At 73.9% G+C, this 57671-nt stretch carries 47 protein-coding genes (2 of these 47 only partly in view); 24 read left to right on the forward strand and 23 right to left on the reverse strand.

Annotation, left to right across the window (positions count from 1 at the left end):
• Nucleotides 1-180: the final stretch of a hypothetical protein gene (locus ABD665_RS01640; protein WP_204912539.1), read on the forward strand. The gene continues 243 nt to the left of window position 1, outside the view; 180 of the gene's 423 nt are visible here — the last part of the coding sequence; its start codon lies beyond the left edge, outside the window; its stop codon occupies nucleotides 178-180.
• Nucleotides 181-232: 52 nt separating this feature from the next.
• Here ABD665_RS01640 and ABD665_RS01645 read toward each other — a convergent pair whose 3' ends face one another.
• The 3 genes from ABD665_RS01645 to ABD665_RS01655 all read right to left on the reverse strand — a co-directional run bounded on the left by ABD665_RS01645 (nucleotide 233) and on the right by ABD665_RS01655 (nucleotide 4174).
• Nucleotides 233-1183, reverse strand: a complete 951-nt coding sequence (locus ABD665_RS01645) for a nucleoside hydrolase (RefSeq protein WP_204912538.1) — start codon at nucleotides 1181-1183, stop codon at nucleotides 233-235.
• 201 nt (nucleotides 1184-1384) lie between these two features.
• Nucleotides 1385-2899, reverse strand: a complete 1515-nt coding sequence (locus ABD665_RS01650; RefSeq protein WP_204912537.1) for a DHA2 family efflux MFS transporter permease subunit — start codon at nucleotides 2897-2899, stop codon at nucleotides 1385-1387.
• A gap of 183 nt (nucleotides 2900-3082) precedes the next feature.
• Complete coding sequence (locus tag ABD665_RS01655) at nucleotides 3083-4174, reverse strand: right-handed parallel beta-helix repeat-containing protein (protein ID WP_204912536.1); 1092 nt, start codon at nucleotides 4172-4174, stop codon at nucleotides 3083-3085.
• 231 nt (nucleotides 4175-4405) lie between these two features.
• On the opposite strand from ABD665_RS01655, the gene ABD665_RS01660 reads away from it, so the two are divergent.
• Together ABD665_RS01660 and ABD665_RS01665 are read left to right on the forward strand one after the other, a co-directional pair.
• Nucleotides 4406-5293: an excalibur calcium-binding domain-containing protein gene (locus ABD665_RS01660; RefSeq protein ID WP_204912535.1), complete on the forward strand. Its 888-nt coding sequence runs from the start codon at nucleotides 4406-4408 to the stop codon at nucleotides 5291-5293.
• 205 nt (nucleotides 5294-5498) lie between these two features.
• Nucleotides 5499-6731, forward strand: coding sequence for a low temperature requirement protein A (locus ABD665_RS01665; protein WP_204912534.1), 1233 nt, complete (start codon nucleotides 5499-5501; stop codon nucleotides 6729-6731).
• 15 nt (nucleotides 6732-6746) lie between these two features.
• On the opposite strand, the gene ABD665_RS01670 is transcribed toward ABD665_RS01665, so the two are convergent.
• The 8 genes from ABD665_RS01670 to ABD665_RS01705 form a co-directional block, all read right to left on the reverse strand.
• The gene (locus ABD665_RS01670) at nucleotides 6747-7490 is read right to left on the reverse strand and encodes a DUF5995 family protein (protein WP_204912533.1); all 744 of its coding nucleotides are present in this window, start codon (nucleotides 7488-7490) and stop codon (nucleotides 6747-6749) included.
• Nucleotides 7487-10171 (reverse strand): DUF4062 domain-containing protein, encoded by a 2685-nt coding sequence (locus ABD665_RS01675; RefSeq protein WP_204912532.1) that lies wholly within the window; start codon nucleotides 10169-10171, stop codon nucleotides 7487-7489. The genes ABD665_RS01670 and ABD665_RS01675 overlap by 4 nt, the downstream gene beginning before the upstream one ends.
• Nucleotides 10168-11043: a hypothetical protein gene (locus ABD665_RS01680; RefSeq protein WP_204912531.1), complete on the reverse strand. Its 876-nt coding sequence runs from the start codon at nucleotides 11041-11043 to the stop codon at nucleotides 10168-10170. Before ABD665_RS01680 ends, ABD665_RS01675 begins: the two co-directional genes overlap by 4 nt.
• Nucleotides 11040-12467 (reverse strand): FAD-binding protein, encoded by a 1428-nt coding sequence (locus ABD665_RS01685; protein ID WP_204912530.1) that lies wholly within the window; start codon nucleotides 12465-12467, stop codon nucleotides 11040-11042. Before ABD665_RS01685 ends, ABD665_RS01680 begins: the two co-directional genes overlap by 4 nt.
• 73 nt (nucleotides 12468-12540) lie before the next feature.
• Nucleotides 12541-12792 (reverse strand): PLDc N-terminal domain-containing protein, encoded by a 252-nt coding sequence (locus ABD665_RS01690; protein ID WP_204912529.1) that lies wholly within the window; start codon nucleotides 12790-12792, stop codon nucleotides 12541-12543.
• Nucleotides 12793-12836: 44 nt separating this feature from the next.
• Nucleotides 12837-15602, reverse strand: a complete 2766-nt coding sequence (locus ABD665_RS01695) for a LuxR C-terminal-related transcriptional regulator (protein ID WP_204912528.1) — start codon at nucleotides 15600-15602, stop codon at nucleotides 12837-12839.
• Complete coding sequence (locus tag ABD665_RS01700; RefSeq protein ID WP_344740825.1) at nucleotides 15599-16279, reverse strand: GntR family transcriptional regulator; 681 nt, start codon at nucleotides 16277-16279, stop codon at nucleotides 15599-15601. The genes ABD665_RS01695 and ABD665_RS01700 overlap by 4 nt, the downstream gene beginning before the upstream one ends.
• A gap of 89 nt (nucleotides 16280-16368) precedes the next feature.
• A complete protein-coding gene (locus ABD665_RS01705; RefSeq protein WP_204912527.1) occupies nucleotides 16369-16971 on the reverse strand; it encodes a TetR family transcriptional regulator in 603 nt (200 codons plus the stop codon).
• 125 nt (nucleotides 16972-17096) lie between these two features.
• Here ABD665_RS01705 and ABD665_RS01710 point away from each other — a divergent pair, with 125 nt between their 5' ends.
• Together ABD665_RS01710 and ABD665_RS01715 are read left to right on the forward strand one after the other, a co-directional pair.
• Nucleotides 17097-17978, forward strand: coding sequence for an NAD-dependent epimerase/dehydratase family protein (locus ABD665_RS01710; RefSeq protein WP_204912526.1), 882 nt, complete (start codon nucleotides 17097-17099; stop codon nucleotides 17976-17978).
• On the forward strand, nucleotides 17975-19435 hold the full coding sequence (locus tag ABD665_RS01715) for an MFS transporter (protein ID WP_204912525.1): 1461 nt from the start codon (nucleotides 17975-17977) through the stop codon (nucleotides 19433-19435). The genes ABD665_RS01710 and ABD665_RS01715 overlap by 4 nt, the downstream gene beginning before the upstream one ends.
• Nucleotides 19436-19540: 105 nt before the next feature.
• Here the strand turns inward: ABD665_RS01715 and ABD665_RS01720 are convergent, their stop codons facing one another.
• On the reverse strand, nucleotides 19541-20584 hold the full coding sequence (locus tag ABD665_RS01720; protein WP_204912524.1) for an alcohol dehydrogenase catalytic domain-containing protein: 1044 nt from the start codon (nucleotides 20582-20584) through the stop codon (nucleotides 19541-19543).
• A gap of 182 nt (nucleotides 20585-20766) precedes the next feature.
• Complete coding sequence (locus tag ABD665_RS01725; protein WP_344740828.1) at nucleotides 20767-21870, reverse strand: alkene reductase; 1104 nt, start codon at nucleotides 21868-21870, stop codon at nucleotides 20767-20769.
• 176 nt (nucleotides 21871-22046) lie between these two features.
• Between ABD665_RS01725 and ABD665_RS01730 the strand changes: the two genes are divergently transcribed.
• Genes ABD665_RS01730 through ABD665_RS01740 form a run of 3 tightly spaced genes read left to right on the forward strand, consistent with a single transcriptional unit; the run spans nucleotide 22047 to nucleotide 27288 of the window.
• A complete protein-coding gene (locus ABD665_RS01730; protein WP_344740830.1) occupies nucleotides 22047-23057 on the forward strand; it encodes an ABC transporter ATP-binding protein in 1011 nt (336 codons plus the stop codon).
• On the forward strand, nucleotides 23054-24436 hold the full coding sequence (locus ABD665_RS01735) for an ABC transporter permease (protein WP_344740833.1): 1383 nt from the start codon (nucleotides 23054-23056) through the stop codon (nucleotides 24434-24436). The genes ABD665_RS01730 and ABD665_RS01735 overlap by 4 nt, the downstream gene beginning before the upstream one ends.
• Before the next feature lie 2 nt (nucleotides 24437-24438).
• On the forward strand, nucleotides 24439-27288 hold the full coding sequence (locus ABD665_RS01740) for an alkaline phosphatase family protein (protein ID WP_204912523.1): 2850 nt from the start codon (nucleotides 24439-24441) through the stop codon (nucleotides 27286-27288).
• 66 nt (nucleotides 27289-27354) lie between these two features.
• Here ABD665_RS01740 and ABD665_RS01745 read toward each other — a convergent pair whose 3' ends face one another.
• Entirely contained in the window at nucleotides 27355-28788 is a 1434-nt protein-coding gene (locus ABD665_RS01745) for an ATP-binding protein (protein WP_204912522.1), read from the reverse strand.
• Nucleotides 28789-29004: 216 nt separating this feature from the next.
• Between ABD665_RS01745 and ABD665_RS01750 the strand changes: the two genes are divergently transcribed.
• The 4 genes from ABD665_RS01750 to ABD665_RS01765 all read left to right on the forward strand — a co-directional run bounded on the left by ABD665_RS01750 (nucleotide 29005) and on the right by ABD665_RS01765 (nucleotide 33334).
• The gene (locus ABD665_RS01750; RefSeq protein WP_204912521.1) at nucleotides 29005-29805 is read left to right on the forward strand and encodes a phosphatase PAP2 family protein; all 801 of its coding nucleotides are present in this window, start codon (nucleotides 29005-29007) and stop codon (nucleotides 29803-29805) included.
• A gap of 25 nt (nucleotides 29806-29830) precedes the next feature.
• Nucleotides 29831-30886 (forward strand): Gfo/Idh/MocA family oxidoreductase, encoded by a 1056-nt coding sequence (locus tag ABD665_RS01755; protein WP_204912520.1) that lies wholly within the window; start codon nucleotides 29831-29833, stop codon nucleotides 30884-30886.
• 63 nt (nucleotides 30887-30949) lie between these two features.
• Complete coding sequence (locus tag ABD665_RS01760; protein ID WP_204912519.1) at nucleotides 30950-32596, forward strand: alpha-amylase family glycosyl hydrolase; 1647 nt, start codon at nucleotides 30950-30952, stop codon at nucleotides 32594-32596.
• Nucleotides 32597-32689: 93 nt separating this feature from the next.
• Nucleotides 32690-33334 carry a dihydrofolate reductase family protein gene (locus ABD665_RS01765; protein ID WP_204912518.1) on the forward strand — a complete coding sequence of 215 codons (645 nt, stop codon included), beginning with the start codon at nucleotides 32690-32692 and terminating at the stop codon, nucleotides 33332-33334.
• A gap of 3 nt (nucleotides 33335-33337) precedes the next feature.
• On the opposite strand, the gene ABD665_RS01770 is transcribed toward ABD665_RS01765, so the two are convergent.
• On the reverse strand, nucleotides 33338-34348 hold the full coding sequence (locus tag ABD665_RS01770; protein ID WP_204912517.1) for an aldo/keto reductase: 1011 nt from the start codon (nucleotides 34346-34348) through the stop codon (nucleotides 33338-33340).
• Nucleotides 34349-34454: 106 nt separating this feature from the next.
• Here ABD665_RS01770 and ABD665_RS01775 point away from each other — a divergent pair, with 106 nt between their 5' ends.
• Nucleotides 34455-35723, forward strand: coding sequence for an AGE family epimerase/isomerase (locus ABD665_RS01775; RefSeq protein ID WP_204912516.1), 1269 nt, complete (start codon nucleotides 34455-34457; stop codon nucleotides 35721-35723).
• On the opposite strand, the gene ABD665_RS01780 is transcribed toward ABD665_RS01775, so the two are convergent.
• Both ABD665_RS01780 and ABD665_RS01785 read right to left on the reverse strand, forming a co-directional pair.
• Nucleotides 35710-37377 carry a RecQ family ATP-dependent DNA helicase gene (locus ABD665_RS01780; RefSeq protein WP_204912515.1) on the reverse strand — a complete coding sequence of 556 codons (1668 nt, stop codon included), beginning with the start codon at nucleotides 37375-37377 and terminating at the stop codon, nucleotides 35710-35712. The two genes, ABD665_RS01775 and ABD665_RS01780, sit on opposite strands and share 14 nt — an antisense overlap.
• A 165-nt stretch (nucleotides 37378-37542) precedes the next feature.
• Complete coding sequence (locus ABD665_RS01785; RefSeq protein ID WP_204912514.1) at nucleotides 37543-38040, reverse strand: DUF6328 family protein; 498 nt, start codon at nucleotides 38038-38040, stop codon at nucleotides 37543-37545.
• Between the two features lie 279 nt (nucleotides 38041-38319).
• Between ABD665_RS01785 and ABD665_RS01790 the strand changes: the two genes are divergently transcribed.
• The 3 genes from ABD665_RS01790 (at nucleotide 38320) to ABD665_RS01800 (ending at nucleotide 41264) form a co-directional block, all read left to right on the forward strand.
• Nucleotides 38320-39066 (forward strand): ANTAR domain-containing protein, encoded by a 747-nt coding sequence (locus ABD665_RS01790; protein ID WP_204912513.1) that lies wholly within the window; start codon nucleotides 38320-38322, stop codon nucleotides 39064-39066.
• Between the two features lie 138 nt (nucleotides 39067-39204).
• Nucleotides 39205-40344 (forward strand): alcohol dehydrogenase catalytic domain-containing protein, encoded by a 1140-nt coding sequence (locus tag ABD665_RS01795; RefSeq protein WP_204912512.1) that lies wholly within the window; start codon nucleotides 39205-39207, stop codon nucleotides 40342-40344.
• Between the two features lie 92 nt (nucleotides 40345-40436).
• Nucleotides 40437-41264 (forward strand): ANTAR domain-containing protein, encoded by an 828-nt coding sequence (locus ABD665_RS01800; protein WP_204912511.1) that lies wholly within the window; start codon nucleotides 40437-40439, stop codon nucleotides 41262-41264.
• On the opposite strand, the gene ABD665_RS01805 is transcribed toward ABD665_RS01800, so the two are convergent.
• Complete coding sequence (locus tag ABD665_RS01805; RefSeq protein WP_204912510.1) at nucleotides 41261-42301, reverse strand: substrate-binding domain-containing protein; 1041 nt, start codon at nucleotides 42299-42301, stop codon at nucleotides 41261-41263. The genes ABD665_RS01800 and ABD665_RS01805 overlap by 4 nt on opposite strands.
• A 161-nt stretch (nucleotides 42302-42462) precedes the next feature.
• On the opposite strand from ABD665_RS01805, the gene ABD665_RS01810 reads away from it, so the two are divergent.
• A complete protein-coding gene (locus ABD665_RS01810) occupies nucleotides 42463-44028 on the forward strand; it encodes an alpha-L-arabinofuranosidase C-terminal domain-containing protein (RefSeq protein ID WP_204912509.1) in 1566 nt (521 codons plus the stop codon).
• On the opposite strand, the gene ABD665_RS01815 is transcribed toward ABD665_RS01810, so the two are convergent.
• Both ABD665_RS01815 and ABD665_RS01820 read right to left on the reverse strand, forming a co-directional pair.
• Nucleotides 43991-45232, reverse strand: a complete 1242-nt coding sequence (locus ABD665_RS01815; RefSeq protein WP_204912508.1) for a Bcr/CflA family efflux MFS transporter — start codon at nucleotides 45230-45232, stop codon at nucleotides 43991-43993. The genes ABD665_RS01810 and ABD665_RS01815 overlap by 38 nt on opposite strands.
• A 23-nt stretch (nucleotides 45233-45255) precedes the next feature.
• Nucleotides 45256-46287, reverse strand: a complete 1032-nt coding sequence (locus tag ABD665_RS01820; RefSeq protein WP_344740841.1) for a LacI family DNA-binding transcriptional regulator — start codon at nucleotides 46285-46287, stop codon at nucleotides 45256-45258.
• A 241-nt stretch (nucleotides 46288-46528) separates the two neighbouring features.
• Here ABD665_RS01820 and ABD665_RS01825 point away from each other — a divergent pair, with 241 nt between their 5' ends.
• The 6 genes from ABD665_RS01825 to ABD665_RS01850 all read left to right on the forward strand — a co-directional run bounded on the left by ABD665_RS01825 (nucleotide 46529) and on the right by ABD665_RS01850 (nucleotide 52686).
• Entirely contained in the window at nucleotides 46529-47764 is a 1236-nt protein-coding gene (locus ABD665_RS01825) for an extracellular solute-binding protein (RefSeq protein ID WP_204912507.1), read from the forward strand.
• A 27-nt stretch (nucleotides 47765-47791) separates the two neighbouring features.
• Entirely contained in the window at nucleotides 47792-48757 is a 966-nt protein-coding gene (locus ABD665_RS01830) for an ABC transporter permease subunit (RefSeq protein ID WP_204912506.1), read from the forward strand.
• 10 nt (nucleotides 48758-48767) lie between these two features.
• Nucleotides 48768-49595 (forward strand): carbohydrate ABC transporter permease, encoded by an 828-nt coding sequence (locus ABD665_RS01835; protein WP_344740845.1) that lies wholly within the window; start codon nucleotides 48768-48770, stop codon nucleotides 49593-49595.
• A gap of 56 nt (nucleotides 49596-49651) precedes the next feature.
• Complete coding sequence (locus ABD665_RS01840) at nucleotides 49652-50467, forward strand: ThuA domain-containing protein (RefSeq protein WP_204912505.1); 816 nt, start codon at nucleotides 49652-49654, stop codon at nucleotides 50465-50467.
• Nucleotides 50460-51590, forward strand: coding sequence for a Gfo/Idh/MocA family protein (locus tag ABD665_RS01845; protein WP_344740847.1), 1131 nt, complete (start codon nucleotides 50460-50462; stop codon nucleotides 51588-51590). Before ABD665_RS01840 ends, ABD665_RS01845 begins: the two co-directional genes overlap by 8 nt.
• Nucleotides 51591-52146: 556 nt before the next feature.
• On the forward strand, nucleotides 52147-52686 hold the full coding sequence (locus tag ABD665_RS01850; RefSeq protein WP_204912504.1) for a GAF domain-containing protein: 540 nt from the start codon (nucleotides 52147-52149) through the stop codon (nucleotides 52684-52686).
• Nucleotides 52687-52717: 31 nt separating this feature from the next.
• Here ABD665_RS01850 and ABD665_RS01855 read toward each other — a convergent pair whose 3' ends face one another.
• Together ABD665_RS01855 and ABD665_RS01860 are read right to left on the reverse strand one after the other, a co-directional pair.
• The gene (locus tag ABD665_RS01855; protein WP_204912503.1) at nucleotides 52718-55270 is read right to left on the reverse strand and encodes an HAD-IC family P-type ATPase; all 2553 of its coding nucleotides are present in this window, start codon (nucleotides 55268-55270) and stop codon (nucleotides 52718-52720) included.
• Between the two features lie 61 nt (nucleotides 55271-55331).
• Entirely contained in the window at nucleotides 55332-55931 is a 600-nt protein-coding gene (locus ABD665_RS01860; protein WP_204912502.1) for an HD domain-containing protein, read from the reverse strand.
• A 47-nt stretch (nucleotides 55932-55978) separates the two neighbouring features.
• Here ABD665_RS01860 and denD point away from each other — a divergent pair, with 47 nt between their 5' ends.
• Entirely contained in the window at nucleotides 55979-56998 is a 1020-nt protein-coding gene (gene denD / locus ABD665_RS01865; RefSeq protein ID WP_204912501.1) for a D-erythronate dehydrogenase, read from the forward strand.
• Nucleotides 56999-57292: 294 nt separating this feature from the next.
• On the opposite strand, the gene ABD665_RS01870 is transcribed toward denD, so the two are convergent.
• On the reverse strand, nucleotides 57293-57671 hold the final stretch of the coding sequence (locus tag ABD665_RS01870) for a Gfo/Idh/MocA family oxidoreductase (protein ID WP_204912500.1). It continues 668 nt past the right edge of the window; only the last 379 of its 1047 coding nucleotides appear in the window; the start codon falls outside the window, past its right edge; the stop codon is at nucleotides 57293-57295.

Below are 57671 nucleotides of genomic sequence, written 5' to 3' on the forward strand. Positions count from 1 at the left end.
CTCGCGACCGGGGCGGCGATGCTGGTCACCGCCGTCCGCGCGGCCCCGCTGCACGGGCGCCTCGGACGTTCCGGCCCCGAGGCCGACCTGCTCCTCGCCCTCGTCCGCGCCGACCGGCTGCGCACCGTCGCCGCCCTGGCCGCCGCCGTCGCGGCCCTGGTGCACGCGCTCGCCGCCTGAGCGCGTCGCTCAGGTCCACCCGACGAGGGGCGTTCCCGCACGGTCCAGCGGCTCAGAGTCCGCCGACCAGGTTCAGGAAGTGCTCGGTGAAGGCCGGGGCGTCGACGCTCGCGGCGACCCGGCAGTTGGCCGGCGGCGCGGTGTCGCTGCGCAGCAGGTCGGTGATCATGACGCCTCGGGCCTCGCCGTCCCCGGTGACGACCGAGACGTGCGCGTCCACGAACGTGACCAGCTCGGGATGCGTGACCACGGCGACGGCCAGCGGGTCGTGCATCGCGCAGGAGTCGCCCCGGCCCTCGGGCTCGTGGGGGTTGAGGTGCGCGATCCAGGCGAGGGCCGACTCGCCGGCGAACGGCGCGAAGGGCGTGCGGGCGTCCCGCATCCGCTCGGCGTCCGCGGTGGTGAGCCGGACCTGGAGCGTCACGTCGAGCCCGACCCAGCGCAGCGGAGCGCCCGATCGGAGCACGGCCGCCGCGGCCTCGGGGTCGACCCAGACGTTGAACTCGCCGGGCATGGTCCGGTCGGGCATCGTGCCGAAGAAGATGCCGCCCATGATCACGATCTCGGCGACGTTCTCGGCGAGGCGCGGCTCGAGCAGCAGGGCGGCCGCCACGTTGGTGAGCGGGCCGATCGCGACGATGGTGATCTCGCCCGGGTGGGCCATCACGTGGCGCGCGATCTCGACGGCCGCGTAGCCGTCGGTCGCCGGTCGGGCGCCCGCGCGCAGCGCGAGGACCTCGGCCGCGGGGTTCCGCCTCACCTCGGGATGCGTGAACGCGGCGGCTGCGCCCTTGACGATCGGCACGTCGCCGAGGTCGAGGCGGCGGGCCAGCTCGCCGGTGAGGATCGTCGCGCTCTCGACGTCGGTGTTGCCGTTGACCGTGGTGATCAGCTCGAGCCGGAGGTCCGGGTCGGCGTGGGCCAGCGCCAGTGCGAAGCCGTCGTCGATGTCCGACCCCGGCGCGCCCATCGCCAGGTCGGTGTCCAGGATGATGCGCTTCACGTCGAGAGACCCCCTGGTGCACCTCGTCCGACGGACGTCGGCACGACCTGCCCGATCGTCCCGCACGTCGGCGCGCCGGGCTCTCCCGGGCGGCACGTACGACGAAACGCTGACTCCCGACCACCCGTCGGGCGACGGGGCCGGGAGTCAGCGTCTCGTGGGTGGAGCGTGCGCGGGGCTGCGGACGGCAGCCCCGGCGCGTCAGTGCGCGGCGACCGGGACGGCCTCGATCTGGTCGGCCGGGCGGGCGGCCGCGGCGGCCAGCCGGTGCGACCGGCGCCGGACGACGAGCCCGCCGGTGAGCGCGACGGCGAAGAGGACGGCGCTCGAGATGGTGAAGGCCACGTGGTAGCCGTGCAGGACGGCGTACGCCTGCACGTCCGGCAGCGTCGGGTTGTCGGACGCGAAGCCGCGGACCGAGCCGGCGTAGATCGTGCTCAGCAGCGCGGTGCCGATGGAGCCGCCGATCTGCTGCATCGTGTTGACCGTGGCCGAGGCCACGCCGGCGTCCTCGCGCTGGACGCCGGACGTGCCCGTGGAGATGGCCGACGAGAAGATCAGGCCCATCCCGAGCCCGATGACGACGAGGCCGGGCAGCACCACGCCCACGTACGAGCTGTCGAGCTCCGTGCGCGTGAGCAGCAGCAGCCCGATGGAGGCGAGCATGCCGCCGACGAAGATCAGGATCTTCGGGCCGACGCGGGGGAGCAGGGGCCCGCCGATCACGTTCGAGCTGAAGATGATCGAGAGCGGCATGGCGACGAAGGCGAGCCCCGTCTTGAGCGCGCTGTAGCCGAGGCTGGCCTCGAGGTAGTAGGTCAGGAACAGGAAGATCCCGAACATGCCGATCGCCGAGAGGCCGAGGGCGAGCATCGCGCCGCCGCGGTCCCGGTCGAGCACGATGCGCAGCGGCAGCAGGGGGTGCGCGACGCGCTGCTCGATCAGCACGAAGGCGACGATCAGCACGGCGCCGACCGCGAGGCTCGCGACGGTGACGGGCGCGCCCCAGCCGTTGACCTCGGCGTTCGAGAAGCCGTAGACCACGCCGACCAGGCCGAGCGTGATGGTGAGGATGCCCGGGATGTCGAAGGTCGGCTTCCCGCCAGGCTGCGAGCGGGGGAGCAGCAGGGCCGCGCCGATGATCGCCACGACGGCGAAGAAGACGTTCACGTAGAGGCACCAGCGCCAGGACGTGTACTCGGTCAGCACGCCGCCGAGCAGCAGGCCCACCGCGGCGCCGGAACCGGCGACCGCACCGAACACGCCGAACGCGCGACCGCGCTCCTTCGGGTCGGTGAAGGTCGTGGTCAGCAGCGAGAGGGCGGCCGGCGCGAGCAGCGCACCGAAGGCGCCCTGCAGGGCGCGGGCCCCGACGAGCGTGGCGAAGGTCGGGGCCAGACCGCCGAGGACCGACGCCACGGCGAAGCCGGCCAGGCCGACGATGAAGATCTTCTTGCGGCCGAAGAGGTCGCCGATGCGGCCGCCCAGCAGCAGGAGCCCGCCGAAGGCGAGCGAGTACGCCGTGATGATCCACTGGCGGCTGTCGTCGGTGAACCCGAGGTCGCGCTGCGCGCTGGGCAGCGCGATGTTCACGATGGTCGCGTCCAGCACGACCATCAGCTGGGCGATGGCGATGACGCCGAGGGCGAGCCAGCGGTGGTTGCCGCGCTGCCCCTTCGGGGAGGAGGCGCGCGCAGGCGCCAGGGTCTGAACCATGGTTGTGCTCTCCAGCAGTAGACGAGGAGCGCACTACCGCGGGCGCCGAGAGCCGCAACCGGTTGCTGGAGGCGCCTATTCCCGGCGGTCCCGTCGTGCGCCGCCGTGCGGGTGGCGTGCGGGACCGGACGGGGGGAGGCGGCCGCGGCGTGCACCGCGACCGGCTCCCCCTCGACCTGGCCGTCAGGAGACGGGCTGTCCGGACCGGGTCCCGTCGGCCCAGGTGTTGCCCGACACCGCGACGGGCGAGTCGACCGACGTGAGGGGCCCGAAGGCGCCGCCGCGGGGGAAGACCGAGGTCGTGAACCGGTTGTTCGTGACGGAAATGTTGCTGATCTTGGACAGTGTGTCCCGGCCGGCCTCGTAGCCGCCGTAGACCGTGAACGCCCCGCCGCCGAGCAGGTTGCCGCTGATCTGCACGTTGCGCATGTCCGACGCCGAGCCGGTGCTGAGGATGATCGCGCTGGTCGCGCCGTCCGCCATGACGATGCGGTTGTGGAGGACCTTGAGGCTCGTCGTGCCGAGGGACTGGATCCCGTCGTTGTGGCTGTCGTTGCCGATCGTCAGGTCGTGGATCCACGAGTCCTGCACGACGACGTTCGACTGGGCCTTGATGCCGTCCACCGTGCCGTGCAGGTCGCAGCGCAGGCAGGTGAACCCGCCACCATTGATCGCGCTGTCCCCGCCGGTGTTGCCCTGACCGTCGATCTCGACGTCGGTCAGCTGGATGCCGGTGTTCCCGTTGTCCGCGAGGACGTTGAAGTAGCAGCCGCCCGAAGTGATCAGGCTGTTGCGGATGGTCACGTTGTTGGCCTTGATCACCAGGCAGCTGGTGATCTTCTTGCCGTCGATCACGGTGCCCGCCGAGGTGATCGTCGCAGGACCGCTGTAGGCCGTCAGCGTCGTCCCGCTCGGGACGCCGGTGGATCTCGCAGCCGGGAAGCCGGTCGGGGCGCTCGGTGACGGGCTGCTGCTGGGCGACGAGCTGGCGCTGGGCGACGGGCTGGCGGTCGGCGTCGCCGTCGGCTTGGGCGTGGCCGTCGTGGAGGCGCTCGGTGAGGCCGTCGGGGTGCTCGCGGGCTTCAGTGCGGCGACCGCCGCGTCCAGGCGGTCGAAGCGGCAGGCGTCGTACGCCATCAGCTCACCCGTGTCGTAGGGAACGGTGAGCGACTGCCGGCAGGCGCTGTCGTTCTGGCCTGCGGCGTTCGCGGCCACGTTGGCTCCGACGAGCGCCGCGAGGACGAGGAGGATGAGGACGGACAAGGTTCGGCGCATGTGGGTGCTCCCGGACTGACGTGAGCCTGCGGCTTCACGTGGATGGATGGATCCCCGAGCCCGGGACGTACATCGCGGGGGGTCGTCGGGCGTTGCGGATCCGCCGGCGCGAGTTCTGCCGGCACGCTCCCGGCCGCGGGGTTGTCATCCGCACGAGGGACACGAACGGCCTGCGGGAAACCCATAGGACGCTTAAGGTTCAGCGACCGCCTACCGAAGAGGTTCTCAGGAATGTTCCGTCGTGCCCTGTCCGGGCTCTCCCTCGTCGTCCTTGCCGGCGCCGCCGCGCTCGTCCCCGTCAGCGCGTCCGCGACGACCGCGACGCTGCACGTGGACGACTCCCTCGTCCACTTCGACAGCCGGGACACGGGGTCGATCACCGTCACCTACACCTGCGGCGACGCCACCGCGCCCACGAACGACACGCTGTACGTGACGGTCTTCCAGCCGCTCTTCGACGACTACAAGGCCGCGGCGGACAACCCGGAGCTGGGGACCCCGGTCGTCTGCGACGGCGTGGCCCACCCGGGGACTTCGGTCCCGCTCGAGGTCACCGAGGGCACCTTCGCCAACGGCCCGGCCGAGGCCGCGATGTTCGTGGGCGACCCGGACACGAGCCAGGACGACGCCGTCTTCCAGGACGTGACCGCCGTCGGGATCCCCGCGCCGGTGATCACGCTCAGCACGAACGCCTCGCCCGAGCCGGCTCGCAAGGGCAAGAAGATCACCGTCAAGGGCACGGTCGAGCGAGACGACAAGGGCGTCAAGGTCAAGGCGACGCTCTACTTCGCCAAGGACGGCGGCGACTTCACCAAGGTCAAGACCGTCAAGAGCAGCTCCAAGGGCAAGCTCTCGACGACCGTCAAGGCGAGCCGGTCCGGCACCTTCGCGTACGGCTACGGCGACGTCGTCTCCGACGGCGACCACGTGGACGTCATCCCGGCCGTCAAGAAGTACAAGAACTGCGCCGCGCTGAACAAGGTCTACGAGCACGGCGTCGGCACGAGCGCTGCGGTCGACAAGGGCGGGTCGGTCACAGACTTCACGATCGACAGCGCGACCTACAAGAAGAACAAGAAGAGCGACCGCGACAAGGACGGCATCGCCTGCGAGCAGTAGCCGCAGCGCCCTGAGATCCGGCACCCCGATCGCGGCGAAGGCGGGCGTCACGCCTGGCCGTGACCCCGCACCGCGGTCGACGTGCCGGATCTCCGGGGCCGTCCCCGAGGTCCGCGCCTCCGGCGGTCGTGCGGAACGACCGGTCGGGTCCACCACACTGACCCGATGACCACGGTGCCCCTGACCTCGTCGCCGAGACGTGTCCGTGCCTGACGCCGCGGCGCAGCCGCTCGTCCGACCGCCGCGGCTGCACCTGGGCCGGGAGGGTTCGGCGAGCCGGCTGGAGCTGTTCTTCGACCTCGCGTACGTGCTCGTCGTGCTCGAGCTGGCGCACAGCCTCTACACCGACCTGTCCTGGCACGGGCTTCTGGTGATGGTCGGGCTGTTCACGGCCATCTGGTTCTCGTGGATGGGGTTCACCCTCTACGCCAACCGTTTCGACACCGACGACCTGGTCTTCCGCATCGCCAAGCTGGGCGCGACGGCGGCCATCGCCGGCTGCGCGGCCAGCGCCTCGGACGCGGTCGGGAAGTACGCCGTCCCCTTCGCCGCCAGCTTCCTGCTCGGCCGGCTGATCCTGCTCGGCCTCTACGGCCGGGCGTGGCGCCATGTCGCGGACGCGCGTCCGACGATCAACGTCTACCTCGTCTGCATCGGCGTCAGCACGGTCCTGTGGGCGGTGTCCCTGGGCGTCCCCGCACCTGGGCGCTACTGGCTCTGGGCGGTCGCCGTGCTGATCGACGCCGTCGGGCCCGTCCTCGCCACCCTGCGGAACGACCGGCTGCCGCTGCACATCGAGCACCTGCCGGAACGCTTCGGCCTGCTGGTCATCCTCGTGCTCGGCGAGGCCGTCGGCGGTGCCGCCCGCGGGACCCACGACGCGTCCTGGGCCGGTCCGTCGGTCGCCGTCGGCGTCCTCGGCCTGCTGCTGGCCGCGAGCCTGTGGTGGGCGTACTTCGACGTGGCCGCCAAGACGACCGCGAACCGGCTGGAGGAGACCGCGGAGGAGGACGGCGAGCAGGACGGCGACGACGACCCGGAGACCGACGACGAACCGCCGGACGCGGACCAGCGCCACGACCTCTTCGTCTTCGGCCACTTCCCGCTCGCGCTCGGCGTCGTCCTCGCGGGCGTCGGGCTCGAGGGTCTCGCCGTGCACCCGGAGACCCCGGGACCGTCGTCGTCGGCGTGGGTCCTGGCCGGCGGGCTCGCGCTCTTCTACGCCGGGAACGCCATGATCGTCGCCGGGACGGCCCGCTCCTGGCGCCCGGTCTGGCCGTGGCCGCTGGTCCTCGTCCCGGTGGTGCTCGCCCTGGGGGCGGTGCCGGTGCCGACGGCCCTGCTGCACACGGCGGCGTTCACGGTCGTCACGGTCGCCGCCGCCATCCAGGGGACGGTCGCCGGACGTCGGCCCGAGGCCTCGCTCGACGCCGGCTGACGGAACGCTCCGACCTCAGGGCGGGGGGAGCCGTACGCCGAACCCGCGCGCGGCGAGCCGGAGCAGCACCGGCCCGGGCCGCAGCAGCTCCGCGATCCGGGCGGAGGTCAGCACGTCGAGCTCGGCGATCCGGGCCGCGTACGCCTCGGGACCGGTCCGCCGTGCCTCGTGCAGGTCGACGGCGTTGGCCCAGACCTGACGGCGGGCGGCGGGCAGGAAGCGGTGGGTGCTCCACCGGTCGAGCGGGGCCAGCAGACGCGCCGCGAGCCGGGCGCCGCCGGGCAGCGCCCGGCCCTCGACGGCGACCCGGGACGCGATCAGCGTGTCGACCCGCTCGTGGTCGCGCCGGCGCGCCGCCATCAGCACGGGGTGGTCGAAGTCGTCGTCGCTGACGACCTCCAGCAGCGCCTGCGGCAGGTCGTAGTTCACGTGCGCGTTGAGCTCGAGCAGCAGGTGGACGAGCGTCGGCAGCGCCGGGTCGGCGTCGAAGGCCAGCCGCCACGGCCGGGGCACCGCGCCGCCGTCGACGTCGGCGTCGTGCGCGGCCAGGAAGTGCCCGACGAAGGCGACGTCCCAGCGCCGCACCCAGCCCGGGTCCTCGAACACCCCGGCCGCGAGGGCCTGCCCGATGGCGGTCGTCGTCCGGGCGTACGTGCCCAGGAACGCCCGCCGCGCGTCCTGGCCCGCGGGGAGCGCGGCGAGCCGGTCCTCGAGCTCCCGGACGACCGCCGCCACGCCCGCGTCGACGGGCGCCGTCACGGGACGGCCACGACCTCGGCGGGAGCCGCACCCGTCTCCGGAACCCCCGCCTCCGGAACCCCCGCCTCCGTGGCCTGGACCGCGTACGCGAGGGCCTGGGTCACCGGCAGCGAGGCGCCCCAGCTCCGGCCCTGCCGGTCGCCGTCGTCCCCGAGCGCGCTGCGGACCCCGTGGGCGAGGGCGGCGGCGAGGGCCTGCAGCCCGGGCCACACGCTGACGCCGGCGAGCTCGCGGGCGTGCGCCGAGGCGCCGATCAGGCGGGCGGCGACGTCGGGACGGCCCTGCGCGAGGGCGACCGCGGCGAACCCGTCGAGGCAGTTCGCGGAGCCCTCGGCGTCGGCGAGGCGGCGGTGCAGGTCGGCGGCGTCGACGAAGGTGCGACGCGCGCCGACGAGGTCGCCCTGGGTCATGGCGTCGAGCCCGAGCAGGTCCAGCAGCTGCGCCTGGAGGTGGTCCTGGTTGATCGACCGCGCGACGGCCAGCGCCTCGGTGTGCATCGCGGTGGCCGTGGCGGGCTCGCCGGCCTGCAGGGCCAGCTGCCCGGCGACCGACAGGCTGAAGGCCAGGCCCCAGCCGTCGCCGAGCGCCCGGAGCGTCGCGACCGACTCCGCCAGGAGGGCGCGGCGTTCCTCGATCGGCGCACCCACCCGGGTCAGCCCGAGCCCGGCCAGCGCGAAGGCGTGCAGCCGGGGCGGCGCCGGCGGGTCCGTCCGGTCCAGCAGGGTCTGCAGCAGCGGGTCGGCCTCGGTCAGCAGGCCGCTGCTGATCCGGAACATCCCCCGAGCCCAGAGCAGCAGCGCCGAGGCGTCCGGCGGCAGGGCGGCGGCGGAGGGCAGCACGGCGGCCTGCTCCGCGGCGGTCCGCATCGGGGCCAGCAGGCCGCGGTTCCACCAGTAGGTGAACAGCGGGGCCGCGATCCGGATCGTCGTCTCGGCGTCGTCCCCGTCCACCCCACGCTGCAGCGCGGTCCGCAGGTCCTCCAGCTGAGCGTCCACGAGCCCGGCCCAGCGCCGGTTGTCCGGCCCGGTCAGCCCCGCGCCCGCGACCTCGGCGAACGAGCGCAGGTACGCGGTCAGCCGCGCGCCCGTCGCCGCCTGCTCGCCGCTCTCGGCGAGGCGCTCGCGGGCGTAGCCACGGACCGTGGCGAGCATCGAGAACCGGAGCTCGTCGGCGTCGGAGTCGTCGAGGGTCACGAGGCTCTGACCGACCAGCGAGGACAGCGTGTCGGTCGCGTCGAGGTCCGGCCCGGCCTCGGCGGTCACGACGCCGACCGCCTCGGCCGCCTCGAGCGTCCAGGTGTGGGCGAAGACGGACAAGCGGGCGAGCAGGGCCCGTTCCGCGGGGCCGAGCAGGCTGTGGCTCCACTCCAGCGTCGCGCGCAGCGTGCGCTGCCGGGCCGGGGTGTCGACCAGGTCGCCGTCGAGGTCCAGCGAACGGCTCAGCGAGGCCCGGAGCCGACCCAGCAGGGCGGCCGGGCTGAGGATCCGGAGCTGCGCGGCGGCGAGCTCCAGCGCGAGCGGGATGCCGTCGAGCAGCCGGCACAGCTCGACCACGGCGACGGTGTTCTGCCCGGTCAGGACGAAGCCGGGCCGGACCTGCCGTACGCGGTCGACGAACAGCTGGACGGCGGCGTAGCGCTGCACCGCGGCCAGGTCCTGCTCCTCGCTGACCAGCGGCGTGGACAGGGGCGCGAGCGGGACGGCGTGCTCGCCGCGCAGGCCGAGCAGCGTCCGGGTCGTCACGAGCACGGTGAGCTCCGGGCACCCGGCGAGCAGGCGGCCGAGCTGCGGTGCGGCCCCGACGACCTGCTCGAAGTTGTCGAGGACCAGCAGTGCGCGGTGCCCGGCGAGCCGGGCGACCAGCAGGTCGAGCAGGTCGGCGTCGCCCTCGGGGCGCACGCCGAAGGCCGACGCGACGAGCTCGACCACGAGGGCCGGGTCCTCGATCGGCGTCAGGTCCACGAACCAGACGTTCTCGTCCGCGGGCCCACCGTCACCCGCGCGGTAGGCGGTCGCGGCCTCGAGCGCGACCCGGGTCTTGCCCATGCCGCCGGGCCCGACGAGCGACACCAGGTGCACGGTCGGGTCGCGCAGCAGCTCGACGAGGTGGTGGACCTCGGTCTGGCGTCCGACGACGGGCGTCGGCGGCACGGGCAGGCGGCCGGGACGCAGCGCGTCGGCGGCGGCCGGGCCGGACCCCGCGAACCGTTCGGTCAGCAGCACCGCGAGGTCGTCGCCCAGCAGCTCGACGAGCTCCTCGGCGGTGCTGAAGCGCTGGTACGACGCACGGTCGTCGCTCTTCACGCGGTCGAGCAGCTGCTGCAGCCGGGGGTCGCGGTCGCCGACGGTCTTGACGTAGATCAGCTTGGGCCGGTCGCCCGACAGGAGGTACTCGTCCTCCAGCCCGGAGACCTCCTCGTCCGGGGCCACCCAGCCGTAGCTGCGGGCGTAGATGCCGACGAAGACGTCGCTCTGGGCGAGGTAGGCGCGGTAGAGGTCGCGCGGCGCGTGCGGCCGTGCGCCCAGCTCGAACATCACCGGGGTCAGCCGCTGCGCGGTGATCGCCTGACGCACGGCGCGGCGCTCGTCGGCCAGCTCCTGCAGCGTCGAGGACACGAAGACGCGGAGCCGGCGGTCGGGCGTGCTGATCGTGGTGGGGTTCGGGGACGTGGTGGTGCTCATGAGGCCTCCTGGGCGGTGCGGAGCGGGAGCCGGGCGTGGTGGCGGGCGGTCGCCCAGCCGGCGGCGCCGACGAGCGGGACGGTGGCGAGGACGACGAGGTAGGCGGTGGCCTGCGGCGTGCCCCACCGGAAGGCGCCGCCGTAGAGCGCCAGGGCGAGGACCTGCAGGAGCCCGAACACGGCGTACGCGAGGGCCGGCCCGGACAGCCGGGCCAGGTCGTCCTCGATCAGGGCCCCGACGGCGACGACGCCGAAGGCGAGCACCCACGCGGCCACCATCTGGGCGGTCAGCGGGGTGAGGGCCCACGGCCACAGCCGCGCCGCGGTGGCCGGAACCACGAGGAGCGCGACGCCCACCGGCAGCAGCACGACGCCGTGCACCAGCAGGCAGGCCCGGAGCCAGCCGGGCAGCCGGGCGCGCCGCGACGGGTCGGTGCCCGGCGATCGGTGGGCCCGGACGACGACGACGGCGAGCCCGACCGGCACGACGACGTAGACCGCGAGCCAGAACCAGGCCGCGAAGCGGGCCACCTCGCCGGCCGCGGTGAAGTGGAAGCGGTCGGTGTGCAGCAGCGTCGCGACCAGGCTGAGCGTGGCGAAGACCAGGACGCTGACCAGGGTCAGCCGGGCCTCGACCCAGAGCCGGGTGCGCAGCACCAGCACGACGAGCAGGAAGCCGGCGGCGTAGCCCGAGCCCAGGAACGCCGCGGTGAGCGGCGGCTGGATCGTCCAGGCGAACCACCGGTCGGTGGCCATGGCGAGGACGAACAGCTGGTTGGTCGCCACCACGGTCAGCACGGCGAAGACCAGCAGCAGCGTCCGGGTGCCCGGCGCCACGCGTCGTCCGGCCGTCACGGCCACCGGGGTGGTCATGCCGCGGCGGGCCGGTCGACCACGGGGGCGACGCCGCCGGCGAAGACGCCGTCCGGGTCGACCGTGCGGCGGACGGCGTCCACGCGGGCGACCGTCGCGTCGTCGAACGTGCGCTGCGGCTGCGTCCGGCCCTCGACGAAGGTCGGGGCGGTGAAGCCGGTGCGCCAGGGACCCGTGGCGACGGCGATGCGGGCGAGGTCGTCCGCGGTCGCGCCGGCGCCGTCCGGTGTCGCCAGGCCGAGGCCGACGTAGGCGAAGGCGGCGTCCGTACAGTCGAACGCCCCGCCCGGGCGTTCCGGGGCCGCGAAGGCCCCGCCCAGCTGGCGCAGCTCGGCCGAGACGATCGTCGTGCCCGAGCCGGGACCCGCGGCCTCGACGAACCGGGCGACGCCCGCCGCGCCGAGCGGGTGCAGCAGCGCGTGCTCGCCGCGGTAGGGGATCGGGTCCGGCGGGTCCAGGTGGGTGAGCGTCAGCCTGCTGGGCGAAGCGACGTGCCAGGTGTCGAGCACCGGGGTCGCCGCCGCCCGCAGCGGCTCCAGCAGGTCGGCGACCACGCGGTGGGCGAGGTCGAGGTCGGCGGCACGCGGCACCTGCACAGCGCCGTCGAGCACGAGCACCTGGCGGCCGGTGATCATGGGCGGCACGCCGGGCAGCGGCGGCAGGTTCATCAGGCGCAGCGACGTGGTGGCCGCGGTGGGCGCCGCGGCGGTCCAGGCCTCCCAGAGCGTGGCGACGACGGCGGCGTCGGACGCGTCCCAGAACGTGCCGCCGGTGACGACGGCCGTCATCTCGATCAGCTCGACCTCGATCTCGGTGACGACGCCGAAGCCGCCGCCCCCGCCGCGCAGCGCCCAGAACAGCTCGGGCTCGTGGTCGGCGTCGGCGACGACCGGGCGGCCGTCGGCCAGCACGAGGGTGATCGAGCGGACGTGGTTCGCGGCGACGCCGTGCCCGCGGCCGTAGAAGCTGATCCCGCCGCCGAGCACGTTGCCGACGACGCCGACCGTCGGGCTGGAGCCGTGCAGCGCGGCGAGCCCGTACGGCTCCGCGGCGGTGACGACGTCGGCCCAGGTGGCGCCGGCCGGGACGTGGGCGGTCCGGGCGTCCGGGTCGACCCGCACGGGGACGTCCAGGGCGGTGCGGACCAGGACGGTACCGTCGAGCGACGCCTGGCTGCCGGCCCCGTGGCCGGTGCTCTGGCTGCGGACGGCGAGCCCGGCCCGGCGGGCGGCCCGGACGGCGGCGACGACGTCGTCCGTGCTGCGGGCGGTCAGGGCCGCCGACGGGTGCAGCGGGGAGGCGAGGTTGTAGGTGGCGACGGCCTCGTCGTAGCGGGGGTCGCCGGGCCGGGCGAGGACCCCGTCGAGGCCGTTCCGTGCGGTGGTGACGGGCGTGGTGGGGGCGGACGTGCGGGTGACGGTCATGGCGAGCTCTCTGGGGTGGTCTGCCCGGGTGGGGGCGGTGAGGAGGGTGCGGGGTGCGGGCGCGGTCGGCGCGTCAGTGCGCGAGCACGTGGCTGTCCTGGCCGGCGTACGTCCCGGTGTTCACCACGCGCTCGTGGGCGCGCCCGACGACGAACCAGACGACCGGCCCGAGGACGGGGAAGACGAAGGTGACCGCGACCCAGACGACGGCCCGCCACGCGGCCGCGTTGCGCAGCACGCTGACGAGGGTGGAGACCCACAGCACGGCGCCCGCCGTGCTCGCGACGCCGACGAGGAAGAGGAGCAGGAGGTGCGAGATGTTCACGTCTTCGAGAGTCGTCCGGAGCGGCCCTCCGGACATCAGTAGCGCTACGGAGATCGGCGGGCTGCGCCGCTACCGCCACCCAGCGGGAGGTCGTTCAGGCTCAACGCGAGCTGCGTACGCGTGTGGACCCCGAGCTTGCGGTAGGCGTTCGCGAGGTGCGTCTCGACCGTCCGGACGCTGACGAACAGGTCGGCCGCGATGTCGCGGTTGGTCTGCCCGCTCGCGACCGCCTCGGCCACCCGCAGCTCGCCGGGGGTGAGGGCGGCGCGGCCGGGGTGCGCGGCGACCTGCGCGTCGAGGCGGGCGGCGTGGGTGACCACGCGGGGGTCGCCGATCGCGGCCGCGAGCGCCGTGGCGTCGGCGAGCAGGCCCCGGGCCCGGACGTGCTGGCCGTCGGCGTGCAGCATGCCGACCCGTTCGAGCTGGGCGCGCACGAGCTGAGGACGGTGGCCGCCGGCGTGCAGGTCGCTCAGGCCGAGCTCCGACAGCCGCAGCGCGGCCGGCAGGTCCTCGGAACGCCAGGCGAGGAGCGCCCGGAGGCGGCGCGCCTGACCGCGGGCGTGCACCCGGCCCGGCCGGTCGCCGAGGTCGGCCAGCGCGTCGGTGATCTCGGCCGCCTCGGTGAGCCGGCCCAGCTGGACGAGCGCCCGGACGAGCTCCACGTCGACCCACAGGCGGCGGCCCGGCTCGACGACCCCGCGGGCGACGCTGGCCGTCCGGGCCCGCCGCAGCTCCACCGCCGCCTCGGCCCAGGCGCTCGACGCGGCGGCGTCGAGGCCGGTGAGCGCCGCCTGCAGGAGGTCCGCCCGGTCGAGCGCGACCGGGTCCAGCGGACCGTTCAGGAGGCGGTCGAGCCCGGACCGGTCGTCGAGCGCGACGGCCAGCACGCCCCGCGCGCGGTAGACGCTGCCAGGGAGGGTCGGCAGCGCCAGAGACTGCTCGTCCGCCTCCCGCAGGAAGGCCTCGGCCGCCGGGAGGTGCCCGGTCAGCACCGCGAGGACCGCGGAGTGGGCGAGCCCGTCGACGACCGCGTACGGCTCCCCGGCGACCTTCGCGTCGCGGACGTGGGCCGCCAGCCCCGTCCTCGAGGACGCCAGGTCGTCGGCCTGGTAGGCCCAGCGCGCCGCGAGCGCGTCCGCGGTCGTCTCCAGGGGGCCCCCGTCGACGGCCAGCTCCCGGACACGGCCCAGCAGCACACGGTCGACACCGTGGCCCTGGTGCAGCCGTCGACGGGCCTCGTGCGTGATGACCATCGCCAGCGTGCGGGGCGTCCCGTCCTCGGACAGCACCGGAGGCAGGGTCGCGGCGGCGAGCCCGTCCTCCTCGCCGGGCGACGCGAGGCGCCGGTGGACCTCGGCGACCTCCCACGCGCCGCTGCCGGGGACCAGGACGCGTTGCAGCGCCCGGAACCGCCGGGCCACGGCCGCGGTGCCGCCGGAGCGGCCCAGGTCGACCGCGAGCGCGGCGGCGTCCCGGTCGAAGACCCGCAGCGGCAGGGTCAGCGGGTCGAGCTCGGTGAGGACCTCGGCGGCCGTGCCCGCGCCCCCCGCCGCGAGGGCCGTCTCGGCCGCCTCCACCGCGCGTTCGGCGTAGGCGTCGTCCGTCAGGGCCGTCCGCTCCAGCGCCCGACGGGCGAGCCGCAGCGCCGTCTCGGGCGCACCCGTGCGGCGGGCGCGGCGCGCCGCCCGCACCAGGGCCGTGGCCAGCGCCTCGTCCACGCCGGGCAGGGTCGCCCGGTCGCGGTGCTCGACGCGCTGGGGGAGGGGCAGCGGGAGCTCCGAGATCGAGCGGTGGAGCGCCCGCTGCGCGTCCGGGGTCAGCTCCTGCACGGCCGCGCGGGCCAGCATCGGGTCGGCCAGCGTGAGCACCCCGGCGTCGGTGCGGACCAGGCGGCGCCGCAGCCCCTCCGCCGTCGCGGCCTCGGTGGCCGGGTCGAGCTGGACGAGCTCGTCGTACGGCGCGGCCCCCATCAGGGCGATGGTCGCCAGCAGGCGGCGCAGATCCGGGGGCAGGGCGCCCAGCCGCTGCCGCTCCAGCTCCGCCTCCCCACGCCCGGGGCGTACGCGGGGGTCGCCGGTCACCCGCGCCGTGGCCAGCGCCATCGCCCAGAGCGGGTTGCCGCCGCTGTCCTCGGTGACGGCCGCCAGCGTCGCGGGCGGGAGCGCGCTCAGCCCGGCCACGTCGAGCACCGCGACCAGGGAGGCGGGCCGCAGCGGGCCCAGCCGGACGATCTGGTCGGGCGCGAAGTAGCCGGACCGGGAGCGGGTCCCGGTGGCGGGTCGACGGCCGGCGGCCACGAGGGCCACCCGCGTGTCCAGCGGCGGCCGGGTGAGCACCCGCTCGAGCACCCCGAGGGTCTCCTCGTCCAGCCACTGCCACTCGTCGACGACGACCACGACGCCGGCCACGGCGAGCCCGGCGAGCAGACCGCCGACGGCGGCGTCGACCCCGTCGGCCGCACCCTGCCCAGGTCGCCCGTCACCGACCGACGGCTCCCGACGGCGGAGGTCGACCTGGACGCGTACGGCGTCGGCGGTCCCTGCGGGGAGGCCGGCCAGCAGGTCCGTCAGACCGGCGAAGGGCTCGGTCCCGCCGGCGCGGCCGCGCACGAACAGGACGGTGCGTTCGCGGACGAGGGCCCGGACCAGCGCGTCGACGAGGAACGACTTGCCGAGTCCCGCCTCCCCGACGAGCACGAGACGGCCGCCGTGCGTACGCGCGGCGTCGACCATCCGCAGGAAGACGGGCCGCCGTTCCGGGGCGAGGTCCGGCGGGACGAGCGTGGCGCCCGCCACGAGCTCGATCGTCACCGCCGGGCGTCCTCGACCGCGGGGCCGGAGCGACCCAGGAGGGCGGTCGTGCGGTGCAGGTGCGCGGCCAGGGCGGCGGCCGCGCGGTCGGCGTCGCGGGCGAGGGCGGCCTCCTCGAGCACGGCGTGCTCCCCGAGGCGGGCCTTCGCCGGGCTGCCGAGCGCCGACCAGCGGCGGGCGAGCTCGCTCAGGCGCCACAGCCGCTCGAAGGTGTCCAGCAGCACCCGGTTGTCGCACCCCTCGAGCAGCGCACGGTGGAAGCGGTGGTGGGCGCGCGACCAGGCGTCGGAGACCTGCGGCCCGTCGCCGTCGTGCACGGGCGTCTCGTCGAGCTCGCGGAACGCGGCGCGTACGCCGGCCTCCCACGCCGCGTCGCCGCGCGCGATCGCGAGCCTCAGCAGCTGGGGTTCGAGGGCCGCGCGCGCGTCGCTCAGCTCCTCCCACCGGCGGTCGTCGGCCTTGGGCGCCGTGAACCCCCGGTTCGGCAGACGCTCGGCGAGGCCTTCGCCGACCAGCCGCAGCAGCGCCTCGCGGACGACGGCCAGGCTCACGCCCAGCCGGTCGGCGAGGTCCTGCGGCTTCAGCGGCTGCCCGGGCGCGAACCGGCCGTCGAGGATCTCGGCCCGGAGGGTCCCGTAGACCCGCGCTGACCGCGAGATGACGGGCGTCGGATCCACGCAAGAACCATAGCCTGATAATCGATTATCCCGACAACGGTGTCTCGCGCTCGAGGGAGGGCGCGCGCATCTGTTCGGGCGGTGGACGCCTAGCCGGCTGAGCTCGACGCCAGCGTCGTCGCACCCAACGAACCCACCGCCGCCTCGTACGCCGTGAGCTCGTCGGCGACGACGTCGGCGAGGGGGCCGTCGACGGGGGAGGCGATCCACACCGCGAACCCGCCGTAGTAGGCCCGCACGCCCAGGTCGGCGAGGACCGCGGCCTGCCGGTCGTCACCGAGGCGCTCGGCGAGGGAGCGCCGCAGGGCCTCGGTGATAGTGGAGCGCTTGAAGACCGCGCGCTCCTGCAGCTCCGGGCTGGACGCCAGCAGCGCGTCGATCCCGCGCTGGTCGGCCCGCCGCTCGGCCGGGTGCATCGTGCAGAGCGCGAAGACGCCGGCGTGCAGGACCTCGAACGGCGTGCTGCCGGCGGGCGCGCCGGCGACCCCGTCGACGGCGAGGGCGACCAGCGCCTCCTGGCCCTGGAACAGGATCTCGCGCTTGTCGGCGAAGTGGCGGAACAGAGTCGTCTTCGTCAGGCCGGCGCGCTCCGCGATCTGCGCGGCCGTCGTCGCCTCGTAGCCCCGCTCCGCGAACAGGTCCACCGCGGCGTGCAGGAGCCGTCCGCGTGCGTCCGGTTCCCAGCGAGCCATGCGGCGATCGTACGTGATGCGACTCGGTCACATCACCGTGTATGGTCATGTTACCGAGTCACATGACTCCCGACCGCGGCGCGCAGGACGTGCCGGACGGTCACCCACACCGAAGGAGAACGACCATGCGCGTGTTCATCACCGGAGCGTCCGGCTGGATCGGGACGGCCCTCACCCACGAGCTCGTCGGGGCCGGCCACGAGGTCGTCGGGCTCGCCCGCTCCGACGCCTCCGCCGCCAGGATCGAGGCGGCCGGCGGCACCGCCGTCCGCGGCGACATGGCCGACCACGACCTGATCGTGGCGCAGGCGACCGCCGCCGACGCCGTCGCGCACCTGGCCTTCACACTCGACTTCGCCGAGTTCGAGGAGACCGTCGACAACGAGGTCGCGCTGGTCGAGCGGGTCGGCGCCGCGTACGAGGGGACGGGCAAGGCGTTCGTCGCCGCGTCGGGCACGCCGATCCTGCTCGGGCGGGTGGCGACCGAGGACGACCACCTCGACCCGTCCGGCCCGGCCGGCGCCCGGGCGCGGACCGCCGCGGCGGTGCTGGCCCTGTCCGACCGGGGGATCCGGTCGGCGCTGGTGCGGATGCCGCGCTCGGTCCACGGCGAGGGCGACCGGAACGGCCTCATCGCCATGCTCGTCGGCCTGGACCGCCAGCTCGGGACGGCGGCGTACGTCGGCGACGGGCAGAACCGCTGGCCGGCCGTCCACATCGGCGACGCGGGCCGGCTGTTCCTGCTGGCGCTGGAGAAGGCGCCCGCGGGCGCTGTCCTCAACGCCGTCGGCGAGGAGGGGGTGCGGATGCGCGACGTCGCCGAGGTGATCGCGGCGAAGACCGGTCTGACCGCCGCCGCCGTCGACCCCGAGGCGCTGGGCGTCTTCGGCGCGCTCCTGGGCGGCGACCAGCCGGCCTCGAGCACCCGGACCCGCACGCTCGTCGGCTGGGAGCCCACCGGGCCGACCCTGCTCGACGACCTCGAGGCTGGGCACTACACCGCGTGACGACGCCGACCCCGACCACGACGACGGACCCGGCGTACGCGTCGGCCCGGCCGGCCCTCGCGGCGCTGCTCGCGTCCGTGCTGTCCTACTCGCTGCTCCAGACGATGGTCGTCCCCGCGCTGCCCGACCTGCGTCGCGACCTGGGCGGTTCCGCGTCGACGCTGTCGTGGGTCCTGAGCGCCTTCCTGCTCACCTCCGCGGCGAGCACGGTGGTCGTGAGCCGGCTCGGCGACCTCTACGGGCGTCGGCGGCTGCTGCTGGTCAGCCTCGGCGTCCTCGGGCTGGGCACGCTGCTGGCCGCGCTCGCGGGGTCGATCGGGGTGCTCGTCGCGGCGCGCGCCGTGCAGGGGCTGGGGGCGGCCACGTTCCCGCTGGCGTTCGGCGTCGCGCGGGACCTGTTCGCGCGGGACCGCGTGCCGGTCGTCGTCGGCACCATCAGCGCGATGTCCGGGGTCGGGTTCGGGGTCGGGCTCGTCCTGCCCGGGCCGCTGCTCGACACGCTCGGCTGGCCGTGGATCTTCTGGTCCGCCCTCGCCGTGGTCGTCGCCGCGTTCGTCGCCGTCGCCCTCCTCGTCCCGCGCGAGGCGGCGCGCGACGGACGAGAAGGTGGCGGAGGTGAGGTGCGCGGCCGGGTCGACTGGGCGGGCGCCGCGCTCTTCACGGTCGGGCTCGTCGCGCTGCTGCTGGCGGTCGCCCGGGTCCGTGACGGGCTGACCGGTCCGCTCCTGGGCCTCGTCGTCGTCGGGCTGGGCGCGGGCGCCGGGTTCGTCCGGGTCGAACGCCGGGTCCGCGACCCGCTGGTCGACCTCGACCTCCTGCGCCGCCGCCCGGTCCTGGTGGGCCACCTCGTGTCCCTGCTGTTCGGGCTCGGCGTCTACGGCGCGTTCTCGCTGGTGCCCCAGCTCGTGCAGACCCCGCCGGCCTCGGGGTACGGCTTCGGCGCCTCGGCGACCGCGTCCGGGCTGTTCCTGCTGCCCCTCGCCCTGACCATGCTCGTCTCCGGTCCCGTGGCTGGGCGTCTCGGCGTCCGCTGGGGCTCGCGCCCGACGCTTGTCCTGGCGTGCGGCGTCGCGTGCGCCGGCTTCGTCGTGCTGGCCCTTGGTCTCGGGTCGGCCTGGGCGGTCGCCGCCGGGGCCGGTGTCCTGGGCGTCGGGGCGGGCTTCGCCTTCCCGTCGGTCGTCAACCTCGTGGTCGACGCCGTCGACGTCCGGGACACCGGGCAGGCGACCGGCGTGAACACCCTGCTCCGGACGGTCGGCGGCGCGGTCGGCGCCCAGGTCGCGGCGGCCGTGCTGACCGCCGCGACGGTCGCGGGCTCCGCTCTGCCGGCCCGGTCCGGCTACGTCACGGCGTTCCTGGTGTCCGCCGTCGCCCTGGCCGTGGCCGCCGGGGCGACCCTCGCGGCCCCGCGGCAGCGCCGGCGTACGGAGGAAGCGGCCCCCGGGCTCGTCCCCTGACGGCCGGGGCCATCCTGTTGCGCCCGCCGAGAGCGACGAGCCGGCCGGCTCCGGAGACGGCAGGACCCCGGCTGCGCAACGGCAGCCGGGGTCCTGCGTACGGGCTCAGCCCAGGGTGGAGGTGTCGATCACGAAGCGGTAGCGGACGTCGCTGGCGACGACCCGGTCCCAGGCCTCGTTGATCTTGTCCGCGGAGATGACCTCGATCTCGGCGCCCAGGCCGTGCTCGGCGCAGAAGTCGAGCATCTCCTGGGTCTCCGGGATGCCGCCGATGCTCGAGCCGGCGAGGCTGCGACGACCGGGGAGCAGCGAGAAGGCCTTGACCGACATCGGGTGCTCGGGGGCGCCGACCTCGACGAGGGTGCCGTCCACGGCGAGCAGGCCCATGTAGGCGTCCAGGTCCAGGTTCGCGGAGACCGTGTTGACGATCAGGTCGAACGACCCGGCCAGCTGCTCGAACGTGTCGGGGTCGCTGGTCGCGTAGTAGCTGTCGGCCCCGAGGCGGAGGCCGTCCTCCTGCTTCTTGAGCGACTGGCTGAGCACCGTGACGTCGGCGCCCATGGCGTGGGCGATCTTGACGCCCATGTGGCCGAGGCCGCCGAGGCCGATGATCGCGACCTTCTTGCCCGGGCCCGCGTTCCAGTGGTTCAGCGGGGAGTAGAGCGTGATGCCGGCGCAGAGCAGCGGGGCCGCCTCGTCCAGCTCGATGCCCTCGGGGATGCGCAGGGCGAAGTCCTGCTCGACGACGATGTGGGTGGAGTAGCCACCGGCGGTCGGCTTGCCGTCGCGACCGACGCCGCCGTACGTGCCGATGTTGCCGTTCAGGCAGTACTGCTCGAGGCCCTTGAGGCAGCTGTCGCACTCGCGGCAGGAGTCGACGAGGCAGCCGACGCCGACGCGGTCGCCGACCTTGTGCTTGCTGACGTCGGACCCGACCTCGGCGACGACGCCCGCGATCTCGTGACCGACGACGATCGGCCAGCCGGCGTCACCCCACTCGCCGCGCGCGGTGTGGATGTCGGAGTGGCAGATCCCGGCGAACTTGATGTCGATGAGGATCTCGGTCGGACCGACGTCGCGACGCTCGATGACGGTGGGCTCGAGCGGCGCGGTCGCGCTGGGGGCGGCGTAGGCGTGCACGTTCAGCATGTGGTCTCTTCTCGTGGTGGTGGTCGGGGCGGTCGGAGGGACCGGCCCGGCGTGGTGCGGACGTTCACGGGGGTCTCGCTGCTCGCCGCGTGGCGCGGGGCAGCGAAAGAGGACGCCGGGCTCGACCCGGTCGTGCACAACCTACCCGGGCCGGTGCGGCCCGGGCGGTGCGCAGACGCGGGTCAGGCGGCGGACAGGAACGGGTAGTCGGTATAGCCCTCGGGCCCGCCGCCGTAGAACGTGGACGGGTCGGGCTCGTTCTCGCCGTGCCCGCCGTGCCAGCGCTCGACGAGGTCCGGGTTGGCGATGATCATCCGACCGACCGCGACGGAGTCCGCAGCGCCCTGCTCGACGAGCGACTCGGCGTCCTCGCGGGTGGTCACGACGCCGAAGCCGTCGTTGATCATCAGGTGCCCGCCGAAGCGACGGCGGAGGCCCTGGACGAGCTCGCCGGTGGGCTCGGCGTGCAGCACGCTGAGGTAGGCGAGGCCGAGCGGACGCAGGGCGTCGACGAGCAGGCCGTACGTGGTCGCGTCGTCGGCGGCGTCGGGCTCGAGCACGCTCTGCACGTCGTGGGCGGGAGAGATGCGCAGGCCGACCCGGCTCGCACCGACCTCGGCCGCCACCGCGGTGACGACCTCGACGACGAACCGGACGCGGTTCTCGGGCGAGCCGCCGTAGCGGTCCTCGCGCTGGTTGCTGCTCGGGGCGAGGAACTCGTGCAGCAGGTAGCCGTTGGCCCCGTGCACCTCGACCCCGTCGAGACCGGCGTCGACCGCGCGACGGGCGGCGGCGACGAACGCGTCCCGGGTCTGCTCGACCTCCTCGGTCGTCAGCGCGTGCGGGACGGGGTAGGGCAGCTTGCCCTCCGGCGTGTGCGCCTCGCCCTCGACGGCGATCGCGCTGGGCCCGACGACCCGGTCGCACCCGTTGATCGCGGTGTGCGACACCCGGCCGCCGTGCATGACCTGCATGAACAGCCGTCCGCCGCGCCCGTGGACGGCGTCGGCGACCCGCGCCCACCCGGCCTGCTGCGCGTCGTCGACGATGCCGGGCTGGCCGGGGTAGGAGCGGGACTCCCGGGTGGGGTAGGTGCCCTCGGTGACGATGAGGCCGGTCGAGGCGCGCTGGGCGTAGTACTCCGCGACGAGCTGGTCGGGGACACCGTCCTCGCCGGAGCGCGTACGGGTCAGCGGGGCCATCACGACGCGGTTGGCGAGCTCGAGCTCGCCGAGGGCGACGGGGGAGTAGATCGTCTTCACGGAGGGTGGCAACGCGGTGCGCACGCCGGACCTTCCCCTCGTGCACCCATCGTGATCATGCTCACGGCCCTCCGGACCGGCGGTGCGGGCGGGCGGGCGGCACGAGTAGTTCGTCTGTCTATACAAGTCAACGTCCCGTTCAGCGTCCGTTCGCCTTCGGGTACCCCCGGCGTTCACAGCCCGTCCCTAGCGTCCGAGACGTGGTGACGGCGGGGGGCACGGGGACGGGACGGACGACGGCGGTCCGGGCGCGCGGCGTCGCGAAGACCTTCGGCGACGTGGTCGCGCTGGACCACGTCGACCTCGACGTCGAGGCCGGCCAGGTGCACGGGCTGATCGGCCCGAACGGTGCCGGCAAGTCGACGCTCCTGGGCCTGCTCCTGGGCCTCGCCGTGGCCGACGCGGGCCGGCTCGAAATCCTCGGGACGCCGGTCGGACGCAGCCTCGTCGTGCCGGCGGGAGTCGCGGGGTTCGTGGACGAGCCCGGCCTCTACCCCTCGCTGACCGCCCGGCAGAACCTGACCGCCTTCTCCTTGCTGCGCGGCGGCCCGGTCCCCGACGTCGAGGAGGCGCTCGACCAGGTCGGGCTGCGCGACGTGGCCGACGACCGCGTACGCGGCTTCTCGCTCGGCATGCGGCAGCGGCTGGGGCTGGCCTCGGCCATGCTCGACCGGCCGCGCCTGCTCGTGCTCGACGAGCCCGCGAACGGCCTCGACCCGGCCGGGCGCCGCCACGTGAACACGGTCATCGCCCGTCTGGCCGAGGCCGGCACCGCCGTCGTCCTGTCGAGCCACCGGATGGACGACCTCGCCGAGCTGTGCTCCGAGGTCACCCTGCTGAGCACCGGCCGCGTGGTGTTCAGCGGGCCGGTCGAGAAGCTCGCCGCCGAGACCGGCGACCTGGACCACCGGCTGCGCACCACCGACGTCACCGCTGCGGCCGGCCTGGTCGCCGCGACGCCGGGCCTGCGCCTGGTGCCGGCCGAGGACCGCACCTGGACGGACCCGGAGGTCCTGGTCGTCCGTGGTCCCGCCGCCGCGCTCGACGCGCTGGTCGCCCGGCTCGTGGGCGCCGGGATCGGCCTCCGCGAGCTCGGCCCGGTCGTGCCGCCGCTGGAGGCCGCCTTCCTCGCGCTGACCGCCGACGACGACGACGACGACCGGGACGGCGACGGGGACCACCACCACGACGCCGTACGGGGTGCCGCGTGACCGCCGTCGTCGAGACCGTGGCCGAGGTGGCCCGACCGGTCGCGCCCGAGGCCCCGGTGGCACCCGCGCCCCTGTCGCGCAGCTACCGCTTCGAGCTGCTCAAGCTGCTGTCGCAATGGCGCGTCCGTCTGCTGCTGCTCGCGTGCTGGCTGGCGCCGGCGGTGTTCGTCGGGATCGTGAGCCGCCAGAGCGCGCTGCCCTCGGACACGGTGTTCGGCCGGCTGATGGGGTCGACGGGCTGGGCCGGGGCGCTCGTCGTGCTCGCCTTCGCCTGCAGCTGGGCGCTGCCCCTGCTCACCGCCCTCGTGGCCGGCGACGTGTTCGCCGTGGAGGACCGCCTCGGGACGTGGCGGCACCTGCTCGTCGCCGTGCGCTCCAAGCGCCGGATCTTCGTCGGCAAGGCGCTGGCCAGCGCGTCGGTGATCCTGCTCCTCGTCGTGGGCCTCGCGGTCTCCGGCCTCGTCGGCGGACTGGTGTCGGTGGGGGACCGGCCGCTGGCCGGGCTGGACGGGTACGCCTTCTCCGGGTCCCAGGTCGCGGGCCGTTACCTCCTCGCCTGGCTCTGCGTGCTCGCCCCGACGGCCGCCTTCGCCGCGGTGGGCCTGCTCGGCTCCGTCGTGCTGGGCCGGTCGCCGATGGGGCTCGTGACGCCGGCCGTGCTCGCCGTGGTCGTCGCCCTGGTGCAGCTGCTGCCGCTCCCGCTCGCGGTGCGGCTCGCCCTGCCGAGCCAGGCGTTCGTCGCCTGGCGGGGGCTGTTCACCGAACAGGTGCAGGCGGGCCCGCTGCTCGTCGGCGTCCTCGTCGCGCTGGCCTGGGCGGTGCTGGCCACCGCGGCCGCGTACCGGCTCTTCCTGCGCCGGGACTTCACCGACCTGGCCAACGACGGCTCCGGGCGCCGGTTCGTCGTGGCCGGGCTGCTGCCGCTGGCCGCGCTCACCGCCGTGTCCGCCGTCGTCGTCGGCCTGGTCCTGCCCGTGTACGGGACCGGGGTCGAGAAGGTCGCGCTCGAGCGCTCGCTCGCGACGACGTACGGGCACCTCTACCGGCTGCAGACCGTCGAGCTGAACCGCCCGCCGGTCACCGAGGCGCAGCTGCAGACCACCGCCGCCTGCGACAAGGGGGGCACCCTCGTGGCCGACGAGGGGCCGGGCACCGACTGGCGCTGCGTCGTCTCGTGGCACCTCCCCGGAGCGACCGCGGTCGGCTCCGCCATCTACCAGCTCGACGTCACCGCGGACGGACGCTACGTGGCCGACGGCGACGGGCCCCAAGAGGTCAACGGCTTCTTCCAGGTCCAGGCCCCCTACGGGGTCGCGCCCAACCCTCTCTGGCAGTTCGACGCCACCGTCGACCTGCTCCCACCCCCACGAAAGGACTGACCATGCAGGTCAGACGCCAACGACGGTCCGCCTCGGCGGGCTCGTCCCCGATCTTCCGCCGGCGCTCCGCCCGGCTCGCCGTCATCGGCCTCGCGACGCTCGCCGTCGCGGGCACCGGTGCGGCCCAGGCCAGCACCGTCGTGTTCGGCAGCAACCACGTCGGCGGCACGTACGCCGCTGGCCTCCAGGTCGCCTCCGACCAGGTGATCAAGCCCGTCGGGCAGCGGCTGCTGTCCAAGTACGGCAAGTTCATGGGCTCGGCGGTGAGCCCGGGCGGCCGGTTCCTGGCGGCGTCCAGCGCCGACAGCGGCGTGGTGCTGCAGGTCTTCGACCTCGAGACGCAGCGCCCGGTCTGGCTGGTGGGCAGCCAGCCCGGCGTCAACACCAAGCTCGACGACCGCAGCGTGGGCCAGGAGGGTCCGTCCTTCTCCCCGGACGGCAGGTTCCTCTGGCTGCCGCAGACCAACGGGCTCACCCGGTTCGCGGTGGCCGTCGACGGCTCGCTCTCCGCGCCGACGACGATCGCGCTGCCGACCAAGCACGTCACCCCGATCCCGACGAACGACCCGACGAGCCCCCTGACCGAGCTCTCGGCCCTCCCGGGCAAGGTGACGTTCTCCCCGGACGGCGCCACCGCCTACGTCCCGGTCAACGGCCAGAACACGGTCGTCGCCCTCGACGCCGCGACCGGTGCGGTGAAGCAGACCTGGAACGTCGGCATCGCGCCGCGCGCCGTCGTGCTCGTCGGCACCAAGCTCTACGTCAGCAACGAGGGCGGCCGGCAGGCGGTCGCGGGGGACAGCACCATGGAGTCGTACGGCACCCCGGTGCCCGCGAACGGCTTCAAGGGCACGTCCACCTCGGGCACGGTCAGCGTCATCGACACCGCCGCCGCGGGCTCGCCCGTCTCCTCGATCCGGGTCGGGCTGCACCCCACGGCCATGTACGCGTCCGGCAGCGCGCTGTTCGTGACGAACACGTTCAACGACACGGTCTCGGTGATCGACACCGGTCTCGGCAAGGTCGTGCAGACGATCGCGACTCGTCCCTGGGAGTCGTCGAAGGTCGGCTACCAGCCCAACGCCGTCACCCTCACCGACGACGGGCACCTGCTCGTCACGCTCGCGCGGGCGAACGCCGTCGCCGTCTACCGCTACAGCGGCAAGCCGCAGGAGCCGGTGAGCTACGTCGGCCTGCTGCCGACCGACTACTACCCGGCCGACATCGCCACGGCCAACGGCAAGGTCGTCGTCACGAACACCCGCGGCATCGACGCGCGCGGGCCGGAGCTCAGCTTCAACAAGGGCCCGGGCACCGTGCTCGCCACCGGGCACGGCACGCACAGCACGACCGGGTCGCTGACCCGCTTCGCGCTGCCGAGCGACCAGGACGTCGCGCGGTACACGGGCACGGTCTTCGCGCAGAACGGCTGGACCGGCTCCGACGTCGCGAAGGCGAGCGGCACCAAGGCGAAGCCCGTCGCGATCCCCAAGCGCATCGGGGACCCGTCGACGATCAAGCACGTCTTCCTCCTGGTCAAGGAGAACCGCACCTACGACCAGATCTACGGTGACGACGCCCGCGGCAACGGCGACCCCTCGCTCGCGCAGTTCGGGGAGAAGGTCACGCCCAACCAGCACGCGCTGGCGAAGCAGTTCGGGCTCTACGACAACTTCTACGACGTCGGCACCAACTCCGCCGAAGGCCACAACTGGGTGATGCAGGGCGACAACCCGGAGTACACGGAGTCCAGCGCCGGCGAGTACATCCGCAGCTACGACACCGAGAGCGACGTCCTCGGCCACCAGCGCAGCGGGTTCCTGTGGACCGCGGTGCAGGCCGCGGGCGGCAGCGTGCGCAACTTCGGCGAGTTCATGGCGTACGAGAACAAGCCGGCGTCGGCGACGTGGCAGCAGTACTACTGCGCCGCGACGAACGTCGACAAGGGCGGCAACCCGGCGCAGCTGACCGACCCGGCGATCCGGCTCAATGAGCAGTCGCCGATCCCGTCGCTGAACGCGGTCTCCAACCGCGACGCCCCGCAGTTCGACACGGCGATCCCGGACCTCTACCGCTACCAGGTGTGGAAGAAGGAGTTCCAGGACCGCGGTCCGGCGAACCTCAACATGATGTGGCTGTCCAGCGACCACACCGGCGGCACGGCCGACCCGCGCGCGCAGGTGGCCGACGGCGACCTGGCCGTGGGCAAGATCGTCAACGCGATCTCCAAGAGCCGCTACTGGAAGAGCTCGGTGATCTTCGTCGTCGAGGACGACAGCCAGGACGGCGCCGACCACGTGGACGGCCACCGCGCGCCGGTCCAGGTGATCAGCCCGTACGCGCAGCACGGCAAGGTCGACTCGACCTACTACTCCCAGATCACGATGGTCCGCACCATCGAGCAGATCCTCGGGGCGCAGCCGCTCAACCAGAAGGTGGCCGCGGCGACGCCGATGTACAGCGCGTTCACCGACAAGCCCGACCTGACGCCGTTCACGGCGGTGCCGAACCGGGTCCCGCTCACCGAGGGCGTCGTCACGCAGCCGCAGTGCGGTCCGGACACGCTCGGCAAGAAGGGCACCGCGCTCAAGAAGCTGAACGCGGAGCAGAAGAAGGCCACGGCGGTCCCGAGCGAGCAGCAGTCCGTGGCGAAGGCGTGGGAGGACTGGGGCAACCTGCAGCACTTCACCGGCAACGGGGCCATCCCCGACTACGCCCACCCCGAGCAGCTGAACCGCTACACCTGGTACCAGACGCACGGCTGGAAGAAGCCCTACCCGGGTGACACCAAGATCTACGCCCCCGACGACGTGCCGGGCGCGAACATCCCGGGGGTCGACGGCGACCGCTGACCGCTCGTACGGCCCCGGACCTGCACGCCACCGCGCGGGTCCGGGGTCGTCCCGCGTCCGGCCGGTTCAGGCCGCGACGTGCAGGAGACGGGTCGTCGTCGCGGTGCCGTCGCCCGGCGCGCCGGCGCTGCCGGGCAGCGCGACGGTGAACAGGGCGCCCCCCTCGGGAGCCCGGCCGGCAGCGAGCGTCCCGCCGTGCTCCCCGAACGCCTTGGTGGCGAGGGCGAGCCCGAGCCCGTGCCCGGCGGTGCTCCGGGCGGCCTCCGACCGGTAGAAGCGGTCGAAGACGTGGGGGAGGTCGGCCTCCGCGATCCCGGGTCCCTCGTCGGCGACCTCGAGGCGGTGGCCGACGAGGCGCACGTGCACCGTGCCGCCCGGCGGGCTCCAGGTGACGGCGTTCTCGAGCAGGTGGCCGACGGCCCGCTCCAATGCACCGGCGTCGCCGACCAGGACCGTCGGGGTCAGCCGCAGGTCGAAGCCGACCCCGGTGCGGTCACGCACGCGTCCGACGGCCGCCTCGACGACGTCGCTCAGGTCGAGGGGCTCGCGGACCGCCGGCACGCTCTCGCGGGCGAGGTGCACGAGCTCGGAGACCAGGGTGCTCAGCTCCACCGTCCGGTCGAGCGCCTCCGCGACGACCTGGCCGCGCTGCTCGTCGCTCAGCCGCCGGCCGGCCGTGTCCAGACCCAGCAGCTCCAGGTTGGTGCGCACGCTCGTCAGCGGGGTGCGGAGCTCGTGGCCGGCGTCGGCGACGAGCCGGCGCTGCTGGTCCCGGGAGAGCGCGATGCGGCACAGCATCAGGTTGAACGTCTCGGTCAGCGCGGCCAGGTCGCCGCCGCCGGACTCGGGCGAGACGGGTTCGAGGTCCTCGGTCTCGGCCACGTGCCGGACGGCCTCGGTGAAGCGGCGGACCGGCTGGAACGCCGTACCGGCGACCGTCCTGCCGAGCAGCCAGGCCCAGACGACGCCGATGCCGCCGACGAGGAGCACCACGAGCCCGAACACGTTGAGGACCTCCTCGCTCGACGCGAGGGGCCGCCCGACGACGAGCACGTAGCCCTCCTCGCCGAGCGGCACCGTCACCAGCCGGTAGACCTCGCCGTCGCTGCTCGTCGTGTTCCGCACGGTCTGCCGCTGCTCCTGCGCCGCCGCCACCTCGGGGCGGCCGAGGTCGAGCGAGAGGGCCTCGCCGCGCACCGACAGCACCGTGCCGTCCGGACCCACGGCCTGCACGACCGTGGTGCCGGTCCCCAGAAGCCGCGGCCCGAGACGGCCGAGGCGACCGAGGTCCTCGACGGCCCGGGGCGCGAGGTCCTGGGCCATCTGCAGCGAGCCGCGCTCGCTGATGTCGTAGAGCGTGGCCCGGAGGGCGAGCCAGCCGGTCAGGCAGGTGACCAGGACGGTCAGGCCGACGGCGAGCATGGTGAGGAAGGTCAGCCGGCGTTGCAGCGGGCGGGCTCCCAGGACGACGTCGCTGAGACGCCGAGGGGCGTTCGTCATCCGGGTCCACCTCCGGGGTGCCACGGCCTTGGCGGTGACCACGACGGCACCGGCTCGAAGCCGAACCCCCGGACGGCGCTGACAACGTTAGCGGTGCGGGTCGGACCGCGTGCCGGAACGGCGTTTCCTGCGACGCCGAGCGCGCGCCCACCGCCCTGCGTGGCGCGTACGGGCAGGATGGGGCGCTTCGGCACCCCGTACGACCGGAGCGGACCCATGAAGCACCCGAACGACGTCACCCACTGGTACAGCCCGCTGGGGCGCAAGGCGGCGTCCGTGGTCACCGGCGTCGGCCACCGGATCGGCGCCCAGCCCGCCCTGGCGGTCATCCTCACGGCCGGCGTGGTCGTCGCCTTCCTGATGGCCTTCCTCGTCGCCCGCGTCTACGACGCGGTGACGGACCGCGACGGCATCGCGAACCTCGACCGGCCGCTGCTGCAGGAGGCGATCCAGCTCCGTACGCCGTGGCTCGACACGCTCGCCTCCGGGATCGCCTACCTCTTCGGTCCCGTCGGCATGCCCTGCATGGCGGTCGCCGCGATCCTCGTCCTGGCCCTGCACCGGCGGTCGCGGACCCCGCTCATCCTGATCGCCGGGGCCGGCGTCGGCTCGCTGCTCATGACCATCGCGGGCAAGGACATCATCGGCCGGAGCCGGCCGCCGCTGTCCGAGGCCGTGCCGCCCTTCGAGTACTCGCCGTCCTTCCCGAGCGGCCACACCCTCAACGCCACCGTCATCGCCGGCGTCGTGGGCTACCTGCTCTGGCTGCACCGCCGCACGGTCGTCGCCCGGGTCGCCTGCGTCGTCGTGCCGGTGGTCATCGCCGTCGTGGTCGGCCTCAGCCGGGTCCTGCTCGGGGCGCACTGGTTCACCGACGTCGTCGCCGCCTGGCTGCTCGGGGCGGCCTGGCTCGCCCTGGTCGTGACCGCGCACCGGCTCTACCTGACCGCCCGCGAGCGCGGCGCCCCCGAGGAGCCGCAGCCCCTCCGGTCCGGTCAGGCCGCCCGCCGACGCTGACCGGCGCCCCATGGATCATGGGCGCGTGCCCCTGACCCTGCCCAGCCCCCGCACCCTCACCGACACGGAAGTCCCCGCCCTGCGCTGGGGCGTGATCGGCACCGGCATCGCGGACCCGTTCGTCGGCGCGATCCACGCGCACACCCGGCAGCGCGCCGTGGCGGTCACGGCCCGCGACGCCGCCAAGACCGAGGCGTTCGCCCGCCGGCACGGCATCGGGACCGTGCACACGAGCGTCTCCGCCCTCGTCGAGGACCCCGAGGTCGACGTCGTCTACGTCGCCACGCCCCACCCGCTGCACCACGAGCAGGCGCTGGAGGCCATCGCGGCCGGCAAGCACGTCCTGGTCGAGAAGCCGATCGCCATGTCGGCGCAGCAGGCCCGGGAGATCACCGACGCGGGCCGGGCGGCCGGGGTGCTCGTGCAGGAGGCGATGTGGACGCGCTACCTCCCGCAGTCCGACGTCCTGCGCCAGGTGCTCGCCGACGGCCTGCTCGGCGACGTCCGGCTCGTCCGTGCGGACTTCGGCTTCGTCTTCGGCTTCGACCCCGCGCACCGGCTGTGGAATCCCGAGCTCGGCGGGGGAGCGCTGCTCGACGCCGGCGTCTACCCGATCGCCTTCGCCTCGTCCGTCCTCGGGCCGCCGGACGCCGTCACCGCCGCGGGCTCGCTGGCCCCGACGGGGGTGGACGAGCGGGCCGACCTGCTGCTCCCGTCGGCCGGGGCCAACGCGCTCGTGTCGACGTCGCTCGTCGCCCGCCTGCCGATCACCGCGTCGGTCGTCGGGTCCGAGGCCCGGCTCGACGTGCACAGCCCGTTCTTCGGGCCCACGGGTCTGACGCTGACGACGGGCTCGGCCACGTCGGAGGAGTCGCTGACGTGGAGGGACACGACCTTCGACAAGCTGAACGAGGGGCTGAGCCACCAGGCCGTCCACCTCGCCGCGTACGTCGCCGAGGGCCGCGTCGAGTCACCGGTCCACGACCACGCCGAGGTCGTGTCGATCATGGCCACGATCGACGAGGCCCGGCGCCAGCTCGGGGCGGCAGGGGTGCCCGGCGCAGGCGGCTCCGGGATGTAGTCAACTTGTGCACCGAAGTCGGTGCACAGGTCGCCGCGCTCTGACCGTACGAAGGACGTCCCGATGTCGCTGCCCTCCGCCGACGCCGACTGGTGGCGCAACGCCGTCGTCTACCAGGTCTACCCCCGCAGCTTCGCCGACAGCGACGGCGACGGCATCGGTGACCTCGACGGCGTCCGGGCGCACGTCGACCACCTCGCCCGCCTCGGCGTCGACGCGGTCTGGCTGAGCCCGTTCTACCCGTCCGCGCTCGCCGACGGGGGCTACGACATCGACGACCACCGCGACGTCGCCCCCGAGCTCGGCGACCTGGCCGCGTTCGACGCCATGACCGCCGCGCTGCACGAGCACGGCATCCGGGTGATCGTCGACATCGTCCCCAACCACACCTCCGACCGGCACCGGTGGTTCCGGGCGGCGCTCGCCGCGGAACCGGGCTCCGACGAGCGGGACCGCTACGTCTTCCGGCAGGGTCGCGGGGCGGACGGCTCCGAGCCGCCCACCGACTGGGAGTCCGACTTCGGCGGTCCGGCCTGGACGCGCCTGGACGACGGCTGGTGGTACCTCCACCTCTTCGCGCCCGAGCAGCCCGACCTGAACTGGGACCGCCGCGACGTCCGCGACGACTACCTCGAGACGCTGGCGTTCTGGGCCGACCGCGGCGTCGACGGCTTCCGGGTCGACGTGGCCAACCTGCTGGTCAAGGACCTGACCGAGCCGCTGCCCGACCGGGCCGAGCTGGCGACCCGCACCGACGGCAACCACGCGTACGAGGACCGGGACGCGGTGCACGAGGTGTACGCCGAGTGGCGGACGCTCTTCGACTCCTACGACCCGCCGCGGATGGCCGTCGCGGAGGCGTGGGTGCCGGCCCACCGCCGCGCGCGCTACGCCAGCCCGGAGAGCCTCGGGCAGGCGTTCAACTTCGACCTGCTGACCGCGCCCTGGGACGCCGAGACCTGGCGCCGGGTGATCGAGGAGAACCTCGACCTCGCGGCCGAGAGCGGCTCCACCTCCACCTGGGTGCTGTCCAACCACGACGTCATCCGGCACCCCAGCCGCTACGGCATCACCGCCGCGGCCGGTCAGCCGAACGAGATCGGCTACATCCCGGCCTTCGGGGTCGACCCGGAGATCACCGTGGACACCGCGCTCGGCGCCACGCGGGCGCGCGCCGCGACCCTGCTGATGCTGGCCCTGCCGGGGTCGGCGTACCTCTACCAGGGCGAGGAGCTCGGGCTCTTCGAGGTCGTCGAGATCGACGCGGACAAGCGCCAGGACCCGACCTTCTTCCGCACCGGCGGCGAGCGGCTCGGACGCGACGGCTGCCGCGTCCCGCTGCCCTGGACGAGCGCGCCCCCGTCGTACGGCTTCAGCCCCGAACCGGCCGCGGCGCCGCCGCACCTCCCGCAGCCGGCGTGGTTCGCCGACCTCAGCCTCGAGCGCGAGACCGACGACCCGACCTCGAGCCTCAGCCTCTACGTCGCCGCGCTCGCCCTCCGGCGCGAGCGCGCGGCGGGCGAGGGGCTGACCTGGGTGCCCGCCGGGCCCGGGGTCGTGCACGTCGTGCGCCCCGGCGGCTGGCACTGCCTCACGAACTTCGGCCCGGAGCCCGTCGCCCTGCCCGAGGGCGAGGTGCTGCTGGCCAGCGGACCGCTGGCGGACGGCCTCGTCCCGGCGGATCGGACGGTCTGGTTCCGCGAGGCCTGAGCAGACTCGTGATGTGGCGGCTCGGGCGATGAGTCTCGTCCCGGCGCCGGTCTACCTCCGTGACGGCACGACCACACGCACCGGGAGCGGGACATGGGACTGATCCACCTCGAGCTGTTCTCCACCCTCGACCTCGTCGGGCAGGCGCCCGGCGGGCCGGAGGAGGACCCGGAGGGCTTCTCCTTCGGGGGCTGGCAGGCGCCGCTGACCGACGAGGTCACGGGCCGGCAGGTGCTCGCCGCGTACGAGGGCACGGACGCGCTGCTGCTCGGCCGCCGGACGTACGACATCTTCGCCGCCTACTGGCCGCACCAGGAGGGCGGCGCGGACGACGACATCGCGACGCTGTTCAACCGGGTGCCCAAGTACGTGGCCTCGCGGGGCCGGCCGGACCTGGCGTGGGCCGGGTCCACGCTGCTCGGTCCCGACCTGGCCGCCGCGGTGCGGGAGGTGCGCGAGCGCCACGAGCACGTGAAGGTCGTCGGGAGTCTGGACCTGGTGCAGACGCTGCTGCGCGAGGGGCTCTTCGACCACATCGACCTGTGGCTGCACCCGATCATGCTCGGGGTGGGGAAGCGCGTGTTCGCCGACGGGGCGGTCCCCACGAACCTGACGCTCCTGGAGCGGCCCACGTCCGGGCCGAAGGGCACCGTCCACCTGCGCTACGCACGGGTGGACGGCACCCCCGGCACCGGGGACATGGCCGCGCGGGACGGCGGTGCCGACGCGGCCGGCTGAGCCCTAGACCTCGCGGGTCTTCGGCGAGCTCTCGTGCGTCCGAGCCGGGTCGCGCTCGATGACCGGGTCGAGGATCTCGTCGATCTTGGTGAGCAGGTCGGCGTCGAGGGTGACCCCGGCCGCCGCGGCGTTGTCGGCCACCTGCTCCGGGCGGGAGGCGCCGATGATCGCCGTCGCGACGTTGTCGTTCTGCAGGGTCCACGCCACCGCGAGCGCGGCCATGGAGAGCCCGGCCTCGTCGGCGAGGGGCTTGAGCTGCTGCACCCGCGCGAGGACGTCGTCGCGCATCCAGCGGGCGATCATGTTCGCGCCGCCCTTCTCGTCGGTCGCGCGCGAGCCGGCCGGGGGCTGCTCGCCCGGCTTGTACTTGCCGGTGAGGACGCCCTGGGCGATCGGGGACCAGACGACCTGCGAGATGCCGAGCTCCTTCGAGGTGGGGACGACCTCGCCCTCGATGACGCGCCACAGCATCGAGTACTGCGGCTGGTTGGAGATCAGCTGGAACCCCAGCTCCTTGGCCAGCGCGGCGCCGTCACGGAGCTGCTCCGCGGTCCACTCGCTGACGCCGACGTAGAGGACCTTGCCCTGGCGGACGAGGTCGGCGAAGGCCTGCATCGTCTCCTCGAGCGGCGTCTCCACGTCGTAGCGGTGGGCCTGGTAGAGGTCGATGTAGTCGGTCTGCAGGCGCTTCAGCGAACCGTGCGCCGCCTCCATGATGTGCTTGCGGGAGAGCCCGACGTCGTTGTGCTGCTTCGGCCCGATCGGCCCGAACACCTTGGTGAAGATCTCCACCGACTCGCGCCGCTCGCCCTTGAGCGCCTCGCCGAGGACGGTCTCGGCCTTGGTGTTGGCGTAGACGTCGGCGGTGTCGAAGGTCGTGATGCCGTTGTCCAGGGAGGCGCGGACGCAGGCGAGCGCCTGCTCGTTCTCCACCTGGGAGCCGTGGGTGAGCCAGTTGCCGTAGGTGACCTCGGAGATCTTGAGGCCCGAGTTGCCGAGATAGCGGAATTCCATGACCCCCACACAACCACGGCGCCCTCCTCGCACCCGGCGGGGACCGCCCTAGACTGCCGCGGTCCGCCTCGGGCACCCGCTCGGGCACGACCACCGCGAGGACCCGATGCCCGCCCGACCCGCTCCCGGCTCGACCGTCCCGGCCCACCCGCCGGCCCACCTGTCCTGGCTGGCCGACCACGAGCGCGGGCTGCTGCGGTTCGGGCGCCGGGTCGTCCGGGGCGACGGGCTCGCGCACTGGCTGACGGTCGACGGCACGCCCGACCCCGACCGGACGGGCGACGTCTACATGGCCGCCCGGATGGCCCACGTCTACTTCCTCGCCGGGATGCGCGGCGTGCCCGGCTGCACCCCGCTCGCGGCCCGGCTGCTGGCCGGCCTCGCGAGCGCCGGGCGCGACGCCGTGCACGGCGGCTGGGTCGAGCACGTCCCCGACCCCGACGCGCCGGCGGGCTCGGACGACCCGGACGCTGCGGCGGACGCCGACAAGCAGGCGTACACGCACGCGTTCGTCATCCTGGCCGCCGCGACGGCCACCGTCGCCAGAGACCCGGGCGGCCCGGCGCTGCTGGCGGACGCCACCCGGACGACGTCCGAGCGGTTCGGGGACCCGGGCACCCCGCTCTTCGCCGACAGCGTCAGCGCCGACCTTCGGACGACGCGGGCGTACCGCGGGCTCAACGCCAACATGCACATGGTCGAGGCCCTCCTCGCGGCGTACGACGCGACCGGCGACCGCGCGCTCGCGGAACGGGCCGACGGGATCTGCGCCTTCGTCGTCGAGCAGGCGGGCGCGCACGGTTGGCGCATCCCGGAGCACTACGGCGAGGACTGGGTCCCGCAGCTCGAGCACAACCGGGACCACCCCGACGACCAGTTCCGTCCGTACGGGGCCACGATCGGGCACGCCTTCGAGTGGTCGCGGCTGCTGGTCCAGACGGGCCACGCGCTCGGCGCGGCCGACCGGTACCGGGACGCGGCCGAGCGGCTGTTCGCCCGCGCGGTCGCCGACGGCTGGGTCGGCGGGGAGCACCCCGGCTTCGTCTACACGACCGACTGGGACGGCTCGCCGGTCGTCCCCGACCGCGTCTTCTGGGTGCCCGCCGAGGCGATCGGCGCGGCCGCGACGCTGGGGCAGCTGACCGGCGACGAGCGGTACGCCCGCCACTACGTCGACTGGTGGGACCACGTCGCGGAGGTGTTCGTCGACGCGGACCGCGGCTCCTGGCACCACCAGCTCGACACCGACAACCGTCCGACCAGCACCATCTGGTCGGGCAAGCCCGACCTCTACCACGCCTACCAGGCCGTGCTGCTCTCCCAGCTCCCCGTCGCAGCGAGCGTCGCGGGGGCCGTCGCGCTCATGCGGGGGTGAGCAGGCCCTGGTCGCGGACGGCGGCGAGGGCGAGGGTCTTGTAGCCGACCTCGTCGAAGAGGACCGTCAGGCGGTCGTCCTCGACCGACATGACCACGCCGTGGCCCCACTCCGTGTGCTCCACGCTGCCGTTGCGCGGGAAGGTGTCGTCCTGCGGTGACAGGTCGTGCGCCGTGCCCGCCGCGCAGGTGTCGCAGTTCCCGCACGCGTGCTCGAGCTGCTCGCCGAAGTAGCCGAGCAGGAGCTGGCGACGGCAGCCGGTGGTCTCCGCGTACGCGCGCATCATCTCGATCCGCGACTCCACGAGCCGCTGGTGCGTCGCGGCGACCTCGACCGCGCGGTCGACCGCCTCGCCGGGGTTCAGGTCGGGGTCGAGGTACTCGAGGCGGCCCCGGTCGTCGGTCGTGACGGCGCCGGCCTGCTCGAGCAGGTTGACGGCGCGGGTCCGCCGGGCCGCGGGGACCTTCGTGGCGCCGTCGTCGGCGGCGGCGTCCAGGGCCCGGCCGAGGTCGGCCGGCCGCAGCGGCTCCTCGGTGTCGACCAGGGTCTCGGCCACCACGGCGAGCGCGTCCGCGGGCGGCCGGCTGGCGGTGAGGAAGCGCTGCAGGTGCAGGTCCTCCGGGCGGTAGAAGAGCGTGACGTCGGCGGGCTCGCCGTCGCGGCCGGCCCGTCCGACCTGCTGGTAGTAGGAGTCGAGCGACTCGGGCGCCGAGGCGTGCACGACGAACCGCACGTCCGGCTTGTCGATGCCCATCCCGAACGCGGACGTCGCCACCACCACCCCGACGTCGCCGGCGAGGAAGTCCTCGTGCACCCGCCGGCGGTCGGCGGCCCGCATGCCCGCGTGGTACGCCGCCGACGTCAGCCCGGCCTGCGCGAGCTCGGAGGCGTACCACTCGGCGTCCTTGCGGCTGGCCGTGTAGACGAGCCCCGAGCGGGTCTGCGGGTCGGCCATCAGGGTCCGGACGTGCAGGACGACCGCGTCGCGCTTGCGCCGCTCCTCGCTGACCCGCTGCACCGCCAGGCGGAGGTTCGGGCGGTCGAAGCTCGCGACCACCTCGCGGGGGTCGTGCAGGCCGAGCCGCCGGACGATGTCCTGCCGGACCGGCAGCGCCGCGGTCGCCGTGAGCGCGACCACCGGCGGGTGCCCGAGCCGTTCGACGACGGGCCGCAGCCGGAGGTAGTCGGGACGGAAGTCGTGGCCCCACGCGGACACGCAGTGGGCCTCGTCGACCACGAACAGGCTGACGTCGAGCCCGGCCAGCTCGTCGACCACCTCGTCCTTGGCCAGCTGCTCGGGGGAGAGGAAGAGGTACTCCGCGTCCCCCTCGCCGACGGCCTTCCAGGCGTGCCGCGTCTCGCTGACCCGCTGGCTGGAGTTCACGGCGACGGCCTCCGGCGCGGCTGAGCCCTCGATGCTGCCGAGCTGGTCGCGCTGCAGCGCCAGCAGCGGGGACACGACCAGGGTCGGCCCGTCGAGCAGCAGCGCCGGCACCTGGTAGATCGCCGACTTGCCGGCCCCGGTCGGCAGCACGGCCAGCACGTCGTGGCCCTCCATCAGCTGCTCCATCGCCTCGAGCTGCTCGGGGTGCAGCTCGGGCCAGCCGAAGGTGTCGGTGGCGACCTGGAGGAGCTGGTCGGCGTACGCGGACATGTCGGCGTCGTACCCGGGCCGGGCCGCGGTCAACCAGGGTCGGGCGCGGCCCGCGTCGCGCCCAGCGGTACGCCTTCCCGGTCGACCGGGCGTGACGACCGGGCACACGTACCGCTCGGCGCCGGCGCGGACCGGTCGGGGCTGGTCGGAGCGCGAGGCCCTGAGTCAGGACCTCGACCGCGACCCGGCCCGGCGGGCCTGGCGCGCCGGCAGGGTGGTCAGCAGCAGCAGGACCACCAGGACACCCGCGGCCGCGAGGGTGCCGCCGTCCAGCCCCTCGGCCACGTCGAAGATCAGCAGGACCGTCCCGGTCATCACCACGCCCAGGCCGACCAGCGCGCAGCTGAGCAGGCGGTGCCCGCGGTCGACGACCTCGCGCTTCTCGTGCTGCCGGAACAGCCGCCGGTGGAGCACCACCGGCGCCAGCGCGAGGGCCGTCGTCACCGTGGCCGCGAGCACCAGCAGCAGGTAGAGGTCGTGCTGCAGCTCGCTGAGCGTCGTGAAGCGTGGCTGGAAGGCGATCGTCAGCAGGAACCCGCTGAGGATCTGCGTACCGGTCTGCACGATCCGGGTCTCCTGGAGCATCTCGTTCCAGTTGCGGTCGCTCTGCTCGTTCGCCGTCTCGTCGCGGCCGTCCTCGACCGTGTCCGCGTCCTCGTCCATCCGCACCCCCGTCGCCCGGCGGCCGTGCGCGCCGCACGGGTGGCCCCTACCCCGGAAGGCGGGGGACAGGCGCGATCACGAGAAGAATAGAGGAAGCGACGCCGTGAGGAGTTGCCGCGCGGGCGGGCGGATCCGTAAAATCGGGCGCCTGTGGTCGCCCTCCCGGGCGACGTCACCGGTCGTCCGCGGAGCGGGCCCCGGCCCTGGGTCAGACAGCGGCTCACGCAGGCTCGGCCCTCGTACGCACAGGGCCGGGTCACCGCTGCCCGGAGGACGCCCGTGACCACGCCCGCACCCTCGCCCGAGCGCCGTACGAACCCGACGACGGCGTTCACGGAGCTCGGCCGGATGCTGCACTCCGACCGCCCGCTCGGCCCGACCCTCCAGCGGGTGGCCGAGCTGGCCCGGGACACCGTCCCCGAGCTGACCGACGTGTCGGTGACGCTCGTCAAGGACGACCAGCCGCGCACGGTGGTGTTCACCGGGCCGCTGGCAGTGGACCTCGACGAGCGGCAGTACGCGGAGGGGTTCGGGCCCTGCACGGACGCCGCGGTCTCGGGGGCGACGATCGTCCTGGACACGGCCCGACCCGACGACCGCTACCCGGAGTTCGCGGCCATCGCCGCCGCCGCCGGCGTCACCCACGTGCTCTCCGTCGGGCTGCCGATCCCGCAGCGGAGCATCGGCGCGCTCAACATGTACTCGCGGGCCAGGACGGCCTTCCCCGCCTCCTCGATCGCCCTGGCCGAGTCGTTCGCCGGCTACGCCGCGTTCGCGCTCGCCAACACGCTCGAGTACCAGGACGCCCTCGACCTCGTGACCAACCTGCGGACCGCGATGGCGTCGCGCTCGGTCATCGAGCAGGCCAAGGGCATCGTCATGGCCAGGGAGCACTGCACGGCCGACGAGGCGTTCGGCGTGCTGACCCGGCTGTCGCAGCACACCCACGTCAAGCTCCGCCAGGTGGCCGAGCGGGTGGTCGCCGAGGCACAGGGTCCGCAGACCGACCACGGCCGGACCGCCTGAACGCGTCACAGTTTTGCGCCGCGGAGGGCCGGGTAGGCCGATCGTGTACGGGGCCCGCACCACCGCGGGCGGCGTACGGGGGCCGATCCGGCCCCACCACCGGCACGGGCGCGCGGCGCCCGGAGGGGAACGTGACGCATGAAGGGTCTGGTCTACGAGGGACCGAAGCAGGTCGCCGTCAAGGAGGTGCCGGACGCGAAGGTCCAGGGACCGCTGGACGCCGTGATCCGCCTGACCACGACGAACATCTGCGGGTCGGACCTGCACATGTACGAGGGCCGGACCGCGGTCGAGGAGGGCAAGGTCCTCGGCCACGAGAACATGGGGATCGTCGAGGAGGTCGGGCCCGGCGTCCAGCAGGTGAAGCCCGGCGACCGCGTGTCGGTGCCGTTCAACATCGCCTGCGGCACCTGCCGGAACTGCCAGACCGGGTGGTGGTCGTTCTGCACCCGGGTCAACCCGACCGAGGGCATGGACGGCGCCGCGTACGGCTACGCGAACATGGGCCCGTACGACGGCGGCCAGGCCGAGTTCCTGCGCGTGCCGTTCGCCGACGTCAACCTGCTGCACCTGCCGCAGGGCACCGAGCACGAGAACGACTTCACGATGCTCTCGGACATCTTCCCCACCGGCTGGCACGGCGTGGAGCTATCCGGCTTCGTCCCCGGCGACCGGGTGGCCGTGTTCGGCGGGGGGCCCGTCGGGCTGATGGCCGCGCACAGCGCGATCATCCGGGGCGCGAGCGAGGTCTTCGTCGTCGACCAGGTCCCCGACCGCCTGCGCCTGGCCGAGTCGATCGGCGCGGTCGGGATCGACTTCTCCGCCGGCGACCCCGACGAGCAGATCCTCGAGCGCACGGGCGGTCTGGGCTGCGACCGCGGGGTCGAGGCCGTCGGCTTCCAGGCGCACGACGCCGCCGGCGAGGAGCACCCCGCGCTGACCCTCGACCACCTCGTGAACGTCGTCCGGACCACCGGCGGCATCGGGGTCGTCGGGGTCTACGTCCCGCAGGACCCGGGCGTCGACCCGCCGGAGCGCGCCGACCGGGTGGACTGGCAGTACGGCACGTTCTTCACCAAGGGCCAGTCGATGGGCACCGGGCAGGCGCCCGTGAAGCGCTACAACCGGCAGCTGCGCGACCTGATCATCAAGGGCCGGGCCCGTCCGTCGTTCATCGTCTCCCACGAGGTGCCCCTGGACGAGGCGCCCGACGCGTACGACAAGTTCGACCGCCGCGTCGAGGGCTACACCAAGGTGCTCCTCAAGCCCCACGGCTGACCGCCCCGGCCGTACGCCGACCCCGACCGCCCCGACACCCGTTCCTCCGGAAGAAGACGCATGCCCGCACGACTGCTCCGTTGCCGCCCGACGTGCTGACAGGGGACGACGGCGCCCGGGACCGGGCCCTGCGCGACGTGGACGAGGCCGGCCTCGCCCGCCTGATGGCGGCGGTGGCCGAGAGCCTCCACCACCAGTCGGAGACCGAGGACGTGCTGCGGGGCATCGTCCTGGCGGCCCGGGACACCATCCCGGGGGTCGAGCACGTGGGCGTCACGGTCGCGCACCGCAACGGGCGGATGGAGACCGTGGCCGCGACGGGCCCGCTGGTCTACCAGGTCGACGACCTGCAGTACCGGCTCCACGAGGGTCCCTGCGTGGACGCGCTCGTGGGCCGCACGGTGACGACCAGCGAGGACCTGGGGCGCGAGGACCGCTGGCCCCGGTACGCCCCGGCGGCCTCGGCCCTCGGGATCGCCTCCCAGCTGGGCATGGAGCTCTTCGACGAGGAGCGCACGACGGCCGGGCTCAACCTCTACGCCTCCAGGGCGCACGCGTTCGACACGGCGACGCTGCAGATCGCCCGCCTCTTCGCGGTCCACGCCGCGCACGCGCTGGGCCGTCGGCTGGCCGAGCAGCAGCTCACGGAGGCGCTCAGCACCCGGAAGGTGATCGGTCAGGCGGTGGGCATCGTCATGGAGCGCTACCGGCTGAGCGAGCAGCAGGCGTTCACGTTCCTGACCCACGCGTCCCACGACAGCGGGACCAAGCTCCGCCTCATCGCCGCGCAGCTCGTCGACGACGTCGACCGCCGCGGCGCGGCGGCGCACCGCGACCGGTCCGGGCACGGCCACGACGGTGGTGCCCGGGGTGCGGGCGGTCCGGACGGGACCGGCCGCATCGAGAGGCCGTCGAGCTAGCGGAGGTCGCGGACCGAGCCGCGCAGCTCGAGGCGGCCGAGCAGGATCGTCCGCGACGGGGCGGGCGGCTCGTCGCCGAGCAGGGCGACCACCGTCCGGGCGGCGGCCCGGCCGAGCTCGAACGTCGGCACCACGAAGGTCGACAGCGGCGGGGACAGCAGCGCGCTCTCGACGATGTCGTCGGTGCCGATCACGGAGACGTCGTCCGGCACACGGAGCCCGGCGTCGGCCAGGGCCGCGTACGCCCCGATCGCGGTCCGGTCGCTCACCGCGTAGACGGCCGTGGGGCGGTCGGGCAGGGCCAGCAGCGTCCGCATCTGGTCGTAGCCCTTGCGCTCGGTGCCGGCCGGCTGCGGGGGCACGAGCGCCGGGTCGACGGGGATGCCCGCCTCGGTCAGCGCGGCCTCGTGGCCCCGCCGGCGGTCGGTCAGCCCGACGTAGCGCGTCGAGCCGGCCAGCATGGCGATCCGGCGGTGCCCGCGCTCGAGCAGCGCGCGGGTGCAGCGGTAGCCGGCCGCGAAGTTGTCGGCGACCACCGCGTGCACCGGCGCGTCCAGGTAGTTCTCGAGCAGCACGGTGGGCGTCCCGGTCGCGAGGACCCGGTCGATCACGGCCTCGCCGACGTCGCCGCCGTTCGCGACGATCACGGCGTCGACGTCGCGGCCCACGAGCCGCCGGAGCTCGGCCACCGGGTCGTCCTCGCCGCGATGCAGGTGCAGCAGCATCGCGAGACCGGCGGCGCGCAGGCCCGCCTCGACCCCGGCGAGCACCTCGGTCATGAACCCGTCGCGGGCGGCCGCGGGGGACAGGGCCTCCATGACCAGGCCGACGAGGGCGGGCGGGGCCGATGCGGGGTCGCGGCGCTGGGGGACGTAGCCGAGGTCGGCCACGGCGCGCAGCACCCGGTCCTTCCGCTCGGCCGAGACACCGGGCTTGCCGTTGAGCACCAGGGAGGCCGCGGACAGCGGGACCCCGGCGCGCGACGCCACGTCGCGCAGCGTGGGCCCCCGGGACGGAGGCGCGGCACCCGTGGTCACGAGGACGACCGTACGCGAGAAGCGTTCTCCGGAACAGACGTGAACACGGAGAAGTCGTTCTCGGAACCTCTTGCCGCCGGACGAGAACGTGTTCTACCGTCGGCGCAGGGTGCCGGTCTTGCAGCGGCCCGGCCCGGACGAGGACGACGAGGAGCACCCACGTGCACAGCAGCACAGACGCGACGGTCGGCGTCCCGCTCGACGGCGTACCGGTCCGCTACTCCCGCGACCTGTTCGGCCACTTCGTCGAGCACTTCCACCGCCAGGTCTACGGCGGGATCTACGAGCCCGGGTCGCCGTTGAGCGACGCGTCCGGTTTCCGGCTCGACGTCGTCGAGGCGATGCGGGAGCTGCGGCCCAGCGTCGTCCGCTGGCCCGGCGGGTGCTTCGTCTCCAGCTACCACTGGCTCGACGGGGTGGGCCCCGACCGTCGCAGCCACTACGACAAGGCCTGGCGGGTCAGCGACCCGAACACCTTCGGCACCGCCGAGTTCGTCGCCTGGTGCGCGGCGATCGGCGCCGCGCCGTACGTCTGCACCAACGCCGGCACGGGCACGGCCGAGGAGATGAGCGACTGGGTCGAGTACTGCAACCTGCCGGAGGGCGGCCGCTGGTCGGACCTGCGGGCGCAGCACGGCAGCCCGGAGCCGCTCGCCGTGCCGTTCTGGAGCATCGGCAACGAGAACTACGGCGCCTGGGAGATGGGGGCCAAGACCCCCGCGGAGTGGGCGGTGCTGGTGCGCGAGGCCGCCAAGATGATGCGTCGGGTCGACGAGTCGATCACCCTGCTGACCGCGGCGCGAGCGGACCTGGAGTGGACGCTGCCGCTGCTCGAGGCGGCCGGCCCGTACGTCGACATGGTGTCCATCCACGGCTACTGGGACAAGCTCGACCAGGTCGACCACCCCTCGGACTACCGCACGGCCGTGGGGCAGTCGCTCGGCCCGCAGCACGACATCAGCCGCACCGTCGCCATCCTCGAGGCGGCCGGCCTGGGCGACCGCGTCACGATCGCCTTCGACGAGTGGAACCTGCGGGGCTGGCACCACCCGGACGGCACCAGCCGGCGGGCGATCGAGGCGCGGGACCGCAACGACGACAACAGCACGTACACGATGGCCGACGCGCTCTTCTCGGCCAGCTTCCTCAGCTCGTGCCTCCGGGCCGGCGACACCGTGCGGATGGCCAACATCGCGCCCAGCGTGAACACCCGCGGCCCGCTCTTCGTGCACCCCGACGGCGTGGTCCGGCGTAGCACCTTCCACACCCTCGCGCTGTTCGCCGGCGAGCTCGGCCCGCTGGTCCTCGACGCGACGGCGACGAGCCGGACCCTCGACGGCACCGACGTCCCGGTCCTCGACGTGCTCGCGACGGTCAGCGAGGCCGGCGACGAGGTCCAGCTCGTGCTCGTGAACCGCGATCCCGAGCGCACCCTCGAGTGCCGGGTGTCGCTCGGCGGCCGGCTCCTCGAGGGCGACCACCCGGCGACCCTGCTGACCGCGGACGGTCCCGACGCCTACAACGACGTCGACCACCCGACGTCGGTCGTCCCGCGGTCGGTGACCACGCACTTCGCGGAGGGCGGCACGGCGCTCGGACCCCACTCGCTGACCGTCGTCCGCGTCGCGCTGCCGTACGCGCACCCGGCCGGCGTCGTGGCGGTCGACGCTCCGGCGGGGTCCTGGACCCTCAGCGGCGGGGTGTGGGCCCGGCGGCGGACCGGCTGAGCAGCCGGGGCCCGGCGACCTGGAGCACGGCGCCGGTCCCGAGCCCCACGAGCATGATCGCGCCCATCGCGGTCGGGGTGCCGCCGAGCAGCCCGGCCAGCGGGGTCCCGAGCCCGCCGATCCCGAAGGCCAGCCCGCCGGACAGGGCCGCCGCCGTGCCCGGGGTCGCCGAACCGAGCGCCTGCGTCCGCGTGGTGGTGCCGGTGATGACCAGGCCCTGCGCCCCCGTGACGACGGCGAGGCAGGCCCAGACGACCCAGCCGGGCGCGTGCAGCAGCGCGCCGGTGAGGACGCCGGCGGACGCAGCGGCCCCCACGACGAGACCGACGGCGAGCAGCCGGTCCTCCGAGACCCGACCCACGATGCGCCCGAAGAGGAGCGTCGACGCGATCATGCAGCTCGCGTTCGTCGCGAAGACGACCGTGTAGAGCGTCTCGGAGTAGCCGTACCAGGTCTGGAAGACGAACGAGCTCGTCGCGATGTAGGCGAAGAAGCCGACGGTGGCGATGCACGACGTGACGAGGTAGAGCGTGAAGCGCGGGATGCGCAGCAGCTCGGCCATCCGGTGCGTGCTGGCCCGCAGGCCGACACCGTCCGAGCGGCGCTCGGGCGGCAGCGTCTCCGGGAAGCTCGTGACGACCGCGACGAGCAGGACGACCCCGACGACCGCGAGGAGCCAGAAGGAGAGCCGCCAGGTCCCCACGCCGAGCAGCGCACCGCCGACCAGCGGGGCCACGACGGGGCCGACCGCGTTGATGGCGGCCAGGGACGCGATGACCCGGGCCCGTCGGACGCCTGACAGCACGTCGGTGACCATCGCGCGTCCCGCGACGGTGCCGGCCGCGCCGGCCAGGCCCTGCACGAGCCGCGCCACGAGCAGGACCGGGGCGGTGGGGGACAGCGCGCAGGCCACCGACGCGACGACGAACGCCGCCGTCCCGACGACCACGAGCCGCCGTCGTCCGACCGCGTCGCTGAGCGGTCCGACGAGCAGCTGCCCGACCGCGTACGCGACGAGGAACGCGGTGAGCGTGAGCTGCGCGACCGCCGCGCTGGTGCCGAGGTCGGCCGCGAGCTCGGGCAGGCCCGGGATGTACATGTCGGTGGCCAGCGGCGAGATCCCGACGACCACCGCCAGCGGCACGATCGGAGCGAGCTGCCGCCCGCCCGTCCGGGGCGGACCCACCACGTCTGTCGCTGTCACGGCCTCCACCGTACTTGAACGATTCAGCCCGCAGCGGGTCCCGTACGCACCGGGCCGGTCGAGTCGCCGGGCACGAGGGTGCCGGCCAGCAGGCGGGGCGGGGACGCCGGCCCGCCCTCGAGGAGCCGGAGCAGCGCCTGCACGCCGAGCTCACCCAGCTCGGCACCCGGCGAGGACATCGACGTCAGGGCTGGCTCGACCGAGGTGCTCGCCTCGGTCGAGGTCAGCACCGAGAGCACCGAGACGTCCTCGGGGATGCGGACCCCGTGGCGCAGCAGGCCCGACACCAGTCCCGGCGCCGCGAACTCGTTGAGCACGAGGACGGCCGTCGTCGCGGGGTGGGCGCTCAGGATCCGCTCGGCGACCGCCCGGCCCGCCGCCGTGGTCTGCTCGCACTCGAGGATCACGACCTCGAAGCCCCGTTCGGCGGCGATGCGCCGGTAGGCCGCCGCGGACCGGACGAACGGGCCGTAGCTGCGGTAGCTCGCCTCCTCCTGGCTGCCGGCGACCATGACCAGCCGCCGGTGCCCGAGGCCGAGCAGGTGGTCGACCGCCTGCTCCATCGTGCGGTCGAAGTCGATGTCGACGTAGACCAGGCCGGTCAGGTCCGCGGAACGCCCGATGAGCGTGAACGGCGTCCGCGTGCGGCGCAGCACCTCGACGCGCGGGTCCTCGAGCTGCACCTCCATCAGCAGCACCCCGTCGACCAGGCCCTGGCCCACCAGCTGGGTCAGCTCGGCGGCGTCGTTGCTGACCGGCCAGAGCACGAGGTGGTACCCGGCACGGCCCGCCGTCCGCGCGGCGCTCGTGACGAACTCCATCCCGGACGCGCCCAGCTTGTGCTCCATCGCGGGGTAGACGAGCGCGACGACCCGCGTACGCCGGCTGGCGAGGGCCCGCCCGACCATGTTGCGACGGAACTCCAGGCGCTCCATCGCCTCCTCGATGCGCTGGCGCGTCTCGGGGGCCACGGGCTTGGTGTTGTTCACGACGAAGGACACCGTGGCGATCGAGACCCCGGCCGCCTCCGCCACCTGCCGCATGGTCGCCGCCACCGCGTCGCACCTCTCCTTGATCGTCAGGACGACCGTACGGGCTGGACGGCCTCGCCGAGGGGGCCCGGAGCACCGGTGGACAGATCGACCCCTTGACAAGACCCGACGGCCCATTCCAAACTCGGCCCACGCGCAGTTAAGCGCTTAACCGACGATCTGTCAGCCCGTTCGACCAGGCCTCCGCGGCCTGCTCCGACGTGCCGGGCGGACGTCGCGGCGAGTCAGCAAAGGAGCTGGACTGATGATCACGAAGCGACTGGCGGCCGTGGCCGCCCTGGCGGCACTGGCCCCCCTGTCCCTGGCCGCGTGCGGCGGCGGCGGAGGTTCGTCCTCCTCGTCCGGCGGCGGTTCCGCCGCCACCGTCGACAGCCTGAAGGTGCTCGACTACTACACCGACGAACCCGGCAAGACCCAGATCGGCGACATGCTGACGGCGTGCGGGACGTCGATCGGCGTGGCCAAGATCGACCGCGAGGCCGTGCCCGGCCCGACGCTGATCCAGAAGGTCCTGCAGCAGGCCTCGTCGAAGTCGCTGCCGGACGTGCTGATGCTCGACAACCCCGACATCCAGCAGATCGCCGACACCGGCGCGCTGGCCCCGCTCGGCGACTTCGGGATCACCGCGGACGGCTACGCGCCGGGTCCGGTCGCGGCCGCGACCGCCGACGGCAAGCTCTACGGCCTGCAGCCCGGGGCCAACACGATCGCGATCTTCTACCGCAAGGACGTGCTCGAGAAGGCGGGCGTCAAGCCTCCGACGACCTGGGAGGAGCTGCGGGCGGACGCCAAGAAGCTCACGGTCGGCAAGCAGTACGGCTTCGCCTTCAACGCCACCGCCGACTACGAGGGGGCCTGGCAGTTCCTGCCCCCGATGTGGAGCAACGGCGGCGACGAGACCGACCTCAAGAGCCCCCAGGTCGCCCAGGCGCTCCAGCTGTGGAAGGACCTCGTCGACGACGGCTCGGCGTCCAAGAGCGTCGTCAACTGGAAGCAGTCCGACGTCAACGACCAGTTCATCGCCGGCAACGCGGCGATGATGCTGAACGGCCCGTGGCAGGAGCCCGCGCTGGACAAGGCGAAGGTCGACTACGGCGTCGTGCCGTTCCCGGTCAACCAGGCCGGCCAGACCTCCGTCGCCCCGCTCGGCGGCGAGGCGTGGACGGTCCCGATGACCGGTGACCAGGCGAAGATGACCAAGGCCGCCGAGCTGGTGAAGTGCATGAACACCGACGCCAACCAGCTGCTGCGCGCCAAGGAGGGCGGGCTCGTCCCGACCAAGCTCGCGCTGGCCGACCAGTTCAAGGCCGAGGTCCCGGCGATGGCGGGGTTCACCGACGCCGTCGGCCAGGCCCGCGCCCGGACCGGCAAGCTCGGCTCGAAGTGGCCGGACCAGGCCAAGATCATCTACACCGGCGTGCAGCTCGTGCTGACCGGCCAGGCCGCGCCGGCCGACGCGATGGCCAAGGCCGGCGCCTAGCGGGTCGGCGGAGGAAGGAGCCGACGGATGTCGGCCACCCGGACCCTGACCCCCGCACCGCCCACGGACACGCGTACGCCGGGCGAGGTGACCGCCCGGCGACGGGGTGGGCGGCGCCTCGAGGACGTCACCAAGGTGCTGTTCGTGGTGCCGGCGGCCCTCGCGATCGCCCTGCTGTTCGGCTACCCGGTCGTGAAGAACCTGGTCATGAGCTTCCAGGACTACGGGCTGAAGACGTTCTTCACCGGCGAGGCCCCGTTCGTGGGGCTCGCCAACTACGCGGCCGTCGTGGGCGACCACGTCTTCGACCAGGCCGTGGTGAACACCGCGCTGTTCACGCTCGGCTCGATCGTCGGCCAGTTCGTCATCGGGATGCTGCTCGCCCTGTTCTTCCACCGGAGCTTCCCGCTCAACGGGGTCCTGCGCGCGCTCTTCCTGCTGCCCTGGCTGCTGCCGCTGATCGTCGGCAGCGCGGCCTGGCGGGCGATCCTCGAGCAGGACAGCGGCATCCTCAACGTCACGCTGCAGAACCTGGGCGTGATCGACGGCCCCGTGCCGTGGCTGACGTCGCCGAGCGTCGCGCTCCTCGCCGTCGTGCTGGTGAACATCTGGCTCGGCATCCCGTTCAACCTGACGCTGCTCTACAGCGGCCTGCAGGACATCCCGGACGAGCTGTACGAGGCGGGAGCCCTGGACGGGGCGACCGGGTGGCGGGCCTTCTGGTCGATCACCTGGCCGAACCTGCGGCCGGTCGTGAGCGTCGTGCTCATGCTCGGCGTGATCTACACCCTGAAGGTGCTCGACATCATCCTCGGGCTCACCCAGGGCGGTCCGGCCAACGCGACCCAGACCATCGCGCTGCAGTCCTACCAACGCTCCTTCGTGGAGTTCAAGTTCGGCGAGGGGGCGGCGCTGAGCAACATCCTGATCGTCATCTCGCTGGTCTTCGCCGTGATCTACCTGCGCGCCAACCGGCGCCAGGTCGACGAGTAGGGGAGGGCACGTGCCCACCACGCTGTCCGGACGCCGCGCCCGCGGTCCCGTCCGCACCGCCATCGCGATCGTCCTGCTGGGGTTGCTCCTGTTCCCCGTCTACTGGATGGTCAACATCTCGCTGCAGCCCAGCGGCAACGCGCTGTCGGGGACGTTCTTCCCCACCCACCCGAGCCTCGCCGGCTACCGCTCGGCGATCGCCGACCAGGGCGGGCACCTCGTGATCAGCCTGCTGGTCGCGGCGGGCACGGTCGTGGTGACCCTCGTGGTCTCCGCGCCCTGCGCGTACGCGCTCGCGCAGTTCCGGTTCCGGTGGATCAGCTGGGCGCTGCTCGCGATCCTGATCTCGCAGATGATCCCCGGCATCGTGATCGCGAACGCCCTCTACACGGCGTACGAGCGGCTCGGCCTGCTCGACTCGGTCCCGGGGCTGATCATCGCCAACGCGGCGAACGCCATCCCCTTCGGGATCCTGATCCTGCGCTCGTTCATGCTCGGCGTGCCGCCGTCGATCGTGGAGGCCGCGCGGGTCGACGGGGCCGGGCTGTTCCGCGCGTTCCTGTCGATCGTCGTCCCGATCAGCCGGAACTCGTTGATCACGGTCGGGCTGTTCTCGTTCCTCTTCGCCTGGAGCGACTTCATCTTCGCCCTGACCCTGACCACAAAGGGCCAGGTCGTGCCCGTCACCCTCGGGATCTACACCTACCTGGGCGCGCACATCGCCAACTGGAGCGCGGTCATGGCCACGGCCGTGCTCGCCTCCGTCCCGGCGATCATCCTGCTGGTCGTCGCCCAGCGCTACATCGCCGCCGGGGCCACCGGCGGAGCCGTCAAGTGACCAACCCCCCTCGGGCGTCCCCGCGACGCCCCCGCACCACGAAGGAAGAGACACCGATGTCCTCCAGCACCACCAGCCCCCTCCGCGTCGTCGTCTGGGGCGAGAACCGGCACGAGCAGGTCGAGCCCCACGTGGCGGCGATCTACCCCGACGGGATGCACGCCACCATCGCCGACGGCATCGGCGAGAACCTCGCAGACGGCGCCTCGATCACCACCGTGACCCTGGACGACCCGGAGCACGGGCTGACCGAGGAGGTGCTCGCCGCGACCGACGTCCTCGTGTGGTGGGGCCACGCGGCCCACGGCGAGGTGGCCGACGAGGTCGTCGACCGCGTCCACCGTCACGTCCTGTCCGGCATGGGCCTGCTGGTGCTGCACTCCGGGCACTGGTCCAAGATCTTCGGCAAGCTCATGGGCACGACCTGCACGCTGCGCTGGCGCAACGACCGCGACCGTGAGCTGGTGTGGACCGTCGACGCGACGCACCCGATCACGCAGGGCGTGCCGAACCCGATCGTCATCGACGCGCAGGAGATGTACGGGGAGACGTTCGACATCCCCGCGCCGGACGAGCTGATCTTCATCTCCTCGTTCAGCGGGGGCGAGGTGTTCCGCAGCGGGTGCACGTTCCGCCGCGGGCACGGCAAGATCTTCTTCTTCTCGCCGGGCGACCAGGACTACCCCGTCTACCACCACAAGGACGTCCGCCGGGTGATCGCCAACGGCGTGCGCTGGGCCGCCAGCGACTTCCCGCGGGAGGTGCCGACCCTGCTGCGCTACGACAGCGGGGACTTCTTCAACGGCCACGGCTACGGCCGGGCGATCGCCGACGCCGACGCGGAGCAGACGCCGGAGCCGGCGCGTGGCTGAGGGCCTGCGCGGTCCCGGGACCGACGCGGGAGCCGCCCCGCTGCGCCTGGTGCAGGTCGGCGCGGGCGGCATGGGCCGCGCCTGGCTGAAGAACCTCGCGGCGAGCCCGGACGTCCGGCTGGTCGGCCTGGTGGACCTCGACGTGGGTGCGGCGCGTCGTGCGGCTGACGAGGAGGGCTTCCCGGGCCTGCCCGTCGCCGCCTCGGTCGACGAGCTGACCTCGTGCGACGAGGCGGAGGCCCTCGTCAACGTCACCGTGCCGGTCGCCCACCACACCGTGACCACGGCGGCCCTGCTCGGCGGGCTGCCCGTGCTCAGCGAGAAGCCGTTGGCGGAGTCGGTCAGCGAGGGTCTGTCGATGGTCGCCGCGTCCGAGGTGGCCGGGCGGCTGCTGATGGTCTCGCAGTCGCGCCGCTACTGGCGGAACCTGGCCGCGTTGCGGCGTCAGGTCGCACAGCTCGGGCAGGTCGGTGCGGTGAGCTGCGAGTTCTTCAAGGCACCGCGCTTCGGCGGGTTCCGGGAGGAGATGGCGCACCCGCTGCTCGTCGACATGGCGATCCACCAGCTCGACCTCGCCCGGGACCTGATCGGCAGCGAGCCGGTCTCGGTCTACTGCGACAGCTTCAACCCCGCGTGGAGCTGGTTCGGTGGTGACGCCGCCGCGAACGCCGTCTTCGTCTTCGAGGACGGCGCGCGGTTCAGCTTCACGGGCAGCTGGTGCGCGCCCGGCCTGGAGACCTCCTGGAACGGCCGTTGGCGGGTCAGCGCCGAGGGCGGCACCGCGCTCTGGGACGGCGACGGCGAGCCGGTCGCCGAGGCGGCGGACGGATCGGCCCTGCCGGCGGACGTGCGGGACGAGCCCGAGCAGATCGCCGGGTCGCTGGCCGAGTTCGTCTCCGTGGTGCGCGGCGGCGGGGTGCCGTCGGGCGAGGTGCACGCGAACGTGCTCAGCCTGGCGATGGTGGAGGCGGCGACCACGTCGGCGGCCGCCGGGCGGCGGGTCACGATCGCCGAGGTGCTCGAGACCGCGTACGCGACCGCGGTCGCGGACGAGAAGAACGAGGAGGTCCGCGCCCGGCTGCTGTCCTGGCCGTCCGTGCACGAGGTGGTGGGCCGGCGGTGACCGCGCCGCGACCACGTGGCGTCCGCCAACGGTCGCGCGCCGGGTGTCGGGCGCCGCTCGACGGGTAAAGGGTCAGGCGGACGCCGTTGGGGGGAGTCCCGCAGGACGCCGCGGCCGCGGACGAGACGGTGAAGACCGGTCTCGTCGGCGGCCGCGGCCCTTGCCGTGCGGCAGGCATGAGGAGCCGCCCACCTCGTCCGTCCCGACCGTCGGGGGAGTCGAGACCCGCGGAGCCAGAGCTGTGCACAGGACCTGGTTCCGCACGTCTCGGATCGAGGGCGTACGAGGTGGACGGACGGCCCGGTAGGCCACGCTGTTGGACGCACCAGTCCTGGAGCTTGCCGGGCAGCACCACCCGACGCGCTCTTGGGAACTGTTCGGTGCGGACGTCGGGACGGATGCACGTCCGGAAGGACGACCCGCAGGCGAGACCGACCCGGCCAGCGTGCTTGGCGCCCGTCCGGCCGGGGTAGTCGGGCGCCGACGAGGGGAAAGCAGGTCCGCTCGAACGGCTCGAGCCCGGTCGCGACCGGCTCCTGAACCCCAGGGACGCAGCGTGGTGACCCAGCTCCCCTCCGGCACCTCCCTCCCGCCACCGACCGGTACCGCGGGTCGGGTCCCGCGCGACTACCTCGACGCCGTACGCGCCGGACGCGCTCCGGACGAACGGCTGCAGCAGGCCCTCGGCCTCCTGCCCGACCTGGTGGCGGGCTGTCACCTCGCGAGCGCCACGACGCCACGGCTCCGCGGGCTCACCGTGCACCGGGCCACCGACGACGCCGCCCGGCACGCCGACGAGCTCCAGCACCGCCTGGAGGAGGGCCCGTGCCTGCAGGCGCTGCGCACGGGTCACAGCGTCCTGGCCCACGACCTGCCCGGGGAGACCCGTTGGCCGCGCTGGACCGCCCGCGCCTCCGCGGAGCTGCGGCTCGGGGCCGTCCTCTCCGTCCTGCTCCTCGCGGGCCGGCGGTCGGTGGGCACCCTCAACCTCTACTCGTTCGACCGCGGCGGGCTGTCCGACGTCGACATCGCCGTGCTCCACGCGCTCGCCGACCCGCTCACGGGGGTCCTCGTCGACGTGCTGCGGGACCGCTGACCGCCCACGGTCGAGGCGGCCGGCACGTCCCCTACGGGTTCTCCGGCGTGCCGCCGAGGCCGGCCAGGCCGAGCAACCGGTCCATCACCCGGAAGCGGTACGCGGCACCGAGGGCGAGGAACCAGGCCACGAGCAGGGGCACGGCGATCTCGTACACGACCCCGGCCGGCCGGGTGAGCCCGAAGTAGGTGTGCAGCGTGGGCACCACGAGGGCGGTGATCAGCCCGGCCAGCAGCACGACCACGAGGACGACCGGTCGCTTGTCGGGGCTCGGGCGGGTCCAGGCGGCGAAGACCCGGGCGGGCGGCTCGAGGAACAGGATGAGGAGGATCGAGGCCATCGACACGAACGTCGAGAGCCCGGTCTGGGCGCCGAGCGTGGCCGCGGCGGGCACGAAGTCCGCGTCCACCCCGTACGTGAGCCCGGTGTAGCGGGAGAACTCCGTGACCAGGCGGTCCCGGATGCCCGGGTCGTCGAACCCGCGCGTGATCGTCGTGTAGAGGAACGTGTACGCCGCCACGGCGAAGCCCGCCGTCAGCACGGCCGCGGGCAGCACGAAGCGGGCCAGGTCGAGCAGCAGGTGGCGGTCGGGCTCGGCGGGCCGTGCCCAGGCGGTGAGGAAGATCGTGGGCAGGCCGACGGTGAAGAGCGTCAGGCCGGTCTGCGCCGGGGAGTAGGGGAAGCCCAGTCCGATCATGGTGACGGTGACGATGATCAGCGCCTGCGTCGCCACCCGGGTGAGGAAGACCTGCGTGGAGACGGCGATGCCGGTGATGATCCGGCGGCCCTCGCGGCGGGCGGGCACCAGGGCGGCGAGCGTGTCGTCGGTCAGCACGATGTCGGCGACGTCGCGCGCCACGGCGCTGCCGCTCCGCATGGCCACACCCACCTGGGCGGCCTTGAGCGCGCGGGCGTCGTTCACGCCGTCGCCGACCATGGCCACGTAGCGGCCCTGGCGACGCAGCGACAGGACGACGCGTTCCTTCTGCTCGGGGGCGACGCGGCCGAAGACGCTGCCGCCCGCGACGAGCGCGTCCAGCTCGGTGTCGTCCAGCCGGTCCAGGTCGCCGGCGTGCACCGGGCGGACGTCCGGCAGCCCGGCCCGGGTGGCGAGCGCGCCGACGGTCCCCGGGTCGTCGCCGGAGAGGACCTTGAGCGCGATGCCCTCGTCGCGCAGCCGCGCCACCGTCTCGGGCACGTCGGGCCGCAGCTCGTCCGCGAGGGCGACGAGCCCCCACGGCTCCAGCGCCGGCAGCACGGCCCGCCCCTCGGCGTCGCGCACACCAGCCGCGGGTTCGACGGACCGGGCGAGGAGGAGGACCCGCAGGCCCTGCGCCGTACGGGCGGCGACCTGCTCGTCGAGGCCGGACGCGTCGCCGGTCGGTGCGAGAGCGGGGACGAGGGCCTCGGGCGCACCGAGGACCCAGGTCACCTCGTCGGTCCGGACGGCGCTCCAGCGCAGCACCGAGCTGAACGGCACGACCTCGACGACCGGCAGCGCGGTGCCGGGGAGCCCGGCGGCCAGGGCCGTGGTGGTGAGGTTCGCGGCCTCGGTGCTGCGGGCCAGCGAGCCGAGGGCCACCTCGACCTCGTGGGCCTCGTGCCCGTCGAGGGCCACGACCTCGTCCACGGTCAGCCGCCCGGTGGTCAGGGTGCCGGTCTTGTCGGTGCACACCACGTCGACGTTGCTGACCGACTCGACCGCGTTGACCCGCTGCACCAGCGCGCCCCGGCGGGAGGACGTGACGGCGCCGGCGGTGTAGGCGAGCACGATCAGGAAGAACAGCCCGTACGGGACCAGCCCGGACAGGACGGCGGCCGTCTGGACGACCCGGACGAGCGTGAACCCCTCCAGCGCGGCCTGCAGGAGGATGGCGCCGCTCATCAGCACCACGACGACCATGACGAGGCGGACGCAGAACGCGACCTGGTGCTGCAGCGGCGTGGTGTCGGTCGTCGCGCTGCGGGCCTCGGTGGTGAGCCGGCTGGCGTAGCTCGCGGCGCCGACGTCGCGGGCCAGCTGCAGCCCGGCGCCGCCGACGACCTGGCTGCCGGAGAGCAGGTCGTCCCCGGGCCCTCGCGCCTGCGCCTCCGACTCGCCGGTCAGCAGGGACTCGTCGACCTCGACCGCACCCTCGAGGACCGGCCCGTCGACGACGAGCTGGTCGCCCGGGCGGACGCGGACGACGTCGCCCCGGACCAGGTCCTCGGGCACCAGCTCGACGTCGCGGCCGTCGCGGACCACCACCACCGTGCTGCGGCCCAGCACCTGCAAATGGTCCAGCTGGCGCTTGGCCCGGATCTCCTGGACGGCGCTGATGACCGCGTTCAGCAGGCCGATGGACACGCTGATGACGGCGTCGCCGTAGCGCCCCAGCGCCAGCAGGGCGGCGCCGATGACGAAGAGGATGCTGTTGTAGAGGTTGAAGACGTTGGTGCGCAGGATCCGGCCGTACGTCCGCGACGACGCGCTGACCGCCCGGTTGCCCTCGCCCCGGCGTCGACGCGCCTCGGCCTCGGCGGTCGTGAGACCGGTGGTGGACGCGTCGGGCGCGGGCAGCAGGTCTCGCGTCGCGCCGGGCACGGTGCCCATCATGGGGCAGCGACTGTCGTTCGCGGCGTTTCGTCCCGGCGCCCCGCCGGGCTCAGCGCTCGAACGGGTGGTGCGCGAGCTTGTCCAGGAGGCCACCGTCGACGAGCCGGCGGGCGGCCGTGGTCGGCTTGCGCTCGGCCTGGTCCGTCACCGCGGCGCCGAACTCCTCCGCCAGCTTCAGGCGCGGGTGCGCGACCAGGACCTCGCGCACGAAGTCCGCCGGCAGCGCCTCCGGCCGCGACCCGCTGATGTCGAGCCCGGTCGCGACCTCGAGCAGGTGGCCCTCGACGTCGAGACCGGGGTCGACCGACGGCCAGTTGTGGCGCACGACCACGTCGAGCGCCCGCTGGCGCCGCTCAGCCGCCCAGCCCGCGCCGGCGGTCAGGGCGACGGCGACCTGCCCGCCTGCCTCCTCGTACGACAGCGTCACGTTGTCGTAGGCGGCCACGAGCCCGATGTCGTGCAGGACCGCGGCCGTCCAGAGCAGCTCGTGGTCCACGCCGCGGCGATCCTCGACCAGGGCGAACGCCTCCGCCCACAGCCACGAGCGGACGACGTGGTGCAGCAGGGCGGGGGTGTGGCACGCGGTCGCGAGGTCGAGGGCTGCCCGGGCGGCGGGCGTGGTCGGCGGGGTGAGGTCCTGGAGGCGCACCGCGCCATGGTGGCAGAGGGCGTACGCGACGGGCCGACGGAGGACGCGTGGTTCGATGGCAGCCGAGCCAGGAGGACGACGTGCACGTCTTGATCACCGGTGCCGCGGGCATGATCGGCCGCAAGCTGACCGCGCGGCTGGTCGCCGACGGGAGGCTGGGCGACCGGCCGCTCGACCGCCTGACGCTGGCCGACGTCGTCGCCCCGACGCCGCCCGAAGACGGCCCGTCCACCGAGGTCGTCGCCGCCGACCTGACCCGGCCGGGTGCGGCGGAGGAGCTGCTCGAGAGCCGTCCGGACGTGGTCGTCCACCTCGCCGCGGTGGTGTCCGGGGAGGCCGAGGCCGACTTCGACAAGGGCTACGCGGTCAACCTCGACGGCACCCGCGCGCTGCTCGACGCCGTCCGGACGGCCCACCTCGCCGACGGTTGGACGCCGCGGTTCGTCCTCACCTCGTCCATCGCCGTCTACGGCGCGCCCCTGCCGAACCCCATCCCCGAGGACTTCCAGCAGACGCCGCTGACCAGCTACGGGACGCAGAAGGCGATCGGCGAGCTGCTGCTCGCCGACTTCTCCCGGCGCGGCTTCCTCGACGGCGTCGGCGTCCGGCTGCCGACCATCTGCATCCGTCCGGGCCGGCCCAACAAGGCGGCGTCCGGCTTCTTCTCCAGCATCCTGCGCGAGCCGCTGGTCGGGCAGGAGGCGGTGCTGCCCGTCCCCGAGAGCGTCCGGCACTGGCACGCCTCGCCGCGCTCGGCGGTGGAGTTCCTCGTGCGCGCCGCCGTCCTCGACACCGCGCTGGTGGGACCGCGCCGGACCCTGTCCATGCCCGGGCTGAGCGCGACCGTCGGCGAGCAGCTCGACGCGCTCCGCCGCATCGCCGGCGAACGCGCGGTCCGCCTGGTCCGCCACAAGCCGGACGAGAAGATCATGGCGATCGTGGAGACCTGGGCCGCCGCCCTGGACGCCACCCGCGCCGAACGCCTCGGCTTCGTCGCCGAGACCTCCTTCGACGAGATCATCCGCGTGCACGTCGAGGACGAGCTCGGCGGCGTCCTGCCCTCCTGATCACCGCCCGGGCGGCACCGCCGTACGGCCCCTCCCTGTCTGCGCGATCTTGTGTCGTCTGCGCGGGTTTGAACACGCGCAGACGACACAAAGGCGAGCAGACGTGAGGACCGGGGCGCGATGCGGAGTGCCCATGCCCCCCGAGCCTGTCGAAGGGCCTCGAAGAGGTGGGCGCCATTGTGCGGTGGAGCCGACCCGTTCCGGGCCCTTCGACAAGCTCAGGGGGCGTTGTCGCCCGTCGACACGCTCAGGGGGCGTCCCGGGCCCTTCGACAAGATCAGGGGGCGTTCGGGCTCAGGGGGCGTTCCGGTCGGTCGGCCTCAGGGGGAGGCCGGCGAGGCGGTAGCAGGTGTCGATCAGCTCGAGGTTGCGCACGCCGTCGGCGGCGTCGGTGGGGAACGGGGTCCCGCGGCGTACGGCGGCGGTGAGCGCGTCGAGCTGGTGGTGGTAGCTGCTGCGGGTGCCGAGGTGCTCGACCCGTTCCGGCTCGCCGGCGAGGCGGACGATCAGGCGGTCGTCGGTGCTGACCTTGACGAAGTTCATGATCGTGGCGTCGCCGCGGTCGCCGGTGACCTTGATCGAGAACTCCAGCTCGGGGTCGCTCATGGCGCAGAGGATCTCGCCGCGGACGCCGTCGGGCAGGGCCAGCTCGACCTCGAAGCGTGCGTCGACG

This window comes from Microlunatus spumicola (genome assembly GCF_039536445.1).
GTDB lineage: Bacteria > Actinomycetota > Actinomycetes > Propionibacteriales > Propionibacteriaceae > Microlunatus > Microlunatus spumicola.

Excerpts from the sequence above, each read along its gene's own strand:
- ABD665_RS01650 (WP_204912537.1), bottom strand. The coding sequence starts at position 2,899 with ATGGTTCAGACCCTGGCGCCTGCGCGCGCCTCCTCCCCGAAGGGGCAG.
- ABD665_RS01655 (WP_204912536.1), bottom strand. The coding sequence starts at position 4,174 with ATGCGCCGAACCTTGTCCGTCCTCATCCTCCTCGTCCTCGCGGCGCTC.
- ABD665_RS01660 (WP_204912535.1), top strand. The coding sequence starts at position 4,406 with ATGTTCCGTCGTGCCCTGTCCGGGCTCTCCCTCGTCGTCCTTGCCGGC.
- ABD665_RS01675 (WP_204912532.1), bottom strand. The coding sequence starts at position 10,171 with ATGAGCACCACCACGTCCCCGAACCCCACCACGATCAGCACGCCCGAC.
- ABD665_RS01680 (WP_204912531.1), bottom strand. The coding sequence starts at position 11,043 with ATGACCACCCCGGTGGCCGTGACGGCCGGACGACGCGTGGCGCCGGGC.
- ABD665_RS01685 (WP_204912530.1), bottom strand. The coding sequence starts at position 12,467 with ATGACCGTCACCCGCACGTCCGCCCCCACCACGCCCGTCACCACCGCA.
- ABD665_RS01705 (WP_204912527.1), bottom strand. The coding sequence starts at position 16,971 with ATGGCTCGCTGGGAACCGGACGCACGCGGACGGCTCCTGCACGCCGCG.
- ABD665_RS01710 (WP_204912526.1), top strand. The coding sequence starts at position 17,097 with ATGCGCGTGTTCATCACCGGAGCGTCCGGCTGGATCGGGACGGCCCTC.
- ABD665_RS01720 (WP_204912524.1), bottom strand. The coding sequence starts at position 20,584 with ATGCTGAACGTGCACGCCTACGCCGCCCCCAGCGCGACCGCGCCGCTC.
- ABD665_RS01740 (WP_204912523.1), top strand. The coding sequence starts at position 24,439 with ATGCAGGTCAGACGCCAACGACGGTCCGCCTCGGCGGGCTCGTCCCCG.
- ABD665_RS01745 (WP_204912522.1), bottom strand. The coding sequence starts at position 28,788 with ATGACGAACGCCCCTCGGCGTCTCAGCGACGTCGTCCTGGGAGCCCGC.
- ABD665_RS01750 (WP_204912521.1), top strand. The coding sequence starts at position 29,005 with ATGAAGCACCCGAACGACGTCACCCACTGGTACAGCCCGCTGGGGCGC.
- ABD665_RS01760 (WP_204912519.1), top strand. The coding sequence starts at position 30,950 with ATGTCGCTGCCCTCCGCCGACGCCGACTGGTGGCGCAACGCCGTCGTC.
- ABD665_RS01765 (WP_204912518.1), top strand. The coding sequence starts at position 32,690 with ATGGGACTGATCCACCTCGAGCTGTTCTCCACCCTCGACCTCGTCGGG.
- ABD665_RS01770 (WP_204912517.1), bottom strand. The coding sequence starts at position 34,348 with ATGGAATTCCGCTATCTCGGCAACTCGGGCCTCAAGATCTCCGAGGTC.
- ABD665_RS01775 (WP_204912516.1), top strand. The coding sequence starts at position 34,455 with ATGCCCGCCCGACCCGCTCCCGGCTCGACCGTCCCGGCCCACCCGCCG.
- ABD665_RS01780 (WP_204912515.1), bottom strand. The coding sequence starts at position 37,377 with ATGTCCGCGTACGCCGACCAGCTCCTCCAGGTCGCCACCGACACCTTC.
- ABD665_RS01785 (WP_204912514.1), bottom strand. The coding sequence starts at position 38,040 with ATGGACGAGGACGCGGACACGGTCGAGGACGGCCGCGACGAGACGGCG.
- ABD665_RS01795 (WP_204912512.1), top strand. The coding sequence starts at position 39,205 with ATGAAGGGTCTGGTCTACGAGGGACCGAAGCAGGTCGCCGTCAAGGAG.
- ABD665_RS01825 (WP_204912507.1), top strand. The coding sequence starts at position 46,529 with ATGATCACGAAGCGACTGGCGGCCGTGGCCGCCCTGGCGGCACTGGCC.
- ABD665_RS01830 (WP_204912506.1), top strand. The coding sequence starts at position 47,792 with ATGTCGGCCACCCGGACCCTGACCCCCGCACCGCCCACGGACACGCGT.
- ABD665_RS01840 (WP_204912505.1), top strand. The coding sequence starts at position 49,652 with ATGTCCTCCAGCACCACCAGCCCCCTCCGCGTCGTCGTCTGGGGCGAG.